Origin of the sequence: Sphingomonas sp. 1185 (assembly GCF_040544655.1) — a bacterium.
Taxonomy (GTDB): domain Bacteria; phylum Pseudomonadota; class Alphaproteobacteria; order Sphingomonadales; family Sphingomonadaceae; genus Sphingomonas.
In genome coordinates this window covers 1-56,213 of the sequence record NZ_JBEPKL010000009.1, presented here as the reverse complement: position 1 = coordinate 56,213, position 56,213 = coordinate 1, and the positions used below count along the sequence as shown (strand labels likewise).

54 protein-coding genes (1 of these 54 running past the window's edge) are annotated in these 56,213 nt (G+C 67.7%); 28 read left to right on the top strand and 26 right to left on the bottom strand.

What is annotated here, in order from left to right:
* Positions 1-928, bottom strand: partial view of an alpha/beta fold hydrolase gene (locus tag ABIC44_RS08765; RefSeq protein WP_354294917.1) — the 5' portion only. 119 nt of this gene lie to the left of the window's left edge; only the first 928 of its 1,047 coding nucleotides appear in the window; its start codon is at positions 926-928; its stop codon lies beyond the left edge, outside the window.
* A gap of 39 nt (positions 929-967) precedes the next feature.
* Here ABIC44_RS08765 and phaR point away from each other — a divergent pair, with 39 nt between their 5' ends.
* From phaR to hslU, 3 genes are all read left to right on the top strand, one after another.
* A complete protein-coding gene (phaR, locus tag ABIC44_RS08760) occupies positions 968-1,531 on the top strand; it encodes a polyhydroxyalkanoate synthesis repressor PhaR (RefSeq protein ID WP_354294916.1) in 564 nt (187 codons plus the stop codon).
* Positions 1,532-1,850: 319 nt separating this feature from the next.
* Positions 1,851-2,393, top strand: coding sequence for an ATP-dependent protease subunit HslV (gene hslV / locus ABIC44_RS08755; protein ID WP_058744342.1), 543 nt, complete (start codon positions 1,851-1,853; stop codon positions 2,391-2,393).
* A 12-nt stretch (positions 2,394-2,405) separates the two neighbouring features.
* On the top strand, positions 2,406-3,704 hold the full coding sequence (gene hslU, locus ABIC44_RS08750) for an ATP-dependent protease ATPase subunit HslU (RefSeq protein WP_307102735.1): 1,299 nt from the start codon (positions 2,406-2,408) through the stop codon (positions 3,702-3,704).
* A 149-nt stretch (positions 3,705-3,853) separates the two neighbouring features.
* Here the strand turns inward: hslU and ABIC44_RS08745 are convergent, their stop codons facing one another.
* The 8 genes from ABIC44_RS08745 to ABIC44_RS08710 form a co-directional block, all read right to left on the bottom strand.
* Positions 3,854-4,219 (bottom strand): DUF6491 family protein, encoded by a 366-nt coding sequence (locus tag ABIC44_RS08745; RefSeq protein ID WP_354294976.1) that lies wholly within the window; start codon positions 4,217-4,219, stop codon positions 3,854-3,856.
* Positions 4,219-4,647 carry a hypothetical protein gene (locus ABIC44_RS08740; RefSeq protein WP_309692495.1) on the bottom strand — a complete coding sequence of 143 codons (429 nt, stop codon included), beginning with the start codon at positions 4,645-4,647 and terminating at the stop codon, positions 4,219-4,221. Before ABIC44_RS08740 ends, ABIC44_RS08745 begins: the two co-directional genes overlap by 1 nt.
* 37 nt (positions 4,648-4,684) lie before the next feature.
* The gene (gene gloB / locus ABIC44_RS08735) at positions 4,685-5,401 is read right to left on the bottom strand and encodes a hydroxyacylglutathione hydrolase (protein ID WP_309699324.1); all 717 of its coding nucleotides are present in this window, start codon (positions 5,399-5,401) and stop codon (positions 4,685-4,687) included.
* A gap of 10 nt (positions 5,402-5,411) precedes the next feature.
* Positions 5,412-5,828 carry a VOC family protein gene (locus ABIC44_RS08730; RefSeq protein ID WP_354294914.1) on the bottom strand — a complete coding sequence of 139 codons (417 nt, stop codon included), beginning with the start codon at positions 5,826-5,828 and terminating at the stop codon, positions 5,412-5,414.
* A 121-nt stretch (positions 5,829-5,949) separates the two neighbouring features.
* Complete coding sequence (locus ABIC44_RS08725) at positions 5,950-6,732, bottom strand: tetratricopeptide repeat protein (protein WP_354294912.1); 783 nt, start codon at positions 6,730-6,732, stop codon at positions 5,950-5,952.
* Positions 6,729-7,460 (bottom strand): alpha/beta hydrolase, encoded by a 732-nt coding sequence (locus ABIC44_RS08720; protein ID WP_354294910.1) that lies wholly within the window; start codon positions 7,458-7,460, stop codon positions 6,729-6,731. The genes ABIC44_RS08725 and ABIC44_RS08720 overlap by 4 nt, the downstream gene beginning before the upstream one ends.
* An 86-nt stretch (positions 7,461-7,546) precedes the next feature.
* On the bottom strand, positions 7,547-7,801 hold the full coding sequence (locus ABIC44_RS08715) for a DUF6356 family protein (protein ID WP_307102750.1): 255 nt from the start codon (positions 7,799-7,801) through the stop codon (positions 7,547-7,549).
* 79 nt (positions 7,802-7,880) lie between these two features.
* Entirely contained in the window at positions 7,881-9,272 is a 1,392-nt protein-coding gene (locus ABIC44_RS08710; protein ID WP_354294909.1) for a UDP-N-acetylmuramate--L-alanine ligase, read from the bottom strand.
* A gap of 73 nt (positions 9,273-9,345) precedes the next feature.
* Here ABIC44_RS08710 and ABIC44_RS08705 point away from each other — a divergent pair, with 73 nt between their 5' ends.
* The 6 genes from ABIC44_RS08705 (at position 9,346) to infC (ending at position 14,953) form a co-directional block, all read left to right on the top strand.
* Entirely contained in the window at positions 9,346-10,161 is an 816-nt protein-coding gene (locus tag ABIC44_RS08705; protein WP_354294908.1) for an LD-carboxypeptidase, read from the top strand.
* Between the two features lie 23 nt (positions 10,162-10,184).
* Entirely contained in the window at positions 10,185-10,949 is a 765-nt protein-coding gene (locus ABIC44_RS08700) for an SIMPL domain-containing protein (protein WP_354294906.1), read from the top strand.
* A gap of 185 nt (positions 10,950-11,134) precedes the next feature.
* Positions 11,135-11,317 (top strand): con-10 family general stress protein, encoded by a 183-nt coding sequence (locus ABIC44_RS08695; RefSeq protein WP_354294904.1) that lies wholly within the window; start codon positions 11,135-11,137, stop codon positions 11,315-11,317.
* Positions 11,318-11,434: 117 nt separating this feature from the next.
* On the top strand, positions 11,435-12,184 hold the full coding sequence (locus ABIC44_RS08690; RefSeq protein ID WP_354294902.1) for an EAL domain-containing protein: 750 nt from the start codon (positions 11,435-11,437) through the stop codon (positions 12,182-12,184).
* Between the two features lie 102 nt (positions 12,185-12,286).
* A complete protein-coding gene (gene thrS, locus ABIC44_RS08685; protein ID WP_354294901.1) occupies positions 12,287-14,305 on the top strand; it encodes a threonine--tRNA ligase in 2,019 nt (672 codons plus the stop codon).
* A gap of 114 nt (positions 14,306-14,419) precedes the next feature.
* Complete coding sequence (infC, locus tag ABIC44_RS08680) at positions 14,420-14,953, top strand: translation initiation factor IF-3 (protein WP_037569087.1); 534 nt, start codon at positions 14,420-14,422, stop codon at positions 14,951-14,953.
* An 895-nt stretch (positions 14,954-15,848) separates the two neighbouring features.
* Here the strand turns inward: infC and ABIC44_RS08675 are convergent.
* Positions 15,849-18,593 carry a [protein-PII] uridylyltransferase gene (locus tag ABIC44_RS08675; RefSeq protein WP_354294899.1) on the bottom strand — a complete coding sequence of 915 codons (2,745 nt, stop codon included), beginning with the start codon at positions 18,591-18,593 and terminating at the stop codon, positions 15,849-15,851.
* 115 nt (positions 18,594-18,708) lie between these two features.
* Here ABIC44_RS08675 and ABIC44_RS08670 point away from each other — a divergent pair, with 115 nt between their 5' ends.
* The 9 genes from ABIC44_RS08670 to ABIC44_RS08630 all read left to right on the top strand — a co-directional run bounded on the left by ABIC44_RS08670 (position 18,709) and on the right by ABIC44_RS08630 (position 25,657).
* A complete protein-coding gene (locus ABIC44_RS08670) occupies positions 18,709-19,983 on the top strand; it encodes a glutamate-5-semialdehyde dehydrogenase (protein ID WP_354294897.1) in 1,275 nt (424 codons plus the stop codon).
* The gene (locus ABIC44_RS08665; protein ID WP_309692534.1) at positions 19,980-20,579 is read left to right on the top strand and encodes a nicotinate-nucleotide adenylyltransferase; all 600 of its coding nucleotides are present in this window, start codon (positions 19,980-19,982) and stop codon (positions 20,577-20,579) included. The genes ABIC44_RS08670 and ABIC44_RS08665 overlap by 4 nt, the downstream gene beginning before the upstream one ends.
* A 12-nt stretch (positions 20,580-20,591) precedes the next feature.
* Positions 20,592-20,996 (top strand): ribosome silencing factor, encoded by a 405-nt coding sequence (gene rsfS, locus ABIC44_RS08660; RefSeq protein WP_307102768.1) that lies wholly within the window; start codon positions 20,592-20,594, stop codon positions 20,994-20,996.
* Between the two features lie 18 nt (positions 20,997-21,014).
* Entirely contained in the window at positions 21,015-21,437 is a 423-nt protein-coding gene (locus tag ABIC44_RS08655) for a 23S rRNA (pseudouridine(1915)-N(3))-methyltransferase RlmH (RefSeq protein ID WP_354294895.1), read from the top strand.
* Positions 21,438-21,439: 2 nt separating this feature from the next.
* Complete coding sequence (locus ABIC44_RS08650; RefSeq protein ID WP_354294894.1) at positions 21,440-22,600, top strand: murein hydrolase activator EnvC family protein; 1,161 nt, start codon at positions 21,440-21,442, stop codon at positions 22,598-22,600.
* Between the two features lie 105 nt (positions 22,601-22,705).
* Positions 22,706-24,055: a S41 family peptidase gene (locus ABIC44_RS08645; protein WP_354294892.1), complete on the top strand. Its 1,350-nt coding sequence runs from the start codon at positions 22,706-22,708 to the stop codon at positions 24,053-24,055.
* Position 24,056: 1 nt separating this feature from the next.
* Positions 24,057-24,551, top strand: coding sequence for a disulfide bond formation protein B (locus ABIC44_RS08640; RefSeq protein ID WP_354294891.1), 495 nt, complete (start codon positions 24,057-24,059; stop codon positions 24,549-24,551).
* On the top strand, positions 24,548-25,090 hold the full coding sequence (locus ABIC44_RS08635; protein ID WP_307102782.1) for a demethoxyubiquinone hydroxylase family protein: 543 nt from the start codon (positions 24,548-24,550) through the stop codon (positions 25,088-25,090). Before ABIC44_RS08640 ends, ABIC44_RS08635 begins: the two co-directional genes overlap by 4 nt.
* A 24-nt stretch (positions 25,091-25,114) precedes the next feature.
* On the top strand, positions 25,115-25,657 hold the full coding sequence (locus ABIC44_RS08630; protein ID WP_354294889.1) for a hypothetical protein: 543 nt from the start codon (positions 25,115-25,117) through the stop codon (positions 25,655-25,657).
* Positions 25,658-25,950: 293 nt separating this feature from the next.
* Here the strand turns inward: ABIC44_RS08630 and ABIC44_RS08625 are convergent, their stop codons facing one another.
* Positions 25,951-26,787 carry an HpcH/HpaI aldolase/citrate lyase family protein gene (locus ABIC44_RS08625; RefSeq protein ID WP_354294888.1) on the bottom strand — a complete coding sequence of 279 codons (837 nt, stop codon included), beginning with the start codon at positions 26,785-26,787 and terminating at the stop codon, positions 25,951-25,953.
* A 141-nt stretch (positions 26,788-26,928) separates the two neighbouring features.
* Between ABIC44_RS08625 and ABIC44_RS08620 the strand changes: the two genes are divergently transcribed.
* Genes ABIC44_RS08620 through cyoD form a run of 5 tightly spaced genes read left to right on the top strand, consistent with a single transcriptional unit; the run spans position 26,929 to position 31,337 of the window.
* Positions 26,929-27,381, top strand: coding sequence for a hypothetical protein (locus tag ABIC44_RS08620; RefSeq protein ID WP_354294886.1), 453 nt, complete (start codon positions 26,929-26,931; stop codon positions 27,379-27,381).
* A 47-nt stretch (positions 27,382-27,428) separates the two neighbouring features.
* Positions 27,429-28,316, top strand: coding sequence for a ubiquinol oxidase subunit II (gene cyoA, locus ABIC44_RS08615; RefSeq protein WP_354294884.1), 888 nt, complete (start codon positions 27,429-27,431; stop codon positions 28,314-28,316).
* Positions 28,313-30,325: a cytochrome o ubiquinol oxidase subunit I gene (cyoB, locus tag ABIC44_RS08610; RefSeq protein ID WP_354294883.1), complete on the top strand. Its 2,013-nt coding sequence runs from the start codon at positions 28,313-28,315 to the stop codon at positions 30,323-30,325. The genes cyoA and cyoB overlap by 4 nt, the downstream gene beginning before the upstream one ends.
* On the top strand, positions 30,322-30,957 hold the full coding sequence (locus ABIC44_RS08605; protein WP_309692562.1) for a cytochrome (ubi)quinol oxidase subunit III: 636 nt from the start codon (positions 30,322-30,324) through the stop codon (positions 30,955-30,957). The genes cyoB and ABIC44_RS08605 overlap by 4 nt, the downstream gene beginning before the upstream one ends.
* Complete coding sequence (cyoD, locus tag ABIC44_RS08600; protein ID WP_354294882.1) at positions 30,954-31,337, top strand: cytochrome o ubiquinol oxidase subunit IV; 384 nt, start codon at positions 30,954-30,956, stop codon at positions 31,335-31,337. Before ABIC44_RS08605 ends, cyoD begins: the two co-directional genes overlap by 4 nt.
* Here cyoD and glgX read toward each other — a convergent pair.
* The 8 genes from glgX to ubiA form a co-directional block, all read right to left on the bottom strand.
* Positions 31,334-33,133 carry a glycogen debranching protein GlgX gene (gene glgX / locus ABIC44_RS08595; protein ID WP_354294880.1) on the bottom strand — a complete coding sequence of 600 codons (1,800 nt, stop codon included), beginning with the start codon at positions 33,131-33,133 and terminating at the stop codon, positions 31,334-31,336. The genes cyoD and glgX overlap by 4 nt on opposite strands.
* A 152-nt stretch (positions 33,134-33,285) precedes the next feature.
* Positions 33,286-34,911 carry an alpha-D-glucose phosphate-specific phosphoglucomutase gene (locus tag ABIC44_RS08590; RefSeq protein WP_354294879.1) on the bottom strand — a complete coding sequence of 542 codons (1,626 nt, stop codon included), beginning with the start codon at positions 34,909-34,911 and terminating at the stop codon, positions 33,286-33,288.
* Positions 34,908-36,359, bottom strand: coding sequence for a glycogen synthase GlgA (glgA, locus tag ABIC44_RS08585; protein ID WP_307102803.1), 1,452 nt, complete (start codon positions 36,357-36,359; stop codon positions 34,908-34,910). Before glgA ends, ABIC44_RS08590 begins: the two co-directional genes overlap by 4 nt.
* Positions 36,360-36,367: 8 nt before the next feature.
* Positions 36,368-37,630, bottom strand: coding sequence for a glucose-1-phosphate adenylyltransferase (gene glgC, locus ABIC44_RS08580; RefSeq protein ID WP_354294877.1), 1,263 nt, complete (start codon positions 37,628-37,630; stop codon positions 36,368-36,370).
* Between the two features lie 78 nt (positions 37,631-37,708).
* A complete protein-coding gene (gene glgB, locus ABIC44_RS08575; RefSeq protein ID WP_354294875.1) occupies positions 37,709-39,862 on the bottom strand; it encodes a 1,4-alpha-glucan branching protein GlgB in 2,154 nt (717 codons plus the stop codon).
* Positions 39,859-42,291: a glycogen/starch/alpha-glucan phosphorylase gene (locus ABIC44_RS08570; protein ID WP_354294874.1), complete on the bottom strand. Its 2,433-nt coding sequence runs from the start codon at positions 42,289-42,291 to the stop codon at positions 39,859-39,861. Before ABIC44_RS08570 ends, glgB begins: the two co-directional genes overlap by 4 nt.
* 90 nt (positions 42,292-42,381) lie before the next feature.
* Positions 42,382-43,692, bottom strand: a complete 1,311-nt coding sequence (locus ABIC44_RS08565) for an Nramp family divalent metal transporter (protein WP_354294873.1) — start codon at positions 43,690-43,692, stop codon at positions 42,382-42,384.
* 153 nt (positions 43,693-43,845) lie between these two features.
* Complete coding sequence (gene ubiA, locus ABIC44_RS08560) at positions 43,846-44,754, bottom strand: 4-hydroxybenzoate octaprenyltransferase (protein ID WP_354294871.1); 909 nt, start codon at positions 44,752-44,754, stop codon at positions 43,846-43,848.
* 29 nt (positions 44,755-44,783) lie between these two features.
* On the opposite strand from ubiA, the gene ABIC44_RS08555 reads away from it, so the two are divergent.
* Positions 44,784-44,987 (top strand): hypothetical protein, encoded by a 204-nt coding sequence (locus ABIC44_RS08555; protein WP_309692589.1) that lies wholly within the window; start codon positions 44,784-44,786, stop codon positions 44,985-44,987.
* A gap of 244 nt (positions 44,988-45,231) precedes the next feature.
* On the opposite strand, the gene ABIC44_RS08550 is transcribed toward ABIC44_RS08555, so the two are convergent.
* Complete coding sequence (locus ABIC44_RS08550; RefSeq protein WP_354294869.1) at positions 45,232-46,239, bottom strand: glycosyltransferase; 1,008 nt, start codon at positions 46,237-46,239, stop codon at positions 45,232-45,234.
* Between the two features lie 125 nt (positions 46,240-46,364).
* Positions 46,365-47,132, bottom strand: coding sequence for a polyphosphate kinase 2 (gene ppk2 / locus ABIC44_RS08545; protein WP_354294867.1), 768 nt, complete (start codon positions 47,130-47,132; stop codon positions 46,365-46,367).
* 77 nt (positions 47,133-47,209) lie between these two features.
* Here ppk2 and ABIC44_RS08540 point away from each other — a divergent pair, with 77 nt between their 5' ends.
* Together ABIC44_RS08540 and ABIC44_RS08535 are read left to right on the top strand one after the other, a co-directional pair.
* Positions 47,210-47,953 (top strand): 16S rRNA (uracil(1498)-N(3))-methyltransferase, encoded by a 744-nt coding sequence (locus ABIC44_RS08540; RefSeq protein WP_354294866.1) that lies wholly within the window; start codon positions 47,210-47,212, stop codon positions 47,951-47,953.
* A gap of 45 nt (positions 47,954-47,998) precedes the next feature.
* Entirely contained in the window at positions 47,999-49,372 is a 1,374-nt protein-coding gene (locus ABIC44_RS08535) for a glutamate--cysteine ligase (RefSeq protein WP_354294864.1), read from the top strand.
* Positions 49,373-49,428: 56 nt separating this feature from the next.
* On the opposite strand, the gene ABIC44_RS08530 is transcribed toward ABIC44_RS08535, so the two are convergent.
* Together ABIC44_RS08530 and ABIC44_RS08525 are read right to left on the bottom strand one after the other, a co-directional pair.
* Positions 49,429-50,697, bottom strand: coding sequence for a methyltransferase family protein (locus ABIC44_RS08530; RefSeq protein ID WP_354294862.1), 1,269 nt, complete (start codon positions 50,695-50,697; stop codon positions 49,429-49,431).
* A gap of 38 nt (positions 50,698-50,735) precedes the next feature.
* Positions 50,736-51,200 (bottom strand): hypothetical protein, encoded by a 465-nt coding sequence (locus tag ABIC44_RS08525; protein WP_309699259.1) that lies wholly within the window; start codon positions 51,198-51,200, stop codon positions 50,736-50,738.
* 160 nt (positions 51,201-51,360) lie between these two features.
* Between ABIC44_RS08525 and ABIC44_RS08520 the strand changes: the two genes are divergently transcribed.
* Positions 51,361-51,564 (top strand): hypothetical protein, encoded by a 204-nt coding sequence (locus ABIC44_RS08520; RefSeq protein ID WP_307102828.1) that lies wholly within the window; start codon positions 51,361-51,363, stop codon positions 51,562-51,564.
* A 30-nt stretch (positions 51,565-51,594) separates the two neighbouring features.
* On the opposite strand, the gene trmB is transcribed toward ABIC44_RS08520, so the two are convergent.
* Positions 51,595-52,275, bottom strand: coding sequence for a tRNA (guanosine(46)-N7)-methyltransferase TrmB (gene trmB / locus ABIC44_RS08515; RefSeq protein ID WP_354294860.1), 681 nt, complete (start codon positions 52,273-52,275; stop codon positions 51,595-51,597).
* Between the two features lie 64 nt (positions 52,276-52,339).
* Here trmB and ABIC44_RS08510 point away from each other — a divergent pair, with 64 nt between their 5' ends.
* On the top strand, positions 52,340-53,149 hold the full coding sequence (locus ABIC44_RS08510; protein ID WP_354294858.1) for a formate/nitrite transporter family protein: 810 nt from the start codon (positions 52,340-52,342) through the stop codon (positions 53,147-53,149).
* A gap of 48 nt (positions 53,150-53,197) precedes the next feature.
* Here the strand turns inward: ABIC44_RS08510 and metK are convergent, their stop codons facing one another.
* Together metK and lnt are read right to left on the bottom strand one after the other, a co-directional pair.
* Positions 53,198-54,397 carry a methionine adenosyltransferase gene (metK, locus tag ABIC44_RS08505; protein ID WP_354294857.1) on the bottom strand — a complete coding sequence of 400 codons (1,200 nt, stop codon included), beginning with the start codon at positions 54,395-54,397 and terminating at the stop codon, positions 53,198-53,200.
* A gap of 41 nt (positions 54,398-54,438) precedes the next feature.
* A complete protein-coding gene (gene lnt / locus ABIC44_RS08500; RefSeq protein WP_354294856.1) occupies positions 54,439-55,977 on the bottom strand; it encodes an apolipoprotein N-acyltransferase in 1,539 nt (512 codons plus the stop codon).
* Between the last annotated feature and the right edge of the window lie 236 nt (positions 55,978-56,213).

Here is a 56,213-nt window from a genome sequence, read left to right as displayed (position 1 = left end):
GCCCGATCGCGGTGGCGGCGGGGACGATCCGGTCGGCGGTGGCGACGAACTCGACGCTAGGGGCGTCGCATTGCGACGGTGTGACGATTTCGCCGCCGACGCGCCATCGTCCCTGACCGGGACGATCCTCGGCGATCAGCCGCTCGAACAATTCCAGGCCGAAGCCATGGGGCAGGGGCGCGCCCTGGTTGGCCCAGTCCTCCAGCCGGATGAAGCGGCGCGCGGCGTCGCTGCGCGGATCGAGATCGGCGAAGGCGGCATATTTGGCGATGGTCCGCGCCGGGTCGAGCCGCCAGAATCCCGCCTGCAACGCCTCCATGGGCACGACGCCGAGCGCCTCGGAGGTCGGCTTGATCGCGGCCCATTGCGCGGCCATCGCGGCGCGCGCCTCTTCGCCATAGCCGCTGAAATGCCACGGCGCGGCGATGGCGGCGATCCCGGCCACCTCGCTGCGCGCCGCCGCCGCCATGGCCAGCGTGCCGCCCAGGCAATAGCCGACCAGCACCGGCGGCTCGGGGAATGTCGCGATCAGCGGCAGCAGGAAACGCTCGACATGCCCCGCCACGTCGATGTCGCGATCCTTCGCGCCGGGCGTGCCCCAGTCGATCAGCCAGGGGTGGCAGCCCCGCTCGCGCAGCCAGCGGAGCAGCGAGCGGTCGCGGGACAGGTCCAGGATCGAGGCCGGGTTGATCAGCGAGGGGACGAACAGCACGGGCCGTCCTTCCCCTCCGGCATCGCGCAACCGCACCCGTCCGCGCCGTCGCCGCACAGCCAGCGCGCGCATCGGTCGTTCGCGCTTCGCGGCCTGGAACCGCCGCAATCCCTCCATGGCGCGCGTCACCAGATCGGGATTTTCCGCGGCTTCGCTGCGCAACATCGCTAGGAACAGCGGCAAGGGGCGCGGACCATGTTGCGATGCGAAATCCATGACGTTAGGCTAGGTCAAAATCATAGAAGGCGGGGGTCCATGAAGAAGCAGGCAGCGGACGGCATCGTGATCGTCAAGAAATATGCGAACCGGCGGCTCTACAACACCGAAACCTCCTCCTACATCACGCTCGACCATCTGGCGGCGATGATCCGGGCGGGACGCGACTTCAAGGTGGTCGACGCCAAGACCGACGAGGACATCACCCATAATGTCCTGACGCAGATCATCATGGAAGAGGAAAGCCGGGGCGAGACGATGCTGCCGGTCAATTTCCTGCGCCAGCTGATCTCGATGTACGGCGACTCGATGCAGGCGGTGGTGCCCGGCTATCTGGAGGCGTCGATGGACAGCTTCCGCCGCAACCAGGAACAGTTCAAGTCGGCGGTCGAGGGCGCGTTCGCGGGCACGCCCTTCGCCGACATGGCCAAGCGGAACCTGGCGATGTTCGAGGCGGCGACGCAGGGGTTCAAGCCCGGTACGCCCGCCCCTGCACCCGCGCCCGCCCCGGCGGCTCCCGCAGCGGGCAGGGACGAGGAAATGGCCGCGCTGAAGGCGGAACTGGCGGCGCTGAAGGACAAGATCGAGAAGCTGGGGGAGTAACCTCCTGCAACCCTGCGCCGTTCAGCCTGAGCGAAGTCGAAGGCCATGCTGAAACGGTGACCGCCGCGCACCTTTCTCTTCCTCCCCTGCAAGGGGAGGGGGGACCAGCGAAGCTGGTGGAGGGGTGTCCCCGGTCGCGAGCACGGCACCACCTCTCCAACCGGGACACCCCTCCGGCCTGCCACCTCCCCTTGCAGGGGAGGAATGAAAAGGCGGCCTTCGACTTCGCTGCGGCTGGACGGAGGTCGGGAAACGCCCTCCATTGAACCCGCGCCCGCCCGCATCCATATCGCCGCGCATGAGCGGGAATGAACACGCCATGCCCACCTGGCATGGCACGACGATTTGCTCGGTGCGCCGTGGCGGCCGGGTGGTGGTGGCCGGGGACGGCCAGGTTTCGATGGGCCAGACGGTCATGAAGCCCAATGCGCGGAAGGTCCGGCGCCTGGGCGACGGATCGGTCATCGGCGGCTTTGCGGGGGCGACGGCGGATGCCTTCACCCTGTTCGAGCGGCTGGAGGCCAAGCTGGAGCGGCATAACGGCCAGTTGCTGCGCGCGGCGGTCGAGCTTGCCAAGGACTGGCGGACCGACAAGTTCCTGCGCAACCTGGAGGCGATGATGATCGTCGCCGACAAGGACGTGACGCTGATCCTGACCGGCAATGGCGACGTGCTGGAGCCCGAGAACGGCATCTGCGCGATCGGGTCGGGCGGCAATTACGCGCTCGCGGCGGCGCGGGCGCTCGTCGACTATGAACAGGATGCCGAGACGATCGCGCGCAAGGCGATGGCGATCGCCGCCGATGTCTGCGTCTACACCAATGACCGCGTCACGCTCGAAGCCATCGACGGCGCGCAGTAATTTAGGGTTCCCATGAACGACCAGTTGACCCCCAAGGCGATCGTCGCCGCGCTCGACGCGCATATCATCGGCCAGGCCGACGCCAAGCGCGCGGTCGCCGTCGCGATGCGCAACCGCTGGCGTCGCCAGCGCCTCGGCGCGGATTTGCGTGACGAGGTGACGCCCAAGAACATCCTGATGATCGGCCCGACGGGGTGCGGCAAGACCGAGATCAGCCGCCGTCTGGCGAAGCTGGCCGATGCGCCTTTCGTCAAGGTCGAGGCGACCAAGTTCACCGAGGTCGGCTATGTCGGCCGCGACGTCGAGCAGATCGCGCGCGATCTGGTCGAGGAAGCCATCCGGCTGGAAAAGGAGCGCCGCCGCGTCGCGGTGAAGGACAAGGCGGAGGAGGCGGCGATGAACCGCCTGCTCGACGCGCTGGTCGGCAAGGATTCGAGCCAGGCGACGCGCGAGGCGTTCCGCCAGCGTTTCCGCGACGGCCATCTCGACCAGACCGAGATCGAGATCGAGCTGGAACAGGCCCCGGCCATGCCGTTCGAGATTCCGGGCGCCGCGCCGCAAATGATCAACCTGTCCGAAATGATGGGCAAGGCGTTCGGCGGCGGTCAGCCGCTCAAGCGGCGCAAGCTGACGGTCGGCGCGGCCTGGACCAAGCTGGTCGAGGAAGAGGCGGACAAGCGGCTCGACCAGGACGAGGTCAGCCGCGCCGCGCTGGCGGACGCCGAGGCGAACGGGATCGTCTTCCTGGACGAGATCGACAAGATCGCGGTGTCGGACGTGCGCGGCGGCTCGGTCAGCCGTGAGGGCGTGCAGCGCGACCTGTTGCCGCTGATCGAGGGCACCACCGTCTCGACGAAGTACGGCCCGATGAAGACCGACCATATCCTGTTCATCGCGTCCGGCGCCTTCCATGTCGCCAAGCCGTCCGACCTGCTGCCCGAGCTTCAGGGCCGGTTGCCGATCCGGGTCGAGCTGAAGGCGCTGACCGAGGGGGATTTCGTCGCGATCCTGTCGGATACCAAGGCGTCGCTGCCTGCGCAGTACAAGGCGCTGATCGGCACCGAGGGGGTGGACATTTCCTTCACCGAGGACGGCATCGCCGCGATCGCGCGCATCGCCGCCGAAGTGAACGCGCAGGTCGAGAATATCGGCGCGCGGCGGTTGCAGACGGTGATGGAGAAGCTGCTTGAGGATATCAGCTTCGAGGCGGAGGATCGTCAGGGCACGGTGCTGACGGTCGATGCGGCCTATGTCGACCAGCAGCTGTCGGCGGTGGCGCGCAATACCGATCTCAGCCGGTTCGTCCTGTGAGTCCGGGGTGAGGGCTCGGTGAGACACCGTGGCCCTCCCCCATCCCCTCCCGCTTGCGGGAGGGGAGCGGCAAGATCAGACGGTTGAATCTATCCGCTGGCGAGGGTCTGGGCGGGGATGGGGGAGGGCAGGGCCCCAGGCGACACCGCCTATTTCTTCACCCGGTCATAGGGCACGAACCCGTCGAACACGCACCATTGCGACGGGATCGACATGCCCTGTTGCAGCACCCGGAACCGGTCGTTGCGGCAAATCTGCGAGCCCCAGCGTTCGACGATCAGCGTGTTGAACGGCTGGAGCCCCTGACATTGTCCGCGCACCTTGGCGCGCCACATGCGCTGGCCGCCGCCATTGATGACGATCGTGTCGTTGTCATAGATGGACGGCCCCGACATGGCGGTGGTGGTATCGACACACTTGGCGGGCGGCCCCGCGACCCGGCCCGCGAAAGGATCGGACTTGGCCGCCACCAGGCTCAGCCCCAGAGCGACGAGCGGAAGGACGCGCCAGCGCATCACCGGGCCTTCCGATAGGGGGTGAATTCGCCGAAGCTGCAACTGCCGGTGAAGAAGCCCGATGCGCGGTCGACGGTCTGCGCGATATCGCCCGAGCAGAGCTGGCCCGTGGTGGTGCGCGTGACGAAGATGTTGTTGCCCTGTCCGCCGACCCCGTCGCAGCCGCCCGAGGTCTGGCTGACATATTTCAGATTGGGCGACACGGTATAGACGATGGTCGGGCCATAGGAGCGGACCTGCTGCGTCCGATACTGGCTGATGCACTGGGTCGGCGATCCCGGCGTCAGGCCGCGCAACGCCTTGTCCAGATCGGCCTTCTCGGTTTCGGCCCGTTGTTCGATCCGCGCCTTTTCCGCCGGGGTCAGCGTACAGCCCGCCAACGCCACCGCCGGAACAAGCACCGAAAGCCATGTCGCGATACGCATCATTTCGTCTCCTTCGATCAGCGTCTCCCGTAGCTAGACGTTAACCTCTGAACGCATCCTTGGCTGCACGTCTCTCGGCCAATTCGTCGGCATCGACCGACCGCAGGAACGGATTGGTGGCGCGCTCCAGCGCGATGGTCGTGGGGACGGTGGGCTCGCCCTGTTCGCGCATCGCTTCGACATCGGCCAGCCGGGCCGCGATCGCCGCATTGTCCGGCTCGACCGTGGCGGCGAAGCGCGCATTCGACAGCGTATATTCGTGTCCGCAATAGACCCGCGTATCCTCGGGCAGCGCGGCGAAGCGGCGCATATTGGCGTGCATCTGCGCCGCCGTCCCCTCGAACAACCGGCCGCACCCCATCGCGAACAGCGTGTCGCCGGTGAAGATCACCCCGCGATCGGCCAGGTGGAAGGCGATATGCCCCGCCGTATGCCCCGGCACCGACCAGATGACGGCCTGCGCATGGCCGACCGCGATCCCGTCGCCTTCCTCCAACAGCGTATCGAGCCCTGCGATCCGGTCCGCTTCCGCCGCCGGCCCCGCGACCGTCGCGCCCGCGGCGCGCAGCGCGGCCGCGCCGCCGACATGATCGGGATGCCAATGGGTCAGCCAGACCTGCCCGATCGTCCAGCCGCGCGCGGCGGCGGCGGCGGCCACCGGCCCGGCCTCGCCCGGATCGAGCGCCACGGTGTGCCCGGCATCGTGGATCAGCCAGGCATAATTGTCGGACAGGACGGGGACTCGGACGATTTCCATAAATGGTGTCTTACCAGCTTCCGACATTGGGCATCGAGGCCCAAGGTTCGGCCGGGGGCAGCGCACCGTCCTGCAACAGTTCGATCGAGATGCCGTCGGGCGTCTTGACGAAGGCCATATGCCCGTCGCGCGGCGGGCGGTTGATCGTGACCCCGGCGTCCATCAGTCGCTGGCAGGTGTCGTAGATATTGTCGACGCGGTAGGCCAGATGCCCGAAATTGCGCCCGCCGCCATAGATTTCGGGGTCCCAATTATGGGTCAGCTCGACCTCGGCGCGGCCTTCGTCCCCCGGCGCGGCCAGGAAGATCAGCGAGAAGCGGCCTCGCTCATTGTCGATCCGCCGCACCTGTTTCAGACCCAGCAGCTCGAAGAAGCGGATGCTGGCATCGGGATCGCTGACCCGGATCATGGTGTGAAGATAGCGCATCGTGTCTCCTGCCTGGGAATAGAGGGGCGGCGCACCGGTCGCGGGAGGCGATAGCCGCCTCGACCGGATCACCGTCCTACCCGCAACGAATCCGGTTCACCTTGACCTGCGATAAGGGGCGTCAGCGGCTCTGGAACTGGGCCAGGGCCTTGGCGGTCAGGCTGCGGATCGGGCTGTCGGCGGGGGCCAGCCGCGCGGCCTCGCTCCACGCCTTGCGCGCGCCTGCCTCGTCGCCGCCGGCGGCGGCGATATTGCCCGCCTCCAGCTGGACATTGGCATCGTCGGCGGAGCGGGCCAGCGCCTGGGCGATGTCCTTTTGCGCGCGCGGGAGGTCGTTCATCCGCCGGGCGAGCGTCGCCGACAACAGCCAGGCGAGCGGGTCTCCGGGCACGTTGGTCAGCGCGGCGTCCAGATCGACGCGCGCCGCCGCCATCTGGCCATCGGCGACCAGCGCGCGGGCGCGGTCGAGCTGCACCTCGCCGCGCGCGAAGCCGGTCAGTTCGCCCGCCGCCAGCGCGGCGTCGAGCGCGGCGCGCGCCTTGACGGCGTTGCCCGCCGCCAGCTGGGCATTGCCCGCCTGCGCCCAGTAATTGGCGGCGCGGACGTCATGCGCCGTCTCGGCCGCGCGCGCCGCCTGCTCGAAGGCGCTGGCCGCCGCGACCCAGTTGCGCTCGGTCGCATAGGCGAGCCCCAGGCATTGCTGCGCGAAGAATCCGCCCCCGGCCAGCTGCCATCGCGCCGCCTCCGCATGCGCCGTCCCCGGATCGCGTTCGGCCAGGGTGACGCAGCGTTGATAGCGCGCCTCGCGCGGGTCGGCGGGCAGGGCGGGCTTGGTCGCGCCAGGGGCCCCGGTCTGGGCCCCGGTCTGAACCAGCGCGGCGAGCGCGAGGGGGAGAAGGATCATAGACGGCTCAACACTTCCTCGACGCTCCGGATCAGCAGCGCGATGTCGGCCTCGCGCGACAGCCGATGATCGCCATCCTTGATGAGGAGTGTCTGCACATCGGCTGAACGGAACAGCCCGGCCAGATGCGCGGTGCGGTGCCATGGCACGTCGCTGTCCGCCATACCCTGGAGCAGCCGGACGGGGCCATCGAAATCGATGGGGGCGAAGGTCAGCCGGTTCGCCTCGCCCGAGGACCAGAAGCGGCGGGTATAGATGGTGGGCGCGGGGCCATAGGGGTTGGGCCGCTCCAGCCGCCCTTCCTGAAGGATCGCCATCTTCTCCTCGGGCGAGAAACCCCAGTCGGTGAAGTCGGGCGCGGGGGCGATGCCGACCAGCGCCTTGACCTGGGTCGGCCGGGCGCGCGCGGCCAGCAGCATCAGCCAGCCGCCCATCGACGATCCCACCAGCACGGCGGGGCCGGGCACCACCGTATCGAGCATCGCGATGACGTCGTCGCGCCAGTCCGCCAGCGCCTGATCCTCGAACGCCCCCTCCGACTCGCCGCAGCCGCCATAGTCGAAGCGCAGGAACGCCCGCCCGTTGGCCTTGGCCCATTGTTCGAGCGCCAGCGCCTTCGACCCCTGCATGTCCGAGGCATAGCCGGGCAGGAAGACGATCGCGGGCGCTTTGCCCGGCGTCCAGTGATGGGCGAGCCTGGGGCGCGGCGGGGCGGGGGTTTCGGTCATGCGTGGGATTTAGGGGATGGAGGAAACAATGGAAACCCATGGGCTTACCCTCCCTTCCGTTCGGCCCGAGCGGAGGGGAGGGGGCTTCAGATCACATATTCCACGCTTTTCATCTGCGCCTGCGCCGCCTGGACCTTGCGACGCTTGGCGACCATCTCGGCGTGGAGCCGCGCGATCGTGTCGCTGCCGGTCGTGGTGCACAGTCCCGGCACCACCGCATGGACCAGCGCGCCCAGGCCGCCGGCGATCATGATCCCCCCGAACCGCGCCGCGACGCCGAAATGCTGGACATAGCTCTCGCCGACGCTTTCGGGATGCTCGGTAAACAGGCGGCGGAACATGACAGGCGTTCTCCTATGGCCGTTTGCGCTGATCCTATCATGGCGGTGGGGATTGGCCAAATAACGAAGGGGAGGCCCTTTACCGGCCCGCCAGCCGCTCCACCATGTCCTGCGCCAACAGGCTGAGCGTGTCGTCGCGCGCGCCCATCACCACGATCCGGTCGCCCGGCCGCGCCTCCGCGAGCAGGGCCTCGGCGGCCTCCGCACGCTCGGCGATGTGGCGGGCATCGACGCCGCGCACGCGCAGGTCGGCGACGATGTCGGCGCTCGTCACCTCGCGCGCGACGGTGCCGCCGAAATAGGCCGGGTCGGGCAGCGTCAGCACGTCGCCGGGCTTCATCCGCGCGGCGATGCTGTCGACCAGTTCGCGGCGCATGACCTTCAGCGGGCCATAGCCATGCGGCTGGAACAGGACCAGCAACCGGCCCGGAAAGGCGTGGAGCGTGTCCAGGGTCGCGGCGATCTTGTCGGGGTTGTGGCCGAAATCGTCGATCACGGTCACGCCGCCCGCCTCGCCGACCTTCTCGAACCGGCGCTTGAGCCCGGTGAAGCGCTCGACCGCGCGGATCGCGTCGATCAGGGGCACCCCCGCCGCCACGCTCGCGCCGATCGCCGCCAGCGCGTTGGAGACATTGTGGCGGCCCGGCACCGACAGCCGGACATGATAGCCAGCCCCCCCCGTGATCAGGTCGAAGCCGATCGCAAAGGGTTCGGGCTTCAGCGCCTCGGCCACCAGATCGCCCGCCCCCTCGACCGCGAAGGTGGTGAGGTGGGGAATGTCCGCCAGCAGCGCCGCCGTCTCGGCATCGCCCGCATTGGCGACGACATGGCGCGCGCGCCTGGTAAAGCCGCCGAACAGGTCGCGCAATTCCTCCAGCGACTTGTGGTCCAGGCTGACATTGTTCAGCACCGCGATGGCCGGGTCGTAAAAGGCGATCGAGCCGTCGCTTTCGTCCACCTCGCTGACGAACGCCTCGCCGCCGCCGACCAGCGCGCTGGCGAAGGGGCTGTCGGGCGAGACGAAATCCTTCATCACCGCGCCGTTCATCGCGGTCGGGTCGCGCCCCGTCTCGTGCAGGATGAAGGCGATCATGCCGGTGACGGTCGACTTGCCGCTGGTCCCCGCCACGCCGATGGGCAGCGCGCTGTCGTTGAACAGCCCCGCCAGCATCCGCGCCCGGGTGGCGCGCGCGCAGCCCAGCCGGTTGGCGGCGACGATGTCGGGCACCGTCTCCTCCACCGCCGCCGAGGCGATCACCAACTGGTCGGCCGACACCACGCCCGACCCGTCCTGCGGGAACAGCGCGATGCCCGCCCGGCGCAGCGCGTCGAACTTGGCCGCGACCCGGCCCTGGTCGAGCCCCCGGTCGGAACCCGAAACCGCCCAGCCGCGGGCGCGCAGGATCATGGCGAGCGGCATCATGCCCGATCCGCCGATGCCCACCAGAAAACAGGAATTGCCGTTGTCCATGGCGTCACGCTATCGGCGAGATGGCGGTGCAGGGCAATGCCCGGCCGGACGAGCGACAGGAGGGACGCAGGACATGAAGATCGGAATCCTCGCCCCGGCCAGCATCGGCAACCCCGCCGCCGAGGCGCCGGTCAGCGCCTTCGCCGCGATCGCCTATCCGGACGTCGACCTGATCTTCCACCCGCAATGCTATGAGCAGGACGGGCATTTCGCCGGGTCCGACGAACGCCGCGCCTCGGCCTTTCTGGAATTCGCCAACGATCCCGGCATCGACGCGATCTGGTTCCTGCGCGGCGGTTACGGATCGAACCGAATCCTGTCGCGGGTCATGCCCCATCTGAACGCGGCGGCGGGGCACAAGACCTATATCGGCTATTCCGATCTCGGCTTCGTGCTGGCCGCGCTCTATGCCCGGCGGATCGGGCGGCCGGTGCACGGACCGATGGCGAGCGACATAAGGCGGCAGCATGGCGACGTGACGGTGGCGCGTTCGCTCGGCTGGCTGACCGGCGGCGACCGGCAGGGGCTGGAGCCCGGCCTGGACGGACGCCCGGCGGCGGCGTTCAACCTGTCGATCCTTCATGCGCTGATCGGCACGCCCTGGCTTCCCGACCTGACCGACCATGTCCTGATCGTCGAGGAAGTGTCCGAGCATATGTATGCGATCGACCGGATGCTGTTCACCATGGCCAACGCCACCCAGTTGAAGGGCGTGGCGGGCGTCCGGCTGGGCGCGGTCAGCAATGTGCAGGAAAATGAACCGGAATGGGGCGAGACGCTGGAGTTCATGATCCAGCGCTGGTGCGCCGAGATGGGTGTGCCCTATCTGGGGCGGGCACGGGTCGGGCACACCCAGGACAATCATCTGGTGCCGTTCGGAATCGTGTGACGCCATAAAAAGGGAGGTCTGACGTGAAGGCAACGACGGTCGGAATGCTGATGCTGCTATCGGCAAGCGGCGCCATCGCGCAGACGACGGAGCCGCCCCAGATCCGGGTCTCGGGCACCGGCACGGCCAAGACGTTGCCCGACCGCGCCACGGTCGGGTATCGCGTGCGGGGCGAGGGTACGACCTCGGACGAAGCGACCGCCAGGCTGCGCGACACTGCGAAGGCCATTCGCACCGGCGTCGAGGGATTGCTGCGCGGCGAAATGGAGCTTCATTCGACCGATTTCGACATCGTGCCCGTCCGGTCGCGCGAATGCACGCAGAACAGCTATGGCCAGGCGCAGCTCTCGACGGGGCCCTGCGCGATCCTGGGCTATGTCGCGACCATGCCGGTGTCGATCGATACGCCGCGCATCAAGGATGCGGGAACGCTTGTGGGCTTGATCGGGCGCCTGGGTGGCCTCGACGCCGGATTGCAGCGTTTCTGGCTGAAGGATGACAGGGCGGCGCGGCAACAGGCGATGCAAGCCGCGCTGGCCAGCGCCAAGGCACAGGCCCGGTTGATCGCCGAAAGCTCGGGCGCCAAACTCGGTGCGCTGCTGCGTGTCCAGGATGGGAGCTTTGCCGACACGACGATCGTCGTGTCGGCGGCCCGCCCGGACGAGGCTCCCCCACCGCCGCCTCCGCCGCCTCCGCCGCCCGCGCCCGAGGCCATTCGGGTCGATCTGGCCCCCATGCCGATTTCGACCAACGTCAATGTCATGGTGGCGTACGCTATCGATCAATGATCCGGCGTTCGGTGGGCGACAGGAACCGGTGATCGCCCACCGTCCGTTCGCCATGGGACTGTCGCCCGCCTGATACGGATAATGATCTGGATCAAAATGGTCGCCGGGGACGCCGCTTCGCCCCATAAACCAGATCACGTTCATGCTCTTATGCAGAATAATATGATCCGTTCTTTTTCAGAAACTTGATTGGCCTCAATATCGTCTTTGGGCTGCGGGGGCGCAGTAGGAGGGGCAAGAAAGCCAACAGCAATGGCGGCGGCGGCCGCGAGAACAATCCGGGCAATTTCGCCAATGACCGCGAAAAGGCCTCCGAAGCCGGTCGCAAGGGCGGCCAAGCCAGCCATGGCGGCGGCCAGGGCAGATGACGCTTCGACGCGCCAATCGAGGGCGGCGGTGGAGTCGGACCACCGCCGCCCTTTTTCTTTTGAAAACCTGGGATGTGGAGGCTGTTAACTATTCGCGGATAGCCTAAGGACATGGAAATGCGCAAAATCTGTAGCGGATGCCGGGACGGTATCGATTTCGGCATCCCGTTCACGATGGCATTCCAGCCGATCGTCGACACGATGACCGGACGTCCCTTTGCCTATGAGGCGCTGATCCGTGGGCTGGAGGGCGAGGGAGCGTATAGCGTGCTGTCGCAGGTGACCCAGGCCAATCGCTATTCCTTCGACCAGGCGTGCCGGGTCAAGGCGATCGAGACGGCGATGGCGGCGGGGATCATGGACGGCGATGCGCGGCTGTCGATCAACTTCCTGCCCAATGCCGTCTATTCGCCGATGGCCTGTATCCAGCTGACCCTGCGCACCGCCCAGGCCGAAGGCTTGCCGATCGACCGGCTGATCTTCGAATTCACCGAAAACGAGGAGATGGGCTCGCCCGAGCATGTCGGCGGGATCATCGACACCTATAAGCAGATCGGCTTTTCGGTCGCGATCGACGATTTCGGCGCGGGCCATTCGGGGCTCGACCGCTTCGTCCGCTTCCGGCCCGACGAGGTGAAGCTCGACATGGAACTGGTCCGCGACATCGACACCGATCCCCGCCGCCGCGCCATCGTGCGCGCGATGGTCGGCATGTGCGCCGAACTCGACACGCTGCTGATCGCCGAGGGGATCGAAACCGCCGCCGAGGCCGGGGCCTTGCGGGATCTGGGCGTGCGCTATCACCAGGGTTACTGGTATGCGCGCCCCGCGCTGGAGATGCTGCCCGGGGTTCAGGGACGGGCCTGAGCCACCCCATATACGCCGCCGGGATTCTTCCCTATAGAGCCGCGCTGTGCCCGCCGATCCCGCGCAGGCGCATCATCCGCACCTATCGAAGAGAGTTGTTCCATGTCCGCGATGTTCCGTATCACGCTGCCCGACGGTTCCGTCCGTGAGGTCGCGCCCGGAACTACCCCCGCGGACATCGCCGCCGCGATCGGGCCGGGGCTGGCCAAGGCGGCGATCGCCGCGCGCGTCGATGGCGAGCTGCGCGACATCATGCGTCCGTTCGAGGGTGACTCCGCGCTGGCGCTGGTGACCGCGAAGGACGAGGCCGACGCGCTCGAACTGGCGCGCCACGACTATGCGCACGTCCTGGCCGAGGCGGTGCAGGCGCTGTTCCCGGGCACGCAGATCACCTTCGGTCCCGCGACCGACGACGGCTTCTATTACGATTTCGCGCCCCCCAAGGTTGATGGTCGGGATCGCCCCTTCACCGAGGAGGACCTGCCCGCGATCGAAGCCGAAATGCGCAAGATCATCGCGCGAGACGAGCCGCTGATCCGCGAGGTCTGGACCCGCGAGCAGCTGATCGAGCGCTGGACCGCGCAGGGTGAGACGTTCAAGGCGCAGTGGGCCGCCGAGCTGCCCGATGACGAGGAACTGACCGTCTATCGCGCCGGCAAGGGCGAGGATGCCTGGCTCGACATGTGCCGGGGGCCGCACCTCGCCTCGACCGGCAAGCTCGATCCCAACGCCTTCAAGCTGACCCGCGTGTCGGGCGCCTATTGGCGCGGCGACCAGAAGAACGCGATGCTCAGCCGCATCTACGGCACCGGCTGGCTGAACAAGAAGCAGCTGGCCGAGCATCTGACGCGCTTGGAAGAAGCCGCCAAGCGCGACCATCGCAAGCTGGGCAACGAGATGGACCTGTTCCACCTCCAGCAGGAGGCGCATGGCTCGGTCTTCTGGCATCCCAAGGGCTATCGCATCTGGCGCGAGCTGGAGGCCTATATGCGCCGCGCGATCGACTCGACTGGCTACCGCGAGGTCAAGACGCCGCAGGTGATGGACGCGCGCCAGTGGGAGCAGTCGGGCCATTGGGGCAAGTATCGCGAGAATATGTTCGTCATTCCCGACGAGGTGCCGAACGTCGAGGACGAGGGCCCGCTGGTCTCCGACGATGCGCAGTGGATGGCGCTGAAGCCGATGAACTGCCCGGCGCACGTCCTGATCTTCCGCCAGGGGATCAAGTCCTATCGCGACCTGCCGCTGCGCCTCTATGAGAATGGCTGCTGCCACCGCAACGAGCCGCATGGCGCGCTGCACGGCCTGATGCGCGTGCGCCAGTTCACCCAGGACGACGCGCATATCTTCTGCCGCGAGGACCAGATCGTCGAGGAAGTCCGCGCCTTTTGCGAGCTGGCGGACCGGATCTATAAGGATTTCGGCTTCACCTATTCGATCAAGCTGGCGCTGCGCCCCGAAAAGCGTTTCGGCACCGAAGAGATGTGGGACCAGGCCGAAGAGGAACTGCGCAATGCGGTCGTCGCGGCGGGGCTCGCCACGGAAGCCTATGGCTGGGAAGAGCTGCCGGGCGAGGGCGCCTTCTATGCGCCCAAGCTGGAATGGCATCTGACCGACGCGATCGGCCGGACCTGGCAGGTCGGCACCATCCAGTCGGACCGCGTCCTGCCCGAGCGACTCGACGCGTCGTACATCGGCGAGGATGGCGAGCGGCACCGCCCGATCATGCTCCACCGCGCGATCTTTGGCTCCTATGAGCGGTTCATCGGCATCCTGATCGAGCATTATGCGGGCCGCTTCCCCGTCTGGCTCGCGCCGGTGCAGGCGGTGGTCGCGACCATCGTGTCGGACGCGGACGGCTATGCCGAGGAGGCGGCGGCCAAGCTGGCGGCGGCGGGCATCCGGGTCGAGACTGATCTGCGCAACGAGAAGATCAACTATAAGGTGCGCGAACACTCGGTCGCCAAGGTCCCCGTGCTGCTGGTCGTCGGCAAGCGCGAGGCCGAGGAAGGCAAGGTCGCCGTCCGTCGTCTGGGCAGCCAGGCGCAGGAGGTGATGACGCTGGACGAGGCCATCGCCATGCTGCGCGAAGAGGCTACCCCGCCCGATCTGCGCGGCTGAATCGGCGCGACGTAAAGGAAAGGGCGGGACGTTTGTCTCGCCCTTTCAAATTTGTGCCCGATCGCTTATATTGATGCTGTAATTGCCACAGGAGAAATACCCATACGTCCTCCCATGATGCGCCGTCCGATGCAGGCGCCGCCGATGAACGGTCCTCGGTTCAACGAGTGGATTCAAAGCCCCAAGGTTCGCGTGATCGACCATGAGGGCGAGAACCTTGGCGTGATGTACACGCGCGAGGCGATGGCGCAGGCCCAGGAGCTCGGCCTCGACCTGGTCGAAGTGTCGCCCAACGCCGATCCGCCCGTCGCCAAGTTCCTCGACGTCGGCAAGTATAAGTACGAGGCGCAGAAGAAGGCGAACCTCGCCCGCAAGTCGCAGAAGACGCAGGAGATCAAGGAGATCAAGATGCGTCCGAATATCGACGACCATGATTACGACACCAAGATGAAGAAGGTGGTCGAATTCATCGGCGAGGGCGACAAGGTGAAGGTCACCATGCGCTTCCGCGGCCGCGAGCTGAGCCACGGCCAGCTGGGCATGAACGTGCTCCAGCGCGTCGCCGAGCAGGTGGCCGAGGTCGCCAAGGTCGAAGCCTATCCGCGCATGGAAGGCCGCCAGATGCTGATGGTGCTGGCACCGAAGTGACCCGGATCGACTCGGGGGCGTGAGCCCGCCGGGTGATGCGACGGATTTGAAACCCCTGGTGGCCCGATGGGCCGCCGGGGGTTTTCGTTTTCGGGTCCGTGCGGAGGACGCGGAGCCATGGGGCCAGGGCGGAATGACATGAGATCGCCCCACCCCTGCTCCGAAGGGGAGGGGCCGGGTGTGGCATGTCCGCAAGCGTGCGGTTCGCGGCGAGGCCCCACCCCAACCCCTCCCCTTAAGGGGAGGGGCTTTCGCGCTGCTTCAACGCAATGCCGTCATGGTTTTCGCGAGCGGGCGGGATCGCACGACCTCCCACGCTCCGTTCAGCCTGAGCGAAGTCGAAGGCCACGGGAATCGGGCCGGGTCTGGTCGCGATAGGAAGGCGAGAGGCGGAGGCGGGGCGTGCACTTCGACTTCGCTCAGTGCGAACGGCTGTTGGGATGGGAGATAGCGGGCTGGCGGGATCGCACGACCTCCCACCCTCCGTTCAGCCTGAGCGAAGTCGAAGGGCACGGGAATCCGGTCGGGTCTGGTGCGATGGGAAGGCGAGACGCGAGGGCGGGGCGTGGCCTTCGACTTCGCTCAGTGCGAACGGCTGTTGGGATATGGGATAGCGAGCGGGCGGCATCGCACGACCTCCCACCTTCCATTCAGCCTGAGCGAAGTCGAAGGCCACGGGAATCGGGCCGGGTCTGATCGGGATAGAAAGGCGAGAGGCGAAGGCAGGGCGTGCACTCCGATTCCGCTCAGTGCGAACGGATGCGGGGATATGAGCGGAGGCTTAACCAGTCCCTTGCCCCAAACCCTATCCACCCCTTCCAAGGGAAGGAAATTGCCGCTCACCCAAACCGGCCTCTGCGCGAACCTCCGTTCGCTCAGGCGGGCCGGGGGAATATCACGCCGCCACCTCCAGCACTTCCCCCGCCGCCGCGCCGAGCAGCCTTTTCTCCAGCGTCTTCAGCCGCCCGCCATTGGTGATCCGGTCGCCGGTCAGGTCGGTCAGGTAGAAGACGTCGACCGCGCGCTCGCCATAGGTCGCGACATGGGCCGAGTGGATCGTCACCTTCGACTGGAACAGCGCATGGGCGAGCTGGTTGAGCAGCGCCGGGCGGTCGCGGGCATGGACCTCGACCACGGTGAAGCGGTTGGAGGCGCGATTGTCGATCAGGACATTGGGGGCGATCGGGAAGGCGTCCGCGCGCGGACGGACCGAGGGCTTGGCGACCAGCCGGTCGGCCAGCTTGCTGCGATTGGCCAGCGCATCCTCGATCGCGCGGCGCAGGCGGCCCAGCTGGCCCGGATCGTCGAAGGGGCGGCCCAGCGGGTCCTGCACCAGGAAATTGTCGATCGCCATGCCGTCGCGCGTGGTGTGGATGCGCGCGTCGATGATGTTGCCGCCCGCGACATGGATTGCTCCCGCGATGCGGTAGAACAGCCCCGGATGGTCGGCGGCATAGATGGAGACCAAGGTCGCGCCGCGCTCGCCGTAAACCTGCGCATCGATCGACAGCTGCGCATCGCCCGCCGCCGCCATCTGGCGGGCATTGTGCGCCAGCACATCCTCGGGCTCGGCGATCCAATAGGCTTCGGGCAGGCGGCGGACATGCGCGGCGAACTGTGCCTCGGGCCAGCCCAGCGTCTCGCGCAGCCGTTCCTGCTTGGCCGTGATCCGCTCGCCCCGGCCACGCTGCTTGTGACCGAGCCGCAGCACCTCCTCGGCGGCGTCGTAGAGATCGGCGAGCAACTGGCGCTTCCACCCGTTCCACGTCCCCGGTCCGACCGCGCGGATGTCGACGATGGTCAGCAGGAGCAGCAGGCGCAGCCGCTCGGGGCTCTGCACCGTTTCGCAAAAGTCGAGGATCGTCTTGAAGTCGGACAGGTCGCGCTTGAACGCGGTCGCCGACATCAGCAAATGCCAGCGGACCAGCCACGCCACCGTCTCGGTCTCGGCCTCGCTCAGCCCCAGCCGGGGGCAGAGCCGCTCGGCGACTTCCGCGCCCAGGATCGAATGATCGCCGCCGCGCCCCTTGGCGATGTCGTGGAGCAGCACCGCGACATAGAGGACGCGCCGCGACACGATCTGGTCGATGATCGCTGAGGCGACCGGGTGTTCCTCGACCAGTTCCTGCCGCTCGATCTTCGCCAGCAGGCCCAGCGCGCGGATGGTGTGCTCGTCGACCGTATAGTGATGGTACATGTCGAACTGCATCTGCGCGACGACGCGACCGAAATCCGGCACGAAGCGGCCGAACACCCCCGCCTCGTTCATCCAGCGCAGCACCAGCTCGGGGTCGTGGCGGCTGGTCAGCACGTCGAGGAACAGCGCATTGGCCCTGGGATCGCGGCGGATATCGTCGGCCAGCTTGGCATCGCGCGACGCGGCGCGCATCGCCAGCGGATGCACCTCCAGCTCATAGCGGTCGGCGAGCTGGAAGATTTCGATCAGCCGGACCGGATCCTCCTGGAAGAAATCGTCACGCGGCAGGGCCAGCCGCCCGCGATCGAGGACGAAGCCGTTCAACCGGCGCGGTCGCCTGCGGATCGTGGGCAGGCCGAAGCGATGCCCGCGCGCCGCAAACCGCTCGTCCAGATGCGCCAGGAACGCGCCGGTCAGTGCGCCGACCGTCTTCACCTGGAGGAAATAGAGCTGCATGAACCGCTCGACCTTGGCCTTGCCGGGCCGGTCGGAAAAGCGCATCCGCTCGGCGATCTGGCGCTGCACGTCGAAGGTCAGCCGGTCCTCGGCGCGGCCCGTGATGGTGTGGAGGTGGCAGCGCACCGCCCACAGGAAATTGTCGGCGCGGTGGAATTGGCGATATTCCTCGCGGGTGAACAACCCGCGCTCGATCAGGTCGGCGGCGCGGTCGACATCATAGACATATTTGCCGATCCAGAACAGCGCATGCAGGTCGCGCAGGCCGCCCTTGCCCTCCTTGACATTGGGTTCGACGACATAGCGGGTGTCGCCCATCTTGCGGTGGCGCAGGTCGCGCTCGGCCAGCTTGTCGGCGATGAACTGGCGGTGCGAGTCGGTCTGGATCTCGGACTTGAAGCGGCGCGAGGCCTCTTGATACAGCGCCTGGTCGCCGCATAGGAACCGCCCTTCGAGCAGCGCGGTGCGCACCGTCACGTCGGCGCGGGCCTGGCGGATCATCTCGTCGATCGAGCGGCTGGAATGGCCGACCTTCAGCCCCAGGTCCCAGAGCGAATAGAGCATCGATTCGATGACCTGCTCGGCATGCGGCGTCTGTTTAAAGGGCGTGAGGAAGCCGATATCGACGTCCGAATAGGGGGCCATCTCGCCCCGGCCATAGCCGCCCACCGCGATCAGGGTCAGCCGCTCGCCCGCCGTGGGGTTGCTGAGCGGGTAGAGCGTCTCGGTGGTGAATTCGAACAGCAGCTTCAGCACCTGATCGGTCAGATAGGCCTGTGCGGCGGCCGCCTCCAGTCCGCGCGAGGGGTGGAGGGACAGCCGCCGTGCCACCTCCTGCCGCCCGGCGTCGAGCGCGGCGCGAAGGATCGGCGTGACCTGCGTCCGCCCCTCGGGCCCGGTGATGCCCAGCGCCGCCACCTGCTCGGCAAGGGCACGGCGATCGACGATGGCGCGGCGGTTGGGGAGGGATTCGAAACGGCTGTGCATCGGGCCTTCATAGGGACTGGTGATGAACAAATGGAGAGGGGCCGTGGGCGGTCCTTTCCACCGGCCAACTATTCCCATGCTTGGGCCCGCCGCCCGACCATGATACCGCCGCGTCATGGCCGACCATCACGACATGCCCGCCCTGATCGCCGACATGGGCCGCCGCGCCCGCACCGCCGCGCAGACGCTGGCGCAGATGCCGACCGCCGCCAAGGCGCAGGCGCTGCGCGACGCCGCGCAGGCGATCCGTCAGGACAGCCCGGCGATCCTGGCCGCCAATGCGCAGGATGTCGCGGCAGGCGCGGCGAACGGTCTGTCCCCGGCGATGCTCGACCGGCTGAAGCTGGACGAGGAGCGGATCGCGGGCATCGTCGCGGGCGTCGAGGCGGTGGCGGGGCTTCCCGATCCGGTCGGCGAGCGGATCGACGAGCGGACGCGGCCCAACGGCCTGAACCTGTCGCGCATCCGCGTGCCGGTGGGGGTGATCGGCATCGTCTATGAAAGCCGTCCCAACGTCACGGTCGATGCCGCCGCGCTGTGCGCGATGGCGGGCAATGCCGCGATCCTGCGCGGCGGCTCGGAGGCGGTGCACAGCAACCGCGCGCTCCATGCCGCCTTCGCCCGTGGCTGGACGGCGGCGGGCGGTCCGGCGGACGCGGTCCAGCTGGTTCCCACGACCGACCGCGCGGCGGTGGGCGCGATGCTGGCGGCGGACGGGCTGATCGACCTGCTGATCCCGCGCGGCGGCAAGAGCCTGGTCGCGCGGGTCCAGGCCGAGGCGAAGGTGCCGGTGCTCGCGCATCTCGACGGGATCAACCATGTCTATGTCGACGGCTCGGCGGACCATGCGATGGCGACACGGATCGTGCGTGACGCCAAGATGCGCCGTACCGGCATTTGCGGCGCGATGGAGACGTTGCTGATCGACCGCGCCTATTGCCACGCCGCCGAACTGGTCGCCGCGCTGATCGATGCGGGCTGTACGGTGCGCGGCGACGATGCGGTGCGCGAGATCGTGCCCGGCCTGGAGGCGGCGAGCGCGGAGGACTGGGACACCGAATATCTCGATGCGATCGCCAGCGTCGCGCTGGTCGACGGCGTGGCGGGCGCGATGGCGCATATCGCCGCGCACGGTTCGCACCATACCGATGCGATCGTGGCCGAGGACGAAGCCGTCGCCGAGCGGTTCCTGGCCGAAGTGGACAGCGCGATCGTGCTGTGGAACGCCTCGACCCAGTTCGCCGATGGCGGGGAGTTCGGGCTGGGTGCGGAGATCGGCATCGCGACCGGGCGTCTGCACGCGCGCGGGCCGGTCGCGCTCGAGGGGCTGACGACATATAAATGGGTCGGCCGAGGCACGGGCCAGATCCGCGCCGACGCGCGGGGATGAGGATCGGACTGCTCGGCGGGTCGTTCAATCCCGCCCATCGGGGCCATCGACGCATCTCGCTGGACGCCATGCGCGCTTTGGGGCTCGACGAGGTGTGGTGGCTGGTCTCGCCCGGCAATCCCCTGAAGGACGGGGCGGGGGACATGGCGCCCTTCGCCGCGCGGCTGGCCTCGGCCGAGCGGATGGCGCGCCGCGCGCCGATCCGGGCCAGCGCGATCGAGCGGGAATTGCACACCCGCTATACCCTCGACACCGTGCGTGCGATCACCCGGCGCTACCCCGGCCACGACTTCATCTGGCTGATGGGCGAGGACAATCTGCGGCAGTTTCACCGGTGGCGCGGATGGCGATCGATTGCGCGCGCGATCCCGATTGCGGTTATCGGCCGTCCGGGGTACAATGCCGCCGCCCACGCGACACCCGCGCTGGGCTGGTTCAGGCGTTTCCAGAGGCGTCCGGGCCAGGCGAAGAACTGGACGATGTGGAGTTTGCCGGCCTTCGTGCTGCTGCGCTTCCGCCCCGACCCGACTTCCGCCACGGGCCTTCGGGCCCGCGATCCGGACTGGTTTCGGCATATGGGCCGAAACGTCCCCTGAACAGGAGCTAACTTGGCCACTTCCCCCCAATCGCCGCGTCCGTCCGATCCTGCCGAGGTGGAGGCGCTGCATCGCCTGATCCTCGCCTCGCTCGACGACGACCAGGCGGTGGAGACGATTTCGATCCCGCTGGCGGGCAAGTCGTCGATCGCAGATTTCATGGTGATCGCCAGCGGTCGGTCGACCCGGCAGGTCGCGTCGATGGCGATGAAGCTCGCCGAGAAGATCAAGGCCGAGTTCGGCCGTTCGGTGCGGATCGAAGGTCTGCCGACCGCCGACTGGGTGCTGATCGACGCCAATGACGTCATCGTCCACCTGTTCCGGCCCGAGGTGCGGACCTTCTACAATCTCGAGCGGATGTGGGCATTCGGCGATGCGCCGACTCCCCCCGCCAGCCCGGCCGACCGCAACCTCTGACGCCCAGGGGTTTCGCCCGTGCTGCTGCATATCGTCGCGCGCGGGCGAATCGGCCGTTCGCCCGAGGCCGAGCTGGTCGACCGCTATATCAAGCGGATCGGCTGGCCGACCCGGATCACCGAACTTCCTGACACCGGCGGAAAAATCCCTCCGCTGGAGGGACAGGCGCGCCTCGTCCTGATGGACGAGAAGGGCGAGAATCTGACCTCGGTGGACTTTGCGCGTCGGCTGGAGCGCTGGCGCGACGATGGCGTGCGCGAGTGCCGCTTCATGATCGGCGCGGCGGACGGGTTCGAGGATGCCGACCGCGCGCGGGCCGACCTGCTCATCTCCTATGGCCGCGCGACCTGGCCGCACATGATGGCGCGGGCGATGCTGGCCGAACAGCTTTTCCGCGCGACCAGCATCTTGGCCAACCACCCCTATCACCGCGAGGGATAGGCGTGGCCCGGCGGCATGCGACGCTGGCGCTGGCCGCTCTGGCGCTGCTCGGTGCGACCGACATCGCCGCCGACCAGCGTCGCCTGGCCGATGCGCGCGCGGGCGCGGCGGCGGCGCAGGCGCGTGCCCAGGCGCTGGAACGACAGGCGGATGCCGAACGCGATGCCGCCGCCATCGCCCAGGCGCGCGAACGGGCCATGGCCGCACGCGTCGCGGCGGCCGAGGCGGAGGTGCGTGCGGCGCGCGCACGGGTCGATCTGGTCGCGGGGCTGCTGGCGCAGCAACAGGCGCGGCTGGCCCGCGCGCAGGCGCCGCTCGCGCATCTGCTGGCGGCGATGCAGGGCATGGCGGCGCGGCCCCCCATCGCGGCGGTGGCGCAGCCGGGCTCGGTCGCCGATGTCGCGCATGTCCGCGCGGTCTTCGGCACCATCGCGCCGGTGATCGCGGAACGATCGGCGGTGGTGCGCGCCGAGCTGGCGACGACCCGGCGAATCCGCGCCCAGGCGGGGCTGGCGGCGCGGGCGCTGTCGGCGACCACCGCGAAATTGGAGAGTGAGCGTCAGGCGCTGGCCCGGCTGGAGGCGGTGCATCGCGGACGGGCCGACACGCTGGGGCGCGGGGCGGTGGACGAGGCCAATCGCGCGCTGGCGCTGGGCGAAGCGGCGCGCGACATCGTCGACCGCATGGCCGAGCGTGGCGAGGCGCAGGCGACGGCGGGCGAACTCCTGGCGCTGCCCGGCCCGGTGGCGCGGCCGCTGGCGCCGGGCGCGGGGGGACCGGCGATCCCGCCGGGCACCTATCGCCTGCCTGTCGCCGGACGGGTGGCGAGCGGCTTTGGCGAGATTTCGGATGCGGGGGTGCGCGCGCGTGGCATCACGCTGGCGACGGGGCCGCACGCGCCGGTCGTCGCGCCGGCCGGGGGCGAGATCCGCTATGCCGGGCCGTTTCGCGGCTATGGCGGGATCATCATCGTGGATCACGGCGCGGGCTGGACCAGCCTCGTCACCGGGCTGGGCGGCATCGCGGTGCGGGTCGGGCAGAGGGTCGCGGCGGGCGCGGTGCTGGGCCGGGCGGGCCAGGGGCGCGGGGGCATGGCGCCGCGTGTGACGATGGAGCTTCGCCGCGACGGGCGGCCGATGGATATCACCGCGCTGCTGGGGTGAGGGCGGCCCCGAACCCCGCTCACCCCCCGTTCAGCACGGTTGCGCTTTGATTGGCAACGGCTTCCCGCTACACAGGCGGTCCGCTTTTCTGGTCCAGGACCCTCGATGCCCCGTTTGCTGCCGAAACGTCCGCTTCTGACTGCTACTGCCATTGTCGGCGCGCTGGCCATGGTGCCGATCACGACCTCCGCGATGGCGGCGGTGGACAGCTCGACCGTGCGGCAGTTCGACCGGTTCCTCGACGTCTATAACCGGATCAAGGCCGATTATGTCGACAAGGTCGATGACGACACGCTGATCAAGGGCGCGATCCAGGGGATGCTGGCCGCGCTCGATCCGCATAGCAGTTATGTCGACGCGCTGGATTTCGACAATCTCAAGATCCAGACCGAGGGCAATTATGGCGGGCTGGGCCTGACCGTCTCGATGGAGGACGGCGCGATCAAGGTCATCGCGCCGCAGGAGGATACCCCGGCGGGCCGCGCAGGCATCAAGTCGGGCGACTATATCACCCATATCGACGGCAAGCTGGTCTATGGCCAGTCGCTGGACGAGGCGATCGGCCAGATGCGCGGCAAGCCCGGCACGAAGATTCGGCTCACCATCGTCCGCCCCGGCCGCGACAAGCCGATCGAGCTGACCCTGACCCGCGAGGTCATCGTCCAACGCCCGGTCAAGTGGGAGGTCAAGGGCGATGTGGGCTATATCAACATCAACACCTTCTCCGAAAACACCGGGGCCGACACGCGCGCCGCGATCATGGCGATCGACAAGGCGCTGGGCCACCGTCCGCTGGGCTATGTCGTCGATCTGCGCGACAATGGCGGCGGCCTGCTGACCCAGGCGATCGCGGTCAGCGACGCCTTCCTCGACCATGGCGAGATCGTGTCGCAGCGCGGCCGCGAGAAATCGGACATCGAACGCTATTACGCCAAGCCCGGCGACGACGCGCATGGCCTGCCCGTGATCGTCCTGACCAATTCGGGCACCGCCTCGGCCTCCGAGATCGTCGCGGGCGCGCTTCAGGACCATCACCGCGCGCTGGTGATGGGCGAGCGCAGCTTCGGCAAGGGATCGGTCCAGACGCTGCTGCCGCTCGGCCCCGAAACCGCGCTGCGCCTGACCACCGCGCGCTACTACACCCCTTCGGGCCGGTCGGTGCAGGAGGGCGGGATCGAGCCGGACATCAAGGTGCCGCAGATTTCCGATCCCGATTACAAGACGCGGCCCGTTTTCCGCGAGGCCGATCTGCGCCGCCACCTGATCAACGAGGTGAAGGCCGACAATGCGATCCTCGAAGAGGATACCAAGACCGATCCGCGCTTCGCGATGACCCCCGATGCGCTCAAGAAGCAGGGGGTCGAGGACTTCCAGCTCTATTATGCGCTGAAGACTATCGCGCGATTGGGCGGGGCCGCGCAGGTCGCCGCCGCCACCAAGCCGCCGGTGAAGTGACATGACGACCCCGCGTACCCGCAACGAACGCCGCGCCAACTGGATCGCGCTGCTGCTGCCCGCCGCCCTGCTGGCGGGGGCGTGGGGCAGCCAGCTGATCGGCGGGCTGTATCCGTGCGAGATGTGCCATTGGCAGCGCTGGCCGCATTATGCCGCGCTGGTGCCCGCGCTGCTCGCCTTTGTCGTGCCCCAGCGCAGCATCCGGGGATCGCTTGTCATCCTTGCCGCGTTGTTGATCGCGGTGTCGGGGGCGATCGGTGTCGCGCATGCCGGGGTCGAATATGGCTGGTGGCAGGGCTTCACCGCCTGCACCTCGACGGTGAATTTTACGGGTGGGACGGCGGCCGACCGGCTGGATGCGATCCTGAAGGCGCCGGTCATTCGCTGCGACGTGGCGCAATGGACCTTCGCCGGGATTTCGCTGGCAGGGTTCAATGCGATCTTCTCGCTGGGCGGCGCGGCGGCGATCCTGATGTTGATGAGGAAGGCGCGATGAGCCAGCTTCGCTGGATGCCGGGCGACCGGCGCGAACCGATGAAGGCGATGGTCCGGGTGGACCAGGCCGGGGAATATGGCGCGACCCGCATCTATGCGGGGCAGCTGGCGGTGCTGGGCGACCGGCATCCCTTTGCCCGCGCCATCCACCACATGGCCGAGCAGGAAGAGCGCCACCGCGCCTTTTTCGACCGGATGATCGCCGAACGCCGGGTGCGGCCGACGCTGTTCCAGCCCTTCTGGGACAAGGCGGGGTTCGCACTGGGCGCGATCACGGCGGCGATCGGGCCGAAGGCGGCGATGGCGTGCACGGCGGCGGTCGAGACCGAGATCGACAAACATTATCAGGACCAGCTCGACCAGCTGGGCGACAGCGACCCCGAACTGTCCGAGGCAATTGCCGATTTCCAGGCCGAGGAACTGGAGCATCGCGACCATGCGCTGGGCGCGGGCGCGGAGGAGGCGATCGCCTATCCGGTGCTGTACGGATTGATCCGGGCGGGCTGCAAGGTCGCGATTGCGGCGGCCAAGCGGATCTGACACGGGGTGAGCGGGAGAGAGGATATGGTCGAGCGGACGTGGCGCGGGGCGATGCTGGCGGGGCTGGGCGTGATCGCGGCGGCGAGCCCGGTCGCGGCGCAGCAGGCCCCCGTCCGGCAGCCCCCAATCCAGCCGGCTCCAATCCAGCCGATTCCGATCCAGCAGGCTCCGGTCCAACCGGTCGCCGCGCCCGGTGCGGTCAAGCCCAAGCCTGCCCAGGCGCCGGGCGAGGTGTCGCGCAACGCGCCAATCAACGGCGTGCTGACCCTGTTCGGCAACGAACGCTGCCCCACCGACAATAACGGCAACGAGATCGTCGTCTGCGTCCGCCGCAGCGCGCAGGAACAGTTCCGCGTGCCCAAGGAGCTTCGCGAGCTCCAGGTGACGCCCGAAAACGAAAGCTGGGCGGTCCGCGCGACTGGCACTACCAACGAGGGCGTCGGCGTCAACAGCATCGGCAGCTGCTCGGCGGTCGGCGCGGGCGGTGCGACCGGCTGCTTTGCCCAGCGCGTCCGCGAGAATCGCGCCGCCAATGCCGACCGCAAGCGCGAGGCCAGCGTCCCCTAAGGCCGTCGACATTCGGCGACACCTTTCCGTCCCTCGCCCCTCGTAGAGGGGAGAGGGTTGCGCAGACTTGGTCTTTGCGAAAGCAAAGGCTTAGTCGGAGCTGGGTGAGGGGTGGGCGCTCGCTCCGCGCGCGCGCGAGCCTTTGGGCTCGCTCAACCCCTCACCCAAGCTGCGCTAGCCAGCAGGCTGGCAAGCTTCGCTAACCCTCTCCCCTGTCCAGGGGAGAGGGGAAGAAGAAGCAATAGTAAATGTCGATCCGCCCTAATCCTCCCCGGCACGGGGAATGATAGTCGCTACACCACGCCCGCCAGCGCCAATATCCGCTCCGCCTCGATCAGATGGAGCCGCTCGACCATCTGCCCGTCCAGTCGGATCGCGCCCAGCGCCGCCTGGTCGGGCTCGGCAAAGGCGGTGACGATCCGCCGGGCCCAAGCGATCTCGCGCTCGTCGGGGCCGAAGCCGCGATGGGCGGCGTCGATTTGGTTGGGATGGATCAGCGTCTTGCCGTCGAACCCCAGCCGCCGCCCCTCGGCGCATTCCGCCGCCAGCCGTTCGGGTGCATCAAGCGCGTTGCACACCCCGTCGAGCGCGATCATTCCGCCCGCGCGGGCCGCCACGACGATCTGCACCCGCAACGGCAGCAAGGCCTCGGGCGGCGGCGGTGAGGGCAGGCGCATCTCCTTGGCGAGATCGTTGGTGCCCGCCACCAGCGCGGTCAGCCCGACCTCGCGCGCGGCCTGCGCGATCGCGCCCAGCGACAGGATGCCCCGGCACGTCTCGATCATCGCCCACAACGGCACGCCCGGCCCCAGCGTCGCCCGCGCCCGTGCCAGGGTCGGAACGTCATCGACCTTCGGGATCAGCACCGCCGCCGGACGCACGGCGGCGAGCGCGGCGAGATCGTCCGCCGCCCACCGGGTGTCGAGCCCGTTGGTCCGCACCACCAACGGCCTGTCCCCAAAGCCTCCCTCGCGCACCGCGGTCACCGCCGCCTCGCGCCCGGCCGCCTTGGCATCGGGGGCGACCGCATCCTCCAGGTCGAGGATCACCGCATCGCTGTCGAGCGTCCGCGCCTTGGCGATGGCGCGGGGATTGGAGGCGGGAAGGAACAGGGCGCTGCGCAGGGTCATGGCGCGAGCATAGACGCGAGCGGGCGCCGCCGTCACGCCTCTGGTAAATCGCCGTTTCGTCTCCATAGTGGGACGGTCGCGAAAACCGATTCCACCATTCCCGCAAAGGGACGTGGAGGCTGCCGGGGGGATCGAAGGGGGATGATCGTGGAGACGACCGCGCTGTTGCTTCTGGGGCTGACGATTCTGCTGCGCTGTTGCCCGACCTTGCCGATAAGCCGCTGGCTGGCGCACCTGTTGGTCGAGGCGCCGGCGCGGCAATTGAATCGGGTCCGGCCGGGGCATTGGGCGACGATCGCGCTGGGGGTGGCGCTGATCGGGTTCGCCATCTGGTTCGAGATCGACGAGATCCGCATGCTCGGCGGGGCGGCGGGGTCGATGGGCGATCTGGTGATGATCGTCTCGACGATCGAATGGGGCGGGCTGGCCGAACTGACCATGGCCACGGTCCTGTCCTCCTCGATGCTGGCGCGCTGGCCGGTCTTCCGCCGCTGGGGGCGGCAAATGTCCGCGAGCCGGGCGGCGCGCCCGCGCCGGACGGAGCGGCCCGCCAATGACAGCGGCGACGGCGAGGGGCGAGGACTCGCGGCCTGACCATGCGGGGGCGGAACGAAAGCATGAGGCCGCCGTTCACCGTCTGAATGCTCCGCGATCCGCGCCTAGCCCGATTTTCAGCGCGTTTTGCGTGCCTTGGCCTGTGCGCTGTCCTGACCGCCTGCGAGCCGGGCATATTGAACCCGGCCGGGCCCATCGCGGCGGGCGAGCGCAGCATCTTCTTCAATGCGCTGGCGGTGATGCTGGCCATCGTCGTGCCGGTGATCGTGCTGGCCTTCGCCTTTGGCTGGTGGTTCCGGGCGGGCAACAGCCGCGCCAAGCATCTACCCGAATGGGCCTATTCGGGGCGGCTGGAGCTGCTGGTCTGGTCGATCCCGGCGCTGGCCATCATGTTCCTCGGCGGCATCGCATGGATCGGCAGCCACGATCTCGACCCGCCCAAGCCGATCGCCTCCCGGGCAAGGCCGATGACGGTCGAGGTCGTCGCGACCGACTGGAAATGGTTGTTCCTCTATCCCGAACAGGGGATCGCCACGATCAATCGGCTGGTCGTGCCGGTCGGTACGCCGGTGAAGTTCCGCATCACCTCGGCGGGCGTCATGAACAGCTTCTTCGTGCCGCAACTGGGCAGCCAGATCTATGCCATGTCGGGGATGGACTCGACGCTTCACCTGCGCGCCGACAGGGCGGGGCGGTATCGCGGGCTGTCGGCGCATTATAGCGGGGAGGGCTTTGCCGATATGGACTTCTTCGTCGATGCGGTGCCGCAAGGCGATTTCGACCGCTTCGTCGCGACCGCCAGGGCGGGGCGGGGCAAGACGCTCGACTGGAACGAGTTCGTGGCGATGGCGCATCCCAGCCGCAATGTCCGCCCCGCCAGCTATCCCCGGCTTCAACCGGGCCTCTACGACCAGATCGTGATGCGAAACGGCGCGCCCGAGGGCGACCGGGCCAAGGATGGGCGCGAGCAATGAGCCTGACCGGCAAGCTGGGCTGGGATTCGATCCCGTTCCACGAACCGCTGCCCCTGGTGTCGGCCGGGGTGATCGGCGCGGTCCTCTTGGGCGTCTTCATCTGGGTCTGGCGGCGCGGGGCTCTGCCCTATCTGTGGAGCGAGTGGATCACCAGCGTCGACCATAAGCGGATCGGCGTGATGTACTGCCTGCTGGCGGGCGTGATGCTGTTGCGCGGCTTTTCCGACGCGCTGCTGATGCGGTCGCAACAGGCGATCGCATACGGCAATGAGGGCTATCTGCCGCCGGACCATTACGACCAGATCTTCTCGGCGCATGGCACGATCATGATCTTCTTCGTGGCGATGCCGTTCATGATCGGGCTGATGAACTTCGTCGTGCCGTTGCAACTCGGCGTGCGCGACGTGGCCTTTCCGACGCTCAATTCGGTCAGCTTCTGGCTGACGTGCAGCGGCGCGCTGCTGATCAATATGAGCCTGGTCATCGGCGAGTTCGCCAAGACCGGCTGGCTGGTCTATCCGCCGTTGTCCGAACTGCGTTTCTCGCCGGGCGTCGGGGTCGATTATTATCTCTGGGCGCTGCAGATATCGGGGATGGGGACGCTGCTGTCCGGCGTGAACCTCGTCACCACCATATTGAAGATGCGCGCGCCGGGCATGGGCTATAGCCGGATGCCGATGTTCACCTGGACCTCGCTGGCGTCCAACCTGCTGATCGTCGCGGCCTTTCCGGTGCTGACCGCCTGCCTCGGCATGTTGATCCTCGACCGTTATCTGGGCTTCCACTTCTTCACGCCCGAGGCGGGGGGCAACCAGATGATGTTCGTCAACCTCATCTGGGCCTGGGGCCATCCGGAAGTCTATATCCTGATCCTGCCCGCCTTCGGCGTGTTTTCCGAGATCATCTCGACCTTCTCGTCCAAGCCGCTCTTCGGTTATCGATCGATGGTCATCGCGACCATGGTGATCTGCATCCTGTCCTTCATGGTCTGGCTGCACCATTTCTTCACCATGGGGGCGGGGGCCGATGTGAACGGTTTCTTCGGCATCACCACGATGATCATCGCGGTGCCGACGGGGGTGAAGGTCTTCAACTGGCTGTTCACCATGTATGGCGGGCGCATCCGCTATACGTCGATGATGCTGTGGTCGATCGGGTTCATCGTGACCTTCGTGATCGGCGGCATGACCGGGGTGATGCTGGCCGTGCCGCCAGCCGATTTCGTCCTGCACAACTCGCTGTTCCTGGTCGCGCATTTCCATAACGTCATCATCGGCGGCGTCCTGTTCGGGGCCTTTGCGGGCTTCACCTTCTGGTTCCCCAAGATGTTCGGCTTCACCCTGGACGAGCGCTGGGGCAAGCGCGCTTTCTGGTTGTGGATCAGCGGCTTCTATGTCGCCTTCATGCCGCTCTATGTGCTGGGGCTGATGGGCATGACGCGGCGGATGCAGCATTATGACGTGCCCGGCTGGCATCCCTGGCTGCTGGTGGCCGGGGTCGGTGCGCTGCTGATCCTGGGCGGGATCGCGTGCCAGGTCATGATGCTCTATGTCTCGATCCGGACGCGCGGGACCCGTATCGACGAGAGCGGCGACCCTTGGGACGGGCGTACGCTAGAGTGGATCACCACGTCGCCGCCGCCCGCCTTCAACTTCGCGGTGCTGCCCGATGTGAAGGGCGAGGAGGCCTATTGGGGCATCAAGGCCAAGGCACGGGAGAACCGCGCCTTGTCCGACCGCCCCGATTACGAGCCGATCGAGATGCCGCGCAATTCGCCGACCGGAGTGGTCGCGGCCTTCTTCGCCACCGCCATGGGATTTGCCCTGATCTGGCATATCTGGTGGCTCGTGATCCTGGGCTTCTTCGGGGCCTGGGGGACGTTCGTCGTCTTCGCGTGGCGCGACAAGGCCGAATATGAAATCCCGGTCGACGAGGTCGAGCGGCTGGACCAGGCGCGCCGCCGGAGCAAGGCGACGCTGCTCGACCTGCCCGAAGAGGCGCTGTCATGAGCCAGACCGCCAAGGCCCATGATCCCAACAAGCTTGGCCGCGCCGCCGAGCCCAATCCCGACGGTCCGGCCCCCAAGCGGATCGTGGTGTCCTATGGCTTCTGGATATTCCTGCTGTCGGACTTCATCCTGTTCGCCTGTTTCTTCGCCGCCTATGCGGTGCTGGTGGACGCGACGGCGGGCGGTCCCTCGGGCAAGGACCTGTTCGAGCTGAAGCTGGTCGAGGCCGAGACGGTGCTGCTCCTCCTGTCCAGCTTCGCCTGCGGGCTGGCGGGCGTGGGCACGATGGCGCGCAACATGCGCTGGTTCCAGATCGCGATGGCGGTGACCGCCTTGCTCGGCGCCGCCTTCCTCGCGCTGGAGGCCTATGAGTTCCTCCACCTGATCGGCGAGGGGGCGGGGCCGGGGCGCAGCGCCTTCCTGTCGGCGTTCTTCGCGCTGGTCGGCTGTCACGGATTGCACGTGACGCTCGGTCTGCTCTGGCTGACGACGATGATGGCGCAGGCCTGGGCCAAGGGGTTTCGCGAGGACATATTGCGCCGCATCCTGTGCTTCAGCCTGTTCTGGCACGCGCTCGACATCATCTGGGTGGCGTTGTTCACCATGGTCTATCTGATGGGAGTGCGCGGATGAGCCAGCGGCCCGACGAGGAAATGGCCCGCGACGAAACCGCGCCGGGCGAACAGACCGAGCGCGACTCGATCGTCGGCGGCGTGCGCAGCTATGTCGTCGGTCTGGTCGCGGCGGCGATCCTGACGACGGCGTCCTTTGCATTGGTGCAGTTCGACATCGTCTGGGGCCCGGCGGTCCCCGCCGCGCTGGTGGCGCTGGCGATCGGGCAGATGGGGGTGCATCTGGTGTTCTTCCTCCACATCACCACCGGGCCGGACAACAGCAACAATGTGCTGGCGCTGTTGTTCGGGGTGCTGATCGTGGCGCTGGTGCTGCTGGGGTCGATCTGGATCATGGGGCATCTGAACCATAATCTGATGGGACCGATGGCGACTCCCTAGCTTTCCAGCAGCGTGCCCCGGATGGCGGAGACGCCGTGGGCTTGGTCAAAGCGCAGGATCAGGCTTTCCTCGTCCATGGGCAGGTGGAGCGCAAAGCCATCGCCCCGGTCCCAATCCTCGGGCGTCATCGGGGCACCGGCCAGATGGCGCCACTCGGCCTCCGCCAGCCAGCCGGTCGCATCGAGCGGCAGCGCGCGGCGAAAGGCGCTTAGCCGTGCGACGAATTCCTCCAGCGCCTCGTCCCGGTTCGCCCAGTCGAGCCAGGTCGTGTCATTGTCCTGCGCATAGCCATTGTTGTTGCCGCCCTGGCTGCGTCCGAACTCGTCCCCGGCGGTCAGCATCGGGGTGCCGCGCGACAGGAACAGCGTGGCGAGCAGCGCACGGACCGAGCGGATGCGGGCGGTGCGGATGGCGGGATCGTCGCTCGGTCCCTCGACGCCGTGGTTCCACGACACCTCGTCGCCATGCCCGTCGCGATTGTCCTCACCATTGGCCTGATTGTGCCGCCCGGCATAGGCGACCATGTCGGCCAGGGTGAAGCCGTCATGCGCCGCGACGAAATTGACCGAGCGGCTGGCCGCGCCGGTGAATATGTCGGCCGATCCCGCCACCCGCGTCGCGAGGTCGCCGCTGCGTCCGTCGCCGCGCCAGAAGCGGCGCACCTGGTCGCGGTAGCGATCGTTCCACTCCAGCCAATGCTCGGGGAAAGCGCCTAGCTGGTAGCCGCCGGGGCCGATGTCCCACGGCTCGGCGATCATCACGCGGGTCGACAATAGCGGGTCGGCGGCGATCTCGGCGAAGATGGGGGCGTTCGGATCGAATCCCGGCCCGCGCGCCAGCACGGGGGCGAGGTCGAAGCGGAAGCCGTCGACCCCGGCCCGCGCGAAATGGCGCAGGCTGTCGAGGATCGCCGCGCGGACGCTGGGGCGGCTGGCGTCGAGCGTGTTGCCGGTCCCCGCATCGTTGATGAGCGTGCCGTCCGCCGTGCGGGCATAAACGTCCGGATCGAGCCCCCGGAAGGACAGGGTGGCGCCCTGCACATCGCTCTCGCCCATATGGTTGAAGACGAGGTCGAGGATGACGCCGATCCCCGCCTGCCGCAGCGCGGCGATGGTGGCGACCAGCTCGGCGACGCCGCCCGGCACCCGCTCCGGACAAAGCGCCATCGGCACGACCGGATTATAGCCCCAGCCATTGCGCAGGCCGAGCGGCGGCAGATGGCGTTCGTCGATCGCGGCGGTGATCGGCATCAGCTCGACCGCCGCCACGCCCAGCTTGCGGAGATGATCGAGCACCGCCGGATGCGCAAGCGCCGCCAGCGTGCCGCGCTGTTCCGGCGGAATGGCGGGATGGCGCATCGAGAAGCCGCGAACGTTCAACTCATAGATCAGCCCGCCCGACCGAAAGAGCGGCGGGGCGGGGGGCTCGGTCAGCGGGGCGACGACGCGGGCGCGTGGGACGATGTCGGCGGTGTCCTCGCCATATCGGCCAAGGCGCGGGGACTGGATGAAGGGGCGGTCGAGTTCGAGCGCGTAAGGGTCGACCAGCAGCTTGGCGGGGTCGAACCACAGGTTGCGCGCCGGGTCGTATTCGCCATGCGCGCGATAGCCGTAGAGATGGTCGCGGCCGGGAACGGTGGCGCTCCAGACATCGCCCTCGCGGGCCAGGGCGACGCGGCGTTCCTGCGCACCGTCGAACAGGCACAATTCCACCCGATCGGCGGTCGAGCGGACGGCGAAGCGGGTGCCGCCGGGGACCGGCATCGCGCCAAGGAGCGGGGTGGGCTGATTCGTCATAGCGCGATCACCCTAACGCAACTGGACCACCCCGGCGAAGGCCGGGGTCCAGTTGGGCCAACCTATCGGGATTTCTACCAGCTTGGTGGCATCTGGACCCCGGCCTTCGCCGGGGTGGAAGGGGGGAGGGCGGTCACCTCTCCCCCAATCGATCACGTCACCACATCGGGTTCGGTGCGGCCGGTATGCTGGGTGATCCCGGCGATCTCGTCCGCCGCGGCGATGATGTCGGCGAGCATCTCGGGCGTCTCGCGGTCGAGTTCGTCGGCCGAGTAACGCTCCAGATAGACGCGCAAGGTCGCACCGCTGGTGCCGGTGCCCGACAGGCGGAACACGACGCGGCTGCCGCCCTCGAACAGCACGCGAATGCCCTGGTTGCGGCTGACCGACTGGTCGGTCGGGTCGGTATAGGCGAAGTCGTCCGCCGTCTCGACCGTCAGCCCGGCGAAACTCTCGCCCGGCAGGGTCGGCAGCTTGGCGCGCAGATCGGCCATCAGCGCATCGGCGCGCTCGCTCTCGACGCCTTCATAGTCGTGGCGCGCATAGTAATTGCGGCCATAGGTCGCCCAGTGATCGCGCGCGATCTGGTCGACCGACTTGCCCGAGGCGGCGAGGATGTTGAGCCAGAGCAGCACCGCCCACAGCCCGTCCTTCTCGCGGACATGGTCCGAGCCGGTCCCTGCGCTCTCCTCGCCGCAGATCGTCGCCATGCCGGCGTCGAGCAGGTTGCCGAAGAATTTCCACCCCGTAGGCGTCTCATAGGCCGGAATGCCCAGCTTCTCGGCCACCCGGTCGGCGGCGGCGCTGGTCGGCATCGAACGGGCGATGCCCTTCAGCCCACCGGCATAGGCAGGCGCCAGATGCGCGTTCGCCGCCAGCATCGCCAAGCTGTCCGAGGGCGTGATGAACCGCCCGCGCCCGATGATGAGATTGCGGTCGCCGTCACCGTCCGAGGCCGCGCCGAAATCGGGCGCGTCCGCCGCCATCATCTGGTCGTAGAGTTCCTTGGCATGGACCAGATTGGGGTCGGGATGATGCCCGCCGAAATCGGGGAGCGGCGTGCCGTTGCGCACGGTGCCGGGTGCGAAGCCCAGCCGCTTTTCCAGGATTTCGGTCGCATAGGGGCCGGTCACCGCGCTCATCGCGTCGAACGACATGGTGAAGCCGCCCTCGACCGCCTTTTGGATCGCGGCGAAGTCGAACAGGCTTTCCATCAGCGCGGCATAGTCGGCAACCGAGTCGATCACCTCGACCGTCATGTCGCCGACGGTCACCTCGCCCAGCGTGTCGAGGTCGATGTCCGCCGCCTCGACGGTCAGCCAGCGGCTGATCGCCTTGGTGTTGGCGTGGATCGCATCGGTCACCTTCTCCGGGGCGGGGCCGCCATTGGAGATATTGTACTTGATGCCGAAATCCTCGTCCGGCCCGCCCGGATTGTGGCTGGCGGACAGGACCAGGCCGCCCAAGGCCTTGCGCTGGCGGATCACGTTGCTGGCCGCCGGGGTCGACAGGATGCCGCCCTGGCCGACCACAACGCGGGCAAAGCCGTTCGCTGCGGCCATGCGGATCGCCACCTGAATCACCTCGCGGTTCAGGAAGCGGCCGTCGCCGCCGATGACCAGCGTCTGGCCGGTCTTCTCATCGCCCAGCGCATCGAAGACCGACTGGACGAAATTCTCGGCGTAATGGGGTTGCTGGAACACCCGCACCTTCTTGCGCAGGCCCGAGGTGCCCGGCTTCTGGTCGAGATAGGGCTGAGTCGCGACGGTCTTGATCATTGGTCCCCCAAGACGGATCGGTAGAGTTCGGCATAGTGGCGGCCGCTATGGTGCCAGCTATAATCGGCATTCATGCCATTCACCTGAATGGTACGCCATTGGTCTTGATCGGCATAGAGTCTCATTGTGCGACGCAGCGCCGCGACGATATTGTCGGGGGTCATGTCGTCGAACTGAAGGCCCGTCGCCACGCCTGCGGCCAGCGCGGCCTCGTTGGCGTCGATGATCGTGTCGGCCAGCCCGCCGGTCCGCGCGACCACGGGCACGCAGCCATAGGCCAGGCCGTAAAGCTGGGTCAGCCCGCACGGCTCGAAGCGAGAGGGGATGATGATCGCGTCGCAACCCCCTTGCAGCAGATGCGAGACCGGCTCATCATAACCGATGCGCACCGAGACCCGGCCGGAATGGCGCAGCGCGGCGGTGGCGAAGGCGATCTCCAGCGCCGGGTCGCCGGTGCCCAGCACGACCAGCCGTCCGCCCATCGCGACCAGATCGTCGATGACCTCGACCAGCAGGTCCATGCCCTTTTGCCAGGTCAGGCGGCTGATGACGGTGAAGATCGGGCCGTCATCCCGCTCCAGCCCGAACTGCTCCTCGACCGCGCGCTTGTTGGCGACGCGATCGTCCAGCGTGTCGACGGTGAAGGGGGCGGGCAGCGCGGCGTCGGCCCTGGGGCTCCAGATGGCGGGGTCGATGCCGTTGACGATCCCGCTGACGCATTCGGCGCGGGCGGCGATCAGCCCTTCCAGCCCCATGCCATATTGCGGCCGGTGGATTTCCTCGGCGTAGGTCGGGCTGACCGTGGTGATCGCATCGGCGGTGCGCAGCCCCGCCTTCAGATAGCCGATCTGGCCGTAATATTCGACGCCGTCGACGCTCCACGCATAAGGCGGCAGGCCGAGATCGGGGAAGTGGTGCGCCGCGAACGAGCCCTGAAAGGCGATGTTGTGGATGGTGACGATGCTCTTGGCGACCTTGCCGGGGCCGGGGGCATAATGGAGAAAGGCCGGGGCCAGCGCCGCCTGCCAGTCATGCGCGTGGAGCAGGTCGAAGTCATAGCCCGGCACCGCGCCCGAGGCGAGGTCGGCGCCTGCCCGCGCCAGCACCGCGAAACGCCGCCAATTGTCGTGCCAGTCATGGCCGTCGGTATCGACATAGGGAAGCCCCTCGCGCTCATAGAGATGGGGCGCGTCGATGACGAGCAGCCGGTGCTCGCCGATCCTGGCCTCGCGCAGCCAGGCCTCGGTGCCGATGATGTGCGGGAAGTGATGCACGCGCGGTGCGTCGCCGATCGCGCGCATGACCTTGGGAAAGCCGGGGATCAGCGTGGTGACGGCGATGTCGTGGGGGCTGAGCGCCTCGGGCAGCGCCCCCACGACATCGGCGAGGCCGCCGGTCTTGATGAGCGGAAACGCTTCCGAGGCGACCGACAGGACAGAGAGGGTCATGGGGACTTTCAGTTGGCCAGACGGTCGATCATCGGCTGGGTGATGAGGCAGATGCCCTTGTCGGTGCGCCGGAAACGCTGTCCGTCGAGCACCGGATCGTCGCCGACCACCAGCCCGTCGGGAATCCTGACGCCGCGATCCAGGATCACCCGCCGCAGCCGCGCGCCGCGCCCGATATGGCAGAAGGGCAGGACCACCGCCTCGTCCAGCATCGCGAAGCTGTGCGTGCGCACGCCCGTCGACAGCAGCGAGCGGTGGATGGACGACCCCGACACGATGCAGTCGCCCGCGACCAGGCTGGCCACCGCCGATCCGCGCCGTCCGTCGATGTCATGGACGAACTTGGCGGGGGGCGTGATCTCGGCATAGGTCCAGAGCGGCCAGCTGCGGTCGTACAGGTCCAGCTGTGGCACCACGTCGGTCAGGTCGAGGCTGGCCTCCCAATAGGCGTCGACCGTGCCCACATCGCGCCAATAGGCGCCGGGTTCGTCGCTGGAGCGGACGCAGGAGGCGGAGAAGCGGTGCGCCTGGGCTTTGCCGTGCGCGACCAGATAGGGGATGATGTCCTTGCCGAAGTCGCGGCTCGACCCCGGCGTCTCGGCATCGCGGCGGAGCTGTTCGAACAGGAAGGATGTGCGGAAGACATAGATGCCCAGCGACGCCAGCGACACGTCCGGATTGCCGGGGATGGAGGGCGGATCGGCGGGCTTTTCGACGAAATCGACGATGCGGTCGGTCTCGTCGACATGCATCACGCCAAAGGCGCTCGCCTCGGTCCGCGTCACCTCCAGACAGGCGACGGTGACGTCGGCGCCACTGTCGCAATGCTGCTGGAGCATCAGCTCATAGTCCATCTTGTAGACATGGTCGCCCGCCAGGATGACCATGAATTCGGGCGCATAGCTCTCGATGATGTCGATATTCTGGAACACCGCGTCGGCGGTGCCCTCATACCATTGAAATTCGCTGATCCGCTGGCTGGCGGGCAGGATGTCGAAGCTCTCGTTGCGTTCGTCGCGCAGGAAGTTCCAGCCGCGCTGGAGATGGCGGATCAGCGAGTGCGCCTTGTACTGGGTCGCGACGCCGATGCGGCGGATGCCCGAGTTGATCGCGTTGGACAGGGCGAAGTCGATGATCCGCGCCTTGCCGCCGAAATAGACGGCGGGCTTGGCGCGGGTATCGGTCATCTCCATCAGGCGACTGCCGCGGCCGCCCGCCAGCACATAGGCCATGGCATCGCGCGCCAGCGGTTGTCCGCGCCTCAGGTCCATCGTCCGTCTCCCATTCTTCTGTCCGTATCGCAACGCGCCGGCCACGCGTTGATATTCGTGAAAAGGTCTAAATCTGGATCATCCGTCGAACCGCAGGATGACGGTGGCGAGCGGCGGCAGGGTGATCCAGGCCGCGCCGTCGCTGGCATCCACGCCCCCCATATTGCCCAGCCCCGATCCCCAATATTGGGCCGCGTCGGAGTTCAGCACCTCGGTCCAGCGGCCGTCATGCGGCAGCGGCAGGCGATAGGGCGCGCGGGCCACCGGGGTCATGTTGGCGACGACCGCGACCGGCTTCTCGCCCGGTGCCTTGCGCAGCCAGGCAAAGACCGAATGCGCGCTGTCGTCGGCGACCAGCCATTCGAACCCCTCGGGCTCGCAATCGCGGGCATGGAGCGCGGGCGTCTCGCGGTAGAGATGGTTGAGGTCGCGGACCAGCGAGCGGACACCCTCATGCGCATGGCTGGTCCGCAGATGCCAGTCGAGCGCGCGCGCCTCCGACCATTCCTCGCGCTGGGCGAATTCCTGGCCCATGAACAGCAGCTTCTTGCCGGGATAGCCCCACATGAAGGCGTAATAGGCGCGCAGGTTCGCGAATTTCTGCCAGTCGTCGCCCGCCATCTTGGTCAGCAGGCTGCCCTTGCCGTGCACCACCTCGTCATGGCTGAGCGGCAGGACGAAATTCTCGTCAAAGGCATAGTGGAGCCCGAACAGGATCTCGCCATGATGATGCCGCCGATGCACCGGCTCGCGCGCCATGTACTGGAGCGTGTCGTGCATGAAGCCCATGTTCCACTTGAACCCGAAGCCCAGGCCGCCGTCATGCGCGGGGGCGGAGACGCCGGGCCAGGCGGTCGATTCCTCGGCGACGGTGAAGACGCCGGGATGCTGGCCGTAAACCTGTCGGTTGACCTGGCGGAGGAACTCGACCGCTTCCCAATTCTCGCGCCCGCCCTGTTCGTTGGGCACCCATTCGCCGTCCTTGCGGCTGTAATCGCGGTAGAGCATCGAGGCGACGGCATCCACGCGAAGCCCGTCGATATGGTAACGCTCGGGCCAGAACAGCGCATTGTTGACCAGGAAACTCGCCACCTCGCGCCGCCCGAAATTATAGATGGCGGTGTTCCAGTCGGGGTGGAAACCCTGGCGCGGGTCCTCATGCTCGTAAAGCGCGGTGCCGTCGAAATGCGACAGGCCGTGCGCGTCGGTGGGGAAGTGCGCAGGCACCCAGTCGAGGATCACGCCGATCCCGGCCCGGTGCGCGCCGTCGACGAAGCGCGAAAACCCCTCCACATTGCCGAACCGCGCCGAGGGGGCGTAGAGGCCGGTCGTCTGATAGCCCCAGCTGGGGTCGTAGGGATGCTCGGAAATGGGCAGGAATTCGATATGGGTGAACCCCATCTCGACCACATAGGGGATCAGCCGGTCGGCCAGCGCGTCCCAGCCGAGATACCAGCCATTCTCGTCGCGGTCCCACGACCCGGCATGGACCTCATAGATGCTGATCGGCACGCGGCGCGGATCGACGCCCGCCCAATGCTCGCGATGCTCCTTGTCCTGCCAGCGATGCTCGGGCGGGGCGGTGGTGATAGACGCGGTCTTGGGGCGGAGTTCGGCGGCGAAGGCGAAGGGGTCGGCCTTCATCGGCTGTTCGGCGCCGTGGGGCCCGTGGATCGCGAACTTGTAGGCGCGCCCCTCGCCGATATCGGGGATGAAGATTTCCCAGACGCCGACATCCAGGCGGCGGCGCATGACATGGCGGCCGGGGTTCCAGTCGTTGAAGTCGCCGACCACCGCCACGCGCTCGGCATTGGGGGCCCAGACCGCGAAGTGGACGCCCGCCACGCCCTGATGCTCGATCAGATGCGCGCCCATCTTGTCATAGAGGCGGAAGTGATTGCCTTCGCCCATCAGGAAATCGTCGAGCGGCCCCAGCACCGGGCCGAAGCTGTAGGGGTCGGTGATCCACCATTCCGCGCCGTGTCCGCTGGCGCAATATTTGACCGGCTGCGGCTCGCCCGTCACCGCGCCCTCGAACAGCCCGCGCGCGTCGACCTGCTTCAGTTCGCCCAGCCGGGTGCCCGCCAGGTCGAAGGCGGTCACCCGTTCCGCCCCCGGCACCACGGCGCGAAGGAACGTGCCGCCCGGTCCCTGATGAGGTCCCAGCAACGCGAAGGGATCGGCGTTGCGGCCCTCGATCAGGGCTTCCAGAGCGGCACGGGGTGGCTTCACATCACGTTCCAGATTTCCTCGGCATATTGCCGGATGGTGCGATCGGAGGAGAACCATCCGACTTTCGCGACATTGTGGATGGCCGAGGTCGCCCAGCCCGCCTGGTCCTGCCAGCGGGCATCGACCTGGCGCTGCGCGGCGGCATAGGCATCGAAATCGGCGGCGACCATGAACCAGTCGCCGTCATACAGCCCGCCCATCAGCCCGGCATAACGGCCGGGTTCGTCGGGTGAGAACACGCCCGAGGCGATGGCGGAGACGGCCTGGCGCAGTTCCGGGCTGTTCTCGATCACTTCGCGCGGATTGTAACCGTCGCGGCGCTTGGCGGCGACCTCGTCGGCGGTCAGGCCGAAGATGACGATATGATCGTCGCCGACATGCTCCTTGATCTCGACATTGGCGCCATCGAGCGTGCCGATGGTCAGCGCGCCGTTGAGCGCGAACTTCATGTTGCCGGTGCCTGACGCCTCCATGCCCGCGGTCGAGATCTGCTCGGACAGGTCGGCGGCCGGGATGATCTTCTCGGCCAGGCTGACATTGTAATTGGGCACGAAGCCGACCTTCAGCAGATGGCCGACGCTGGGGTCCGAATTGATCCGGCGAGCGACATCATTGGCCAGTTTGATGACCAGCTTGGCATTGTGATAGCTCGACGCCGCCTTGCCCGCGAACAGCTTCACGCGGGGCGTCCAGTCGCGCTCCGGATGGCTGCGGATCTGGTCGTAGAGCGCTACCGTCTCGATGATGTTCAACAGCTGGCGCTTATATTCGTGGATGCGTTTGATCTGGACGTCGAACAGCGCATCGGGGTCCACGCGCAACCCGGTCGACTCTTTGAGATAATTTGCCAGCCCCACCTTGTTGGAACGTTTGATGGCGAGAAACCGTTCCCTGAAATTCGCGTCGTCCGCAAATTCCGTGAGCGCTATCAGTTTTTCCGCGTCATCCTCGAAGCCTGGCCCGATCGCCTCGCGGATGAGCGCGGTGAGTTGCGGGTTGCATTGCTGTAACCAGCGGCGCGGGGTGATGCCGTTGGTCTTGTTGTTGATCCGCGTCGGATAGAGGTGGTGCAGGTCGGCAAAGACCGTCTTCTTCATCAATTCGGTGTGCAGCGCCGCCACGCCGTTGACGCTGTGGCTGCCCGCAAAGGCGAGGTTCGCCATGCGCACCCGGCGCTCGCCGCTCTCGTCGATCAGGCTGATCGCGGCGATGGCGCGGTCGTCCACGCCTTCCATCGCCCGCGCCTCGCGCAGCAGCTTGGCGTTGATCGCATAGATCAGCTGCATGTGGCGCGGCAGCAGCCGCTCGAACAGGTGCAGCGGCCAGCTTTCCAGCGCCTCGGGCAGCAGCGTGTGGTTGGTATAGCCGAAGGTGCGGCGGGTGATGTCCCACGCCTGTTCGAACCCCAGGTCGTGATGATCGACCAGCAGCCGCATCAGCTCGGCGACCGACACCGCCGGATGGGTGTCGTTCAGCTGGATCGCCGCCTTGTCGGGCAGGGTGCGGATGTCGTGGAAATACTGGATATGCCGCCGGACGATGTCCTGGATCGACGCGGAGGAGAAGAAATATTCCTGCCGCAGCCGCAGCTCCTGCCCGGCGGGCGAGCTGTCCGAGGGATAGAGGATGCGGACCAGCGTCTCCGCCGCCAGCTGTCCCGCCAGCGCGCCGGTATAATCGCCCGCGTTGAACCGATCGAGCCGGATGGGGTCGATCGCCTGCGCGGTCCATAGCCGCAGCGTGTTGACCCGCTTGCCGCGCCAGCCGACGACGGGGGTGTCGACCGCGATCGCCTCGATCGCCTCGCCCGGCTTCCAGTGGACCGCGCCCGTCTCGGTGCCCACCACCTCGCCGCCGAAGCCGACGAAATAGGCGCTCTCGCGACGTTCGAACTCCCAGGGGTTGCCGTGGCTCAGCCAGGTCTCGGGCAGTTCGACCTGCCAGCCATCGTCGATCCGCTGGCGGAACATGCCGTTCACATAGCGGATGCCATAGCCGTAAGCGGGCAGGTCGAGGCTGGCGAGGCTCTCCATGAAGCACGCCGCCAGTCGCCCAAGGCCGCCATTGCCCAGCGCGGCGTCGGGTTCCATCTCCTCCAGGTCGGCCAGGTCGACGCCTAGCGACTGGAGCGCGCCCGCGACCTGCGCCATCACTCCCAGATTGGACAAAGCGTCGCGCAGCAGCCGCCCGATCAGGAATTCCAGGCTGAGATAATAGACTCGCTTGGCGCCCGCCGCATGCGCTTCGCGGGTGGAGGCCATCCAGCGCTCGATGATGTCGTTGCGCACGGTCAGGATGGTCGCGGCCAGCCAGTCGTGGCGGCGGGCATTGGCGGCATCCTTGCCGATCCGGTGGACCAGCGTGTCGACGATCGCATCGGCCAGCGGCCCGGTATCGTCGACATGCAGGGTGGTGATGGTGGTCGTCATTGATTCGGCGATCCCTGTGTCCCAGTTCTCGCCAGATTAACGGGGCCCGATCCGAAGTCACGCGCCAACCTCTCGCCACCGCGAAACCATTCAGCCGGTGGCGATTCCCCAGAGCAGGGTGAGGTTGAGGACGATGATCGTCGCCGCGATGATCCAGGCCAGGATGCGCAGCCAGACCGGGCTGGCGAACGGCCCCATCATGGCCTTGTTCGCGGTGAAGCGGACCAGCGGTACCACCGCGAAGGGCAGTTGAAGGCTGAGGATCACCTGGCTGAGCACGAGGAGCCTGGTCGCCCCCGCCTGGCCGCTGGCGCCGACGACCAGCACGGCGGGAATGATCGCGAGGCCTCGGGTGATCAGCCGCCGCAGCCAGGGCGCGAGCCGGAGGTCGAGGAAACCCTCCATCACGATCTGCCCCGCCAGCGTCCCCGTCACGGTCGAATTCTGGCCCGAGGCGAGCAGCGCCACGCCGAACACCACGCTCGCCGCGCCCGCGCCCAGCATGGGGGCGAGCAGGCGATAGGCCTGGTCGATCTCGGCGACGTCGGTGCGGCCCGCGACATGGAAGGTCGCCGCCGCCACGATCAGGATCGCGGCATTGATGAAGAAGGCGAAGAACAGCGCCACCGTGCTGTCGATCGTCGCCATCCTGATCGCGTCGCGCTTTCCCTCGGTCGTCAGGCCGAAGGCGCGGGTCTGCACCACCGAGGAATGGAGGTAGAGATTGTGCGGCATCACCGTCGCGCCGAGAATGCCGATGGCGATGTACAGCATCGCGGGATCGGTCACGATCCGCGTCGTGGGCACGAACCCCGCCAGCACCGCGCCGGGATCGGGGCGCGAGGCGATCAACTCATAGAGGAAACAGCCGCCGATGATGAGGAGGAGCGCGATGATGAATGCCTCGACCTTGCGGAAGCCGTAACGCTGGAGCGCGAGGATCAGGAAGACGTCGAATCCGGTAATCAGCACGCCCCAGACCAGCGGCAGGTCGAACAGCAGTTGCAGCGCGATGGCGGTGCCCAGCACCTCGGCCAGGTCGCAGGCGATGATCGCGATCTCGCACAGCAGCCACAGGATGCGCGAAACCGGCTTGGAATAGGCCGCCCGGCACGCCTGCGCCAGGTCCAGTCCGGCGGCGATGCCCAGCCGCGCCGACAGCGCCTGGAGGATCATCGCCATGATGTTGGACAGCAGGATGACCGACAGCAGCGCATAGCCATAGGCCGATCCGCCCGCAATGTCGGTCGCCCAATTGCCGGGGTCCATATAGCCGACCGCGACCAGATAGCCCGGCCCCGCAAAGGCGAACAGCCGCCGGAGGAAGGACGCGCCTTCCGGAATGGCGATCGAGCGATGGCTTTCGGCAAGCGAGCGGGTGGCGGGCGTGGCTACGGTCATCGACCTTCAGATGTGACGGAGTTTCCGCAACGCGACAACCCGCCAAAGCGTTGCGCGAGATCAAGGCAGGGCCGTCATCCCGGCGAAGGCCGGGATCTGTGGCGATGACTGGATGTCCTCTCGAAAAGGCCCCAGCCTGCGCTGGGGCGACGGTCAGCCTGCGCTCCCCACCACCGCACAGGCCAGCGCCATCAGCAGCCCGGCGAAGCGGTTCGACCGGAACCGATACAGCGCCCCGGCCCCGTCATCGGGCGTCAGCGTCGCGACCTGCCACCCCAGATGCAGCGCCACCGGCACCAGCGCGGCCACCGCCAGCACGTCCGGCCGCACCAGCCAGATCGCCCCCGCCCAGCACAGCAGCGCCACCGCATAGAAGGCGCCCACGCCCGGCTTCACATAGGCCCCCATGCGCAGTGCCGAGGAGCGCACGCCGATCAGCGCATCATCCTCGCGGTCCTGCAGCGCATAGATGGTGTCATAGCCGATCACCCAGGCGATCGACCCGGCATAGAGCAGCCAGAGCGGCGCGGAGAGCGCGCCCGCCACCTCGGCCCAACCGACCAGCGCGGCCCAGCTGAACACCATGCCCAGCCAGGCCTGCGGCCACCAGGTGATCCGCTTCATGAAGGGATAGGCGGCGACGGGCGCCAGGCTGGCGAGCGCGACGATGGCGGCCAGCGGGCGCAGCTGCACCAGCACGACCAGCCCGATCAGGCAGAGCGCGACCAGCCAGATGGCGGCCAGCTTCACCGATACCAGGCCGGAGGGGATGGGCCGCGCGCGGGTGCGGGCGACCTGTGCGTCCAGATCGCGGTCGACGATGTCGTTGAAGACGCACCCTGCGCCGCGCATCGCGATCGATCCCAGCAGGAACCACAGGATCAACGGCCAGCGATCCGGCAACCCGCCCGCCAGCGCGATCGCCCAGACGCCGGGCCAGAACAACAGCCACCAGCCGATCGGCCGGTCGAACCTGGCCAGCAGCGCCAGCCCGCGCAGGCGGGGCGGCAATCGCCCGACCAGTCCCTTATGCTCGCTATCGGGTACGATCTCGATGGTCATTCGCATCGCCTATGGGGGCGACCCGTGGCGTGCAAGCCCGTTCGCGGCTATCCTGCGTCGGTGATCCTCCCGCCATCTTCCGTTTCATGATCGGCCTGTCGGTCGCGGTCGGCCGTTTCGTCGAGGCCTTGTTCTGGGCGATCCTGCGCGTGGCGGGGATGGTGGGCGGCGTCGTACTGGCCGTGGCGCTCGCCCTCGCGCTGGCCTGGTGGCTGATCCGGCGGCGGCGCTAGGGTCGATCCCTTCCTTCCCTCGCCCCTCGCAGAGGGGAGAGGGTTGCGCAGACTTGGCCTTTGCAAAAGCAAAGGCTTAGTCGGAGCTGGGTGAGGGGTGGGCGCTCGCTTTGTGAGCGCGCGAGCCTTTGGGCTCGCTCGACCCCTCACCCAAGCTGCGCTAGCCAGCAGGCTGGCAAGCTTCGCTAACCCTCTCCCCTGTCCAGGGGAGAGGGAAGGAAGGCATTGCTGAATGTCGATCCGCCTAGGCGGCCAGCGTCGCCAGTTGCGAGCGGACGATGTCGAGGCTCCGCTGCGCCAGATGGCTGCCGCGTCCGGCGACGCTGCCGTCCAGATCGGGACGCTCGCCGATGGCCAGACAGCGTTCCCATGCGCTTTGCGCCAAGGGCAGCCAATGGCCGATCGCCTGTGCCGGATCGGCCATCGCCTGGTCGAACAGGACATCTCCCAGCACATAGAAATAATCGGGCGACTCGGGCCATTGTCCGAATTCGGCATCGGCCAGCGCCACCGCATCGGGGAGCCGCCCCGCGCAGGAGAGGAGCGGGATGGCGGCGGTGACCAGGGCATGGCGCCAACCCGCCTCGCGCGGGGCCGTCGCCAGCGCGCGCATCACATAATCGCATGCCATCGGCAGGTCGCGGCGCGCCTGGGCCTCCATGCCGAACTGGAACATCAGATAGGGGTTGTTGGGCTGCTCGGCGAGTTCGCGCAGCAGCAGCGCATAGTTGCGGTCGCGCTTCCTGGCCTTCTGGGCGGCCAGATAGCCGTCATGGCCGATGTGCAGCGGGATGCGCGCCTGGGGGGCGAGGGAGACGACCTGTTCATGGACCCGCCCCTCGTAACGGGCACCGCGCGGCAGCAATCGCGGAATCCAGCAGCGCGTCGGGTCGGCGCTGCCCTCCACGGCATTCTCGATACAGGCAAAGCCCAGTCGCGGCGGCCCGGCGCACCAGCGGCGCAGCCGCTTGCCGCCGTCGCGAATCCACTCGTCGGCGTCGAGCACCAGGTTCCAGTCGGCATCGGCCAGATCCAGCACATGGTTGCGCGCGGCGGCGAAGTCGTCGGGCCAAGGCAGGTGATGCACCTCCGCCCCCGCCGCCTGCGCGATGGCAACGGTGTCGTCGGTCGACCCGGTGTCGAGCACCACCATGCGGTCGACCCAGGGGGCGATGCTCGACAGGCAGCGGGCGATGCAGCGCGCTTCGTTCCGGGCGATCAGCGTCGCGGCGATCCGCGGGGAGGAAGGCATTGGGGTCGGTCCTCGATGAGGGCGTTTGCCAAGATAAAGCCATGTCTTGGTAAAGATCGGCCTAAGAGGCTGTCCGAAAACGTCCCGTGGTCACGCGTCCGGGGCACCGGCGCGCGCGCCGCCGCCTATCGCGCCAGCCGACCATCCTCCAGCGCGGCCATGTCGAATGCGAACAGCAGCGCGGGGTCGGGCGCGTCGACCGTGTCGGCGATCCTGGCGGGCGCGATGCGGTGGAGGATATGGCGGATGATCGCGATCCGCGCGTCCTTCTTGTCGTCGGCGCGCACCACATGCCACGGCGCGAAGGGGGTGTGGGTGCGGGTCAGCATCGTGTCGCGCGCCGCCGAATATTCGGCCCATTTGGCCTGCGCGACCTTGTCCATGTCGGACACCTTCAGCGCCTTGAGCGGATCGGTCCGCCTGGCCTCCAGCCGTTCGGCCTGCTCCTTCTTCGAGATGTCGAGCCAGATCTTGACCAGCCGGATGCCGCTTTCGACCAGCATCCGTTCGAAATCGGGCGCGTCGCGCAGGAACGCCTCCTGCTCGGTGGCGGTGGAAAAGCCCATCACGACCTCGACGCCGGCGCGGTTGTACCAACTGCGGTTGAAGATCACGATCTCGCCCGCCGCGGGCAGATGCGCGACATAGCGCTGGAAATACCATTGGGCGCGTTCGCGGTCGGACGGCTTGGGCAGCGCCACGACGCGGGTCGCGCGGACCGAGAGATGTTCGGTGATCCGCTTGATCGTCCCGTCCTTGCCCGCACCGTCACGGCCCTCCAGCACGATGACGACACGCTCGTCCGATTGGGCGTCCGAACCCGTCATCGCCATCTGGGTGCGGACCAGCGCCAGTTGCAGCGCTTCGAGTTCTTCCTGGTAATGCTTGCCCATTCGTGCCTCCTTGGCATGAAGAAACACCCGAAACCGCAAAAGTGGCAAGCCGGGCGCGAGCCGTGTAAGCGGACTCCATGCCCGCTACCCCCGCCTGGCCTCCGCAATCCACGCCCCGCCTGTTCGTCGACCAGATGCTGGGCGAGGGGCCGATCCGCATCGACGGACCCGCCGCGCATTATCTGGTCTCGGTGATGCGCACCAAGGTCGGCGATCCGGTCAAGCTGTTCGACGACCGAACCGGCGAATGGCTGGGCGTCGCGGCCTCGGTCGGCAAGCGCGACCTGACGCTCGACGTGACCGAGATGCTGCGCACGCGTGAGGCTGTGCCCGATCTGTGGCTGTGCGCCGCGCCGTTGAAGAAGGGGCGGGTCGACTGGCTGGCCGAAAAGGCGTGCGAGCTGGGCGTGGCGCGGCTGGTCCCCGTCGTCACCCGCCGCACCGTGGTCGACAAGCCCAATACCGAGCGGCTGCGCGCGCACATGATCGAGGCGGCCGAGCAATGCGGCCGCACCGCGCTTCCCCAAGTCGCCGAGCCGGTGAAGCTGCCCGCGCTGCTGCGCGACTGGCCCGAGGGCCGCGCGCTGTTCTTCGCCGACGAGACGGGCGGCGTGCCCGCGCTGGAGGCGATGCGCGCGCATGACGGCCCGGCGGCGATCCTGATCGGGCCGGAGGGCGGCTTCGACGCCGAGGAGCGTGCGGCGATCCGCGCGCATCCGGGCGCGATCGGCATCGGCCTGGGGCCGCGTATCCTGCGCGCCGACACGGCGGCGGCGGCGGCGGTGTCCCTCTGGATGGCGGCGGCGGGCGACTGGCGTTGATTCAGCCTATGGCGTCTCCGCGCGCGCCCGCGTAAGGCGCGGTTCATGAGCACCAAGACCGCGAGCACCGCCAAGGGCGCCATCATCGAGTCGCGCGATCAGCTGATCGCAAGCTTTGCCCGCGGCGAGAAGCCGAGCGACCGCTGGCGGATCGGCACCGAGCACGAGAAGTTCGTCTATGCGCTCGGCGATCATCACGCCCCCTCCTATGACGAGGCGTCGGGCATCCGCGCGCTGCTGGGGCAGCTCGAACAATATGGCTGGGCCCCGGTCCTGGAGGGCGGCAACGTCATCGCGCTGACCGGCGCCGACGGCTCGATCAGCCTGGAGCCCGCCGGGCAGTTCGAGCTGTCGGGCGCGCCGCTCGACAATCTGCACCAGACCTGTGCCGAGACGGGCCGCCACCTGCAACAGGTGAAGGCGGCGGGCGACACGCTGGGCCTGGGCTTTCTGGGTCTGGGCATGTGGCCGGACAAGACTCGCGCCGAGCTGCCGATCATGCCCAAGGGGCGCTATGCGATCATGCTGCGCCACATGCCGCGCGTCGGCTCGCTCGGGCTGGACATGATGCTGCGGACCTCGACCATCCAGGTGAATCTGGATTACGCGTCCGAGGCCGACATGGTGAAGAAGTTCCGCGTCGGGCTGGCGTTGCAGCCGCTGGCGACCGCGCTGTTCGCCAACTCGCCCTTCACGGAAGGGAAGCCCAACGGCAAGCTGTCCTTCCGCAGCCATATCTGGTCGGACACCGACCCCGCGCGCACCGGCATGCTGCCCTTCGTGTTCGAGGACGGGTTCGGCTATGAGCGTTATGCCGACTATGCGCTCGATGTGCCGATGTACTTCGTCTACCGCGACGGCAAATATATCGACGCGGCCGGGCTGTCCTTCCGCGACTTCCTGAAGGGCGAGCTGTCGGTCCTGCCGGGCGAGCTGCCGACGATCGACGACTGGAACGACCATCTGTCGACCGCCTTTCCCGAGGTGCGGTTGAAGACCTTCCTCGAGATGCGCGGTGCCGATGGCGGTCCGTGGAACCGCATCTGCGCGCTGCCCGCGCTGTGGGTCGGATTGCTGTACGACGATGCGGCGCTCGATGCCGCCTGGGATCTGGTCAAGGGCTGGTCGCTGGACGAGCGGCAGGCGCTGCGCGACGCGGTGCCCGAGCTGGCGCTGGATGCCCCGCTGCCGGGCGGCGGGCGGCTGCGCGACATTGCGGGCGAGGTGCTCGACATCGCCCATGCCGGGCTGGCGGCGCGTGGGCGGCTGAACGGGGCGGGGGATAACGAGACCGGCTTCCTCGACCCGCTGCGCGAGATCGTCCGCTCGGGCAAGGTGCCCGCGCAGGTGCTGCTCGACCGCTATCACGGCGAATGGGGCGGGGACATCTCGCGGGTCTATGGCGAGGCGAGTTTCTGAGGGAGTTGCCTGGGCTTCGACTTCGCTCAGCCTGAGCGAAGTCGAAGGCCAAGGGCTCACCCCCGCCCCGAAACCCAACGGAAGAAGCGCGGCACCAGCCCGTACCGCGCCATCCAGTCATCATAATCCCGATACGCCGGATCGGCCGACAGATGCCGCTCCTCGGTCTTGGCGCGCCAGTAATAGACCCCGCTGACCGCGCCGAGCAGCAGCGTGCTGCGCATCGCATCGCCCCAGCTTCCGGTCGACAGGACGGGCACGGTCGCGATCCACCAGAAGATATTCTTCGACAGATAGGCCGGATGCCGCGACACCGCATAGGGGCCATGGGTCAGGATGCCCCGGTGCGTCAGGTTGGAAAAGCGAAGCCCGAACGCCACCGTCGCCCAGGCATAGATGGCGGTCAGCGCCACCAGCACCGCACCGATCGCGGCCAGCACCACCGGATGCCCGGCGAACCAATGGCTCCACGGCGCGGTGCCCGGGCGATAGTCGAGCGGTCCGCCATCGGTCATCAGGATCGTCGGCGGATAGCAGATCAGCGCCGCCATCCACGCCGCCGCATAGGGATTGGCCGATCGGATATGCGCATCGAGCGGTCGCATGGTCAGCATATAGCCGACCGTCGCAAAGGCCACGTCGATCAGGAACATCAGCGTGATCAGCCAGTTGGCCAGCGCCACCGGATCGCGCATCAGGGTCGGCAGGTCGCCGTCGACAAAGGCGGCAAATCCCCCCGGCACCACCCCCAGCATGAAGGCCAGGAAAAAGGTCTTCACCCCCCAGGCGCGCAGATGCGCATGGATGGCGGGCCACGCAAAGCCCTTCTGCCCGGTCAGCCAGGCCCCCAGGCTCCACGCACCGTCCCTGGGCTCGACCAGCCGCCGGTCGAGCCACAGGACATAGGGGATCGACCCCAGGAACAGCACGGGTGCCAGCCATCCCAGGCACCACATGGCAAAGGCGAAGCTGCCCTGCCAATAGAAGCGGAACGTCATGTAGATCAGCGCGATACCCGCAAAGGTCGCCCAGAAACCGGCCAGCTTGGTCAGGCTGATGTCCAGCGTCTCGCGGGGCTTGCGCGGATTGGCCCAGTCGATCCCGGTCGAGGGGTTGCGATGCACCCGGTCGACCAGCAGCGACCACAGGATCATCGGCACCGCCACGGCGACCAGATGGGTCAGCGCGGCATAGGGCCCGTCGAGATGGCGGTGCCAGGCAAAGCCGAGCCAGGCCAGCGATCCCGCCAGTCCCGCGAGCCCCACGCCGTGCCCGACCGCCGAGGCGGGGCGGGGCGGGCGGGGTGGGGCGGCGGCTTCGGACATCAGGCGGGCAGCCCTAGCGCAATTTGGTAAGCGAGGCGTTAGGCCGGATCAGCCTCGGGCTCCGTTTCCAGGATTCGCCGGATTTCATCCTGTTCGATCCCGAACGCCGCGGCCAGTCCGCCCAGCGACGCGCCCCGCTTGGCCAGTTCGCGAATCCGCCCCTCATCGACCAGCGTGGCATAGCCGCGCGTGTCGCGTTGCTCGCGCACCACGTCCTTGCGACCCGAGGTGCGGTGGCGCTTGGCGGCGGCGGCATGCGGATCGCGCGCGGCGGCGGCCATTTCCTGTTCGCGCCGGGCGGTCCGCTCGGCCTCGCGCGCGGCCGTGTCGCGCACGCGATTGGCCATGCGGGCCTCCATCCGGTCGGCCATGATCGCGGCCCGCTCGCCCGCCCGGGCTTCGCGCGCCTTCGCACGGGCGGCGGCCCGTTCCTCCAGACTGTCGTTCGTGCGCACGCGCAATCCGCCGCGCGGTGGGGACACGCCCCAGCTGTCATCGACCAAGATTCAGGCTTTCCACCATCATATCCGCGCCCGGCTCTATAGCGCCACGCCCCCGTGGTGCCAGTCCCGATCGACGAACCCGTAACGGCAGGGCGCGACGAGGCAACCGCAACGCGATCCGCTTGTTATCTCCGATAATAATCCAGGATGGGAGGATGCGATGGACCCGATGTTCGACCCGGATCTGATCGAATATATGGATGATGCGACCCTGCTGACCGCACTGGCCACCATCACGGTCGCGCCGGAGCGCGGCGACCGCACCGTCATCCTCGCCGAGATCGCCCGGCGCGACCTTGGGCCGCTGACGGTCGCGCGCGACCCGGCACCGACCACGCCGATGATCGCCCAACTGCGCGCCTGACCGCCCAGGGCCATCAGGCGCGCGCCGCCGTTACTGGCGGATATACCGGAAATACCACACCTCATGCCCCTGCCGCCGGGCCTTGCGCTCGTAACGGGTTTCGGGCCAGTCGGCGGGGCGGGTGAGGAAGTCGGCGGGGGTCTGCGCCTGCCAGGTGAAGTCGGCCCGCGCGTTCATGATCATCATCGACCAGTGGCAATAGGTCGGATCGTCGGTGCCCAGCCGGAATTCGCCGCCCGATTTCAGCTTGCGGGCGATGGTGTCGAGCGGACCGTGGTTCATCATCCGGCGCTTGGCGTGGCGGGCCTTGGGCCAGGGATCGGGATGGAGCAGGTACACGCGGTCGAGGCTGGCATCGGGCAGCCGCTCGATCACTTCCAGCGCGTCGCCCATGTGCAGGCGGACATTGGTCAGGTCGCGGTCGCGGATATGACCCAGCGCGCCGACCACCCCGTTCAGGAACGGCTCGCAGCCGATGAAGCCGGTGCCCGGCGTCGCCTCGGCCTGGCCCGCCAGATGCTCACCCGCGCCGAAGCCGATCTCGACCTGAAGCGGGCGCGCGTCGCCGAACAGCCGCACAGCGTCAAGCGGGCCGTCCTCGGGCACGCTGAGGGTGGGCAGCATGTCCTCGACCAGCGCGGCCTGACCTTGGCGCAGCTTATGGCCCTGTCGCCGGCCATAGAGGCGGCGGATCGTCGTCGGATCGTTCATCGCGCGCCCTTAGCGCGGGGAGGGGGCGGGAGCCAAGACCGTGCGCGCGCGTTGCTGGCGGGGAATGGATCAGGATGACAGCAAAGCCGAGGGCAAGGCGCAGAAAGCCGCCGATGCCAAGGACCTCCACCGTGCGGTGCGCGAGGCGGGGGAGAGCGAACTCGACCGCCCCGCAGGCGCGCTGTTCTGGTCGGGGCTGGCGGCGGGAATCGCGATCCACAGCTCTCTGATCGCCGAGGGCGCGCTGCATGCGGGCCTGCCCGAGGCGCCGTGGCGTGAGTTGGTTACGGCGCTCGGCTATCCGGTCGGGTTCCTCGTCGTGATCCTGGGGCGGATGCAATTGTTCACCGAAAGCACGATCACCGCGATGCTGCCGCTGGTGACCAGGCCATCGGGCTGGGCGTTGCAGCGGACGCTGCGGCTGTGGGGGATCGTGCTGTTCGCCAATCTGATCGGCACCGCGCTCGCCGCCGCGATGGTCGCGGGCGGGGCGCTGGGCAATCCGGAGATCCGCGAGGCGATGATCGCGGTGTCGGCGGGCATTCTGGAGCTGAACGGGTGGCAGACGTTCATCAACGCCATCCCCGCCGGTTTCCTGATCGCGGTGGTCGCCTGGATCCTGCCCAATGGCCGGAACCAGGCCTTCTGGATCATCCTGGCGATCACCTATGTCATCGCCATCGCCGGGTTCAGCCATTCGATCGTCGGCGCGGACGAGACTTTCCTGCTGGTCTTTACCGGGAAGGTCACGGTCGAACAGGCCGTATTCGGGCTGATGCTCCCGGCGATCCTCGGCAATCTGGTCGGCGGGGCGGGCCTGTTCACGCTGCTGGCGCATGGCCAGGTGCAGGGCGAGACGCCGGACCAGCCATGAAAAAGGGGAGCCGAAGCTCCCCTTTCGCGTCATTCCTCGGTGATCGGATCAGGCGACGGCGCCCTTGATCCGGTCGACCAGATCGGTCTTTTCCCAGGTGAACAGCGCGCCTTCGGCTTCGCGGCCGAAATGGCCATAGGCGGCGGTCTTGGAATAGATGGGCGCGTTGAGCTTCAGGTGCTCGCGAATGCCCTTGGGCGTCAGGCGGACCAGCTTGGGAAGCGCGGCTTCCAGCTTGGCTTCCTCGACGGTGCCGGTGCCGTGCAGGTCGACATAGACCGACAGCGGCTCGGCGACGCCGATCGCGTAGGACAGCTGGATGGTGCAGCGCTTGGCCAGGCCCGCCGCGACGACGTTCTTGGCGAGGTAGCGCGCGACGTAAGCCGCCGAGCGGTCGACCTTGGTCGGGTCCTTGCCGCTGAACGCGCCGCCGCCATGCGGAGCCGCGCCACCATAGGTGTCGACGATGATCTTGCGCCCGGTCAGGCCGGCGTCACCGTCCGGGCCGCCGATTTCGAACAGGCCGGTCGGGTTGACGTAGATCTGCTTGTCCTCCGGCAGCCAGCCTTCGGGCAGGATTTCGGTCAGGACCGACTTCACATAGTCGCGAAGCTTGGCCTGGCCCGCCTCGTTCGACAGCTCGGCCGAATGCTGGGTCGACACGACGATCGCAGTCGCGCGGACCGGCACGCCGTTTTCGTACTGCAGCGTCACCTGGCTCTTGGCGTCGGGCTCCAGGAAGGGGGCCGCGCCGGAGTGGCGGTCGGCCGCCATCTTTTCCAGGATCTTGTGGCTGTAATAGAGGGTGGCGGGCATCAGGCCGGGGGTCTCGTCGGTCGCGTAACCGAACATGATGCCCTGGTCGCCGGCGCCTTCGTCCTTGTTGCCGCTCTCGTCCACGCCCATCGCGATATGCGCCGACTGGCCGTGCAGGTTGTTCGAGAAGTCGAAATTCTCCCAGTGGAAGCCCGACTGCTCATAGCCGATCCGCTTGACGGTATCGCGCACGGTCTGTTCGATCTCTTCCAGCGCGCCCTCGGCCCACTGATCGTTCTCGAACACGCCCTTGCAGCGGATCTCCCCCGCCAGCACGACCTTGTTGGTGGTGGTCAGCGTCTCGCACGCGATGCGCGCTTCGGCATCCTTGGACAGGAACAGGTCGACGATCGCGTCGCTGATCTGGTCGGCGACCTTGTCGGGGTGACCTTCGGAAACCGATTCCGAGGTGAAGATGTACGAGTTCCGCATTCTCGTCCTCATAAGGATATAAAGATAGCTTTATATCGGTCCTAGCGGGCGCGGCGGCGGATGGCAACGCCGATCGCGGCCAGGGCCGCCGCGATGGCCAGCGCCAGCATGTTGCCGATCCGCGAAAAGGGCGTCGGCGGCAGGGCGGCGGGCAGCGGGGCCTGCGCCGCGCCGGTCACCAGATGCGGGACGGTCGCGACCAGCCGGCCGTCGGCGGCGATGATCGCGGAGATGCCGTTGGGCGTGGCACGCAGGATGGGCAGCCCTTCCTCGATCGCGCGCATCCGCGCCTGCGCCAGATGCTGCGGCGGGCCCCAGCGGCCGAACCAGGCGTCGTTGGACGGGTTGAAGAGCAGGCGCGGACGATGCGCCTCGTCCACCACCTGGCCCGAGAAGATGATCTCGTAGCAGAGCTGCACCCCGACCGGCCCGAAATTCGGCACGCGCAGGTTCCGGGGGCCGGGGCCGGGGCTGAAATCCATGTCGCCGGGGACCAGCCGCGCCAGGCCCAGCGGCTTGAGCAGCCAGGGCATGGGCAGATATTCGCCATAGGGCACCAGATGCGCCTTGTCATAGCGGCCGGTGATCCGCGCCGCCGGGCTGATCGCGAAGACGCTGTTGGTGGCGCTGACCACCCGGCGGCGATCGGGCGAGAAGTTCAACGCGGTGCCGCCGACCAGCGCGGTGTCGCGCGGGCCCAGCACGCTGGCGATCCGGCGGCGATCCCAGAAGGGCGGGGCATAGTTGAATCCGAAATAGGCCCATTCGGGATAGCCGTCCTCGATCATGTCGCGCACCACGCCCTCGGGCCAGACGACCAGGCGCGGGCGGGGACCGGCGCGGCCCGACAGGGCGATCAGCCGCTCGAGCATCTCCGGCCCGTCGCTCTCGCCGCGCTGGTCCTGGCTGACATTGGGCTGGACGACGCGGACCAGCGGGGCATCGGCGCCGGGCTCGGGCGCGCGGGTGAGCGGGGCGGACAGGGCGGCGAGCGCGGTCGCGGGCACCATTACCGCGGCCGGACGCCAGTCCCTGTGCAGCGCCAGCCAGATCGCCCCCGCCAGAAGCACGGTGAGCCCCGACAGCGCATAGGTGCCGACAAAGGCGCTCATCCGCGCCACGCCGATCACCGGCAGCCAGACAACCGACACCGGGTCCCAGGCATAGCCGGTGAACAGCCGCGCGCGCAGATATTCGGTCGCGATCCAGGCCGCGGCGAAGATCAGGACATAGCCGGTGTCGGCCCGTCGCCCGCGAAACCGCCACGCGACGCCCGCCGCCGCCATCGGAAACACCGCGAGGTACAGCGCGAGGCCGACCGCCGCGAAATAACCCAGCACCGGCGGCATCTTGTCCTGAAAGTCGAAGGCGTGCTGGAACCAGTTGTTGTTGACGGTGAAATGCCCGACCCCGAACGCCCAGCCGCGCCACAGCGCCGCCCGCATGGTCGGCGCGTCCTGCACCAGCGCGAGCAGGACGACCAGCCCGGCCAGCATCAGCGGCCAGAGGTCGAGCGGGGCAAAGCCGCAGGCGGCGGCGGCCCCGGCGATCAGGGCGAGGAGGGCGGGATAGCGGGTCACGGCGGCAGGATATGGCGCGTGGCCATGACAGGAGCAATGCGGGAGTTCGCAATCCTCCCTGGGACAGCGCGAAGCGCTGACGGAGGGGGCTTCCCCCAAGGACGTCCTAAGGGCTGATCGACATGCAACGATGCCTTATCTTTCCCTCGCCCCTCGCAGAGGGGAGAGGGTTGCGCAGACTTGGTCTTTGCGAGAGCAAAGGCCTAGTCGGAGCTGGGTGAGGGGTGGGCGCTCGC

Excerpts from the sequence above, each read along its gene's own strand:
- ABIC44_RS08590 (WP_354294879.1), bottom strand. The coding sequence starts at position 34,911 with ATGATCAAGACCGTCGCGACTCAGCCCTATCTCGACCAGAAGCCGGGC.
- ABIC44_RS08645 (WP_354294892.1), top strand. The coding sequence starts at position 22,706 with ATGCCCCGTTTGCTGCCGAAACGTCCGCTTCTGACTGCTACTGCCATT.
- ABIC44_RS08605 (WP_309692562.1), top strand. The coding sequence starts at position 30,322 with ATGAGCCAGACCGCCAAGGCCCATGATCCCAACAAGCTTGGCCGCGCC.
- glgA (WP_307102803.1), bottom strand. The coding sequence starts at position 36,359 with ATGACCCTCTCTGTCCTGTCGGTCGCCTCGGAAGCGTTTCCGCTCATC.
- ABIC44_RS08675 (WP_354294899.1), bottom strand. The coding sequence starts at position 18,593 with ATGCACAGCCGTTTCGAATCCCTCCCCAACCGCCGCGCCATCGTCGAT.
- ABIC44_RS08620 (WP_354294886.1), top strand. The coding sequence starts at position 26,929 with ATGATCGTGGAGACGACCGCGCTGTTGCTTCTGGGGCTGACGATTCTG.
- ABIC44_RS08635 (WP_307102782.1), top strand. The coding sequence starts at position 24,548 with ATGAGCCAGCTTCGCTGGATGCCGGGCGACCGGCGCGAACCGATGAAG.
- ABIC44_RS08630 (WP_354294889.1), top strand. The coding sequence starts at position 25,115 with ATGGTCGAGCGGACGTGGCGCGGGGCGATGCTGGCGGGGCTGGGCGTG.
- ABIC44_RS08725 (WP_354294912.1), bottom strand. The coding sequence starts at position 6,732 with ATGATCCTTCTCCCCCTCGCGCTCGCCGCGCTGGTTCAGACCGGGGCC.
- ABIC44_RS08740 (WP_309692495.1), bottom strand. The coding sequence starts at position 4,647 with ATGATGCGTATCGCGACATGGCTTTCGGTGCTTGTTCCGGCGGTGGCG.
- cyoD (WP_354294882.1), top strand. The coding sequence starts at position 30,954 with ATGAGCCAGCGGCCCGACGAGGAAATGGCCCGCGACGAAACCGCGCCG.
- ABIC44_RS08690 (WP_354294902.1), top strand. The coding sequence starts at position 11,435 with ATGCGCAAAATCTGTAGCGGATGCCGGGACGGTATCGATTTCGGCATC.
- ABIC44_RS08670 (WP_354294897.1), top strand. The coding sequence starts at position 18,709 with ATGGCCGACCATCACGACATGCCCGCCCTGATCGCCGACATGGGCCGC.
- ABIC44_RS08510 (WP_354294858.1), top strand. The coding sequence starts at position 52,340 with ATGGATCAGGATGACAGCAAAGCCGAGGGCAAGGCGCAGAAAGCCGCC.
- ABIC44_RS08715 (WP_307102750.1), bottom strand. The coding sequence starts at position 7,801 with ATGTTCCGCCGCCTGTTTACCGAGCATCCCGAAAGCGTCGGCGAGAGC.
- metK (WP_354294857.1), bottom strand. The coding sequence starts at position 54,397 with ATGCGGAACTCGTACATCTTCACCTCGGAATCGGTTTCCGAAGGTCAC.
- ABIC44_RS08520 (WP_307102828.1), top strand. The coding sequence starts at position 51,361 with ATGGACCCGATGTTCGACCCGGATCTGATCGAATATATGGATGATGCG.
- trmB (WP_354294860.1), bottom strand. The coding sequence starts at position 52,275 with ATGAACGATCCGACGACGATCCGCCGCCTCTATGGCCGGCGACAGGGC.
- ABIC44_RS08705 (WP_354294908.1), top strand. The coding sequence starts at position 9,346 with ATGAAGATCGGAATCCTCGCCCCGGCCAGCATCGGCAACCCCGCCGCC.
- hslU (WP_307102735.1), top strand. The coding sequence starts at position 2,406 with ATGAACGACCAGTTGACCCCCAAGGCGATCGTCGCCGCGCTCGACGCG.
- cyoB (WP_354294883.1), top strand. The coding sequence starts at position 28,313 with ATGAGCCTGACCGGCAAGCTGGGCTGGGATTCGATCCCGTTCCACGAA.
- ubiA (WP_354294871.1), bottom strand. The coding sequence starts at position 44,754 with ATGACCATCGAGATCGTACCCGATAGCGAGCATAAGGGACTGGTCGGG.
- ABIC44_RS08535 (WP_354294864.1), top strand. The coding sequence starts at position 47,999 with ATGAGCACCAAGACCGCGAGCACCGCCAAGGGCGCCATCATCGAGTCG.
- ABIC44_RS08720 (WP_354294910.1), bottom strand. The coding sequence starts at position 7,460 with ATGACCGAAACCCCCGCCCCGCCGCGCCCCAGGCTCGCCCATCACTGG.
- hslV (WP_058744342.1), top strand. The coding sequence starts at position 1,851 with ATGCCCACCTGGCATGGCACGACGATTTGCTCGGTGCGCCGTGGCGGC.
- thrS (WP_354294901.1), top strand. The coding sequence starts at position 12,287 with ATGTCCGCGATGTTCCGTATCACGCTGCCCGACGGTTCCGTCCGTGAG.
- ABIC44_RS08665 (WP_309692534.1), top strand. The coding sequence starts at position 19,980 with ATGAGGATCGGACTGCTCGGCGGGTCGTTCAATCCCGCCCATCGGGGC.
- ABIC44_RS08540 (WP_354294866.1), top strand. The coding sequence starts at position 47,210 with ATGCCCGCTACCCCCGCCTGGCCTCCGCAATCCACGCCCCGCCTGTTC.
- phaR (WP_354294916.1), top strand. The coding sequence starts at position 968 with ATGAAGAAGCAGGCAGCGGACGGCATCGTGATCGTCAAGAAATATGCG.
- ABIC44_RS08710 (WP_354294909.1), bottom strand. The coding sequence starts at position 9,272 with ATGGACAACGGCAATTCCTGTTTTCTGGTGGGCATCGGCGGATCGGGC.
- ABIC44_RS08640 (WP_354294891.1), top strand. The coding sequence starts at position 24,057 with ATGACGACCCCGCGTACCCGCAACGAACGCCGCGCCAACTGGATCGCG.
- ABIC44_RS08550 (WP_354294869.1), bottom strand. The coding sequence starts at position 46,239 with ATGCCTTCCTCCCCGCGGATCGCCGCGACGCTGATCGCCCGGAACGAA.
- gloB (WP_309699324.1), bottom strand. The coding sequence starts at position 5,401 with ATGGAAATCGTCCGAGTCCCCGTCCTGTCCGACAATTATGCCTGGCTG.
- ABIC44_RS08570 (WP_354294874.1), bottom strand. The coding sequence starts at position 42,291 with ATGACGACCACCATCACCACCCTGCATGTCGACGATACCGGGCCGCTG.
- glgC (WP_354294877.1), bottom strand. The coding sequence starts at position 37,630 with ATGGACCTGAGGCGCGGACAACCGCTGGCGCGCGATGCCATGGCCTAT.
- ppk2 (WP_354294867.1), bottom strand. The coding sequence starts at position 47,132 with ATGGGCAAGCATTACCAGGAAGAACTCGAAGCGCTGCAACTGGCGCTG.
- ABIC44_RS08730 (WP_354294914.1), bottom strand. The coding sequence starts at position 5,828 with ATGCGCTATCTTCACACCATGATCCGGGTCAGCGATCCCGATGCCAGC.
- infC (WP_037569087.1), top strand. The coding sequence starts at position 14,420 with ATGATGCGCCGTCCGATGCAGGCGCCGCCGATGAACGGTCCTCGGTTC.
- ABIC44_RS08565 (WP_354294873.1), bottom strand. The coding sequence starts at position 43,692 with ATGACCGTAGCCACGCCCGCCACCCGCTCGCTTGCCGAAAGCCATCGC.
- ABIC44_RS08530 (WP_354294862.1), bottom strand. The coding sequence starts at position 50,697 with ATGTCCGAAGCCGCCGCCCCACCCCGCCCGCCCCGCCCCGCCTCGGCG.
- cyoA (WP_354294884.1), top strand. The coding sequence starts at position 27,429 with ATGCTCCGCGATCCGCGCCTAGCCCGATTTTCAGCGCGTTTTGCGTGC.
- glgX (WP_354294880.1), bottom strand. The coding sequence starts at position 33,133 with ATGACGAATCAGCCCACCCCGCTCCTTGGCGCGATGCCGGTCCCCGGC.
- ABIC44_RS08745 (WP_354294976.1), bottom strand. The coding sequence starts at position 4,219 with ATGCGCTGGCGCGTCCTTCCGCTCGTCGCTCTGGGGCTGAGCCTGGTG.
- ABIC44_RS08625 (WP_354294888.1), bottom strand. The coding sequence starts at position 26,787 with ATGACCCTGCGCAGCGCCCTGTTCCTTCCCGCCTCCAATCCCCGCGCC.